This is a genomic window from Streptomyces sp. NPDC001544, assembly GCF_042894285.1.
Classification (GTDB): domain Bacteria; phylum Actinomycetota; class Actinomycetes; order Streptomycetales; family Streptomycetaceae; genus Streptomyces.
In genome coordinates this window covers 42,263-99,187 of sequence record NZ_JBIAVN010000021.1, presented here as the reverse complement: position 1 = coordinate 99,187, position 56,925 = coordinate 42,263, and the positions used below count along the sequence as shown (strand labels likewise).

The 56,925-nt window shown below is 73.0% G+C and carries 52 protein-coding genes (1 of these 52 running past the window's edge); 33 read left to right on the top strand and 19 right to left on the bottom strand.

The window, feature by feature from the left end; genetic code table 11:
* Together ACFY0F_RS34955 and ACFY0F_RS34950 are read left to right on the top strand one after the other, a co-directional pair.
* On the top strand, window positions 1–70 hold the end of the coding sequence (locus ACFY0F_RS34955) for a DMT family transporter (RefSeq protein ID WP_388803775.1). Its footprint begins 875 nt before the window's first position; 70 of the gene's 945 nt are visible here — the last part of the coding sequence; the start codon falls outside the window, past its left edge; the stop codon is at window positions 68–70.
* Between the two features lie 174 nt (window positions 71–244).
* Complete coding sequence (locus ACFY0F_RS34950) at window positions 245–1,201, top strand: DMT family transporter (RefSeq protein WP_388803681.1); 957 nt, start codon at window positions 245–247, stop codon at window positions 1,199–1,201.
* A gap of 72 nt (window positions 1,202–1,273) precedes the next feature.
* Here the strand turns inward: ACFY0F_RS34950 and ACFY0F_RS34945 are convergent, their stop codons facing one another.
* Both ACFY0F_RS34945 and ACFY0F_RS34940 read right to left on the bottom strand, forming a co-directional pair.
* Complete coding sequence (locus ACFY0F_RS34945) at window positions 1,274–1,903, bottom strand: FMN-binding negative transcriptional regulator (protein ID WP_388803678.1); 630 nt, start codon at window positions 1,901–1,903, stop codon at window positions 1,274–1,276.
* A complete protein-coding gene (locus ACFY0F_RS34940) occupies window positions 1,903–2,586 on the bottom strand; it encodes a pyridoxamine 5'-phosphate oxidase family protein (protein ID WP_388803675.1) in 684 nt (227 codons plus the stop codon). Before ACFY0F_RS34940 ends, ACFY0F_RS34945 begins: the two co-directional genes overlap by 1 nt.
* A 46-nt stretch (window positions 2,587–2,632) precedes the next feature.
* Between ACFY0F_RS34940 and ACFY0F_RS34935 the strand changes: the two genes are divergently transcribed.
* Complete coding sequence (locus ACFY0F_RS34935) at window positions 2,633–3,964, top strand: aminotransferase class I/II-fold pyridoxal phosphate-dependent enzyme (protein WP_388803672.1); 1,332 nt, start codon at window positions 2,633–2,635, stop codon at window positions 3,962–3,964.
* A 133-nt stretch (window positions 3,965–4,097) separates the two neighbouring features.
* Here the strand turns inward: ACFY0F_RS34935 and ACFY0F_RS34930 are convergent, their stop codons facing one another.
* Window positions 4,098–5,117: a DMT family transporter gene (locus ACFY0F_RS34930; RefSeq protein ID WP_388803669.1), complete on the bottom strand. Its 1,020-nt coding sequence runs from the start codon at window positions 5,115–5,117 to the stop codon at window positions 4,098–4,100.
* 38 nt (window positions 5,118–5,155) lie between these two features.
* Between ACFY0F_RS34930 and ACFY0F_RS34925 the strand changes: the two genes are divergently transcribed.
* Window positions 5,156–6,058: a LysR family transcriptional regulator gene (locus ACFY0F_RS34925; protein ID WP_388803666.1), complete on the top strand. Its 903-nt coding sequence runs from the start codon at window positions 5,156–5,158 to the stop codon at window positions 6,056–6,058.
* A gap of 28 nt (window positions 6,059–6,086) precedes the next feature.
* On the opposite strand, the gene ACFY0F_RS34920 is transcribed toward ACFY0F_RS34925, so the two are convergent.
* The gene (locus ACFY0F_RS34920; RefSeq protein ID WP_388803664.1) at window positions 6,087–6,554 is read right to left on the bottom strand and encodes a pyridoxamine 5'-phosphate oxidase family protein; all 468 of its coding nucleotides are present in this window, start codon (window positions 6,552–6,554) and stop codon (window positions 6,087–6,089) included.
* A 160-nt stretch (window positions 6,555–6,714) separates the two neighbouring features.
* Between ACFY0F_RS34920 and ACFY0F_RS34915 the strand changes: the two genes are divergently transcribed.
* On the top strand, window positions 6,715–7,359 hold the full coding sequence (locus ACFY0F_RS34915) for a cysteine hydrolase (RefSeq protein WP_388803661.1): 645 nt from the start codon (window positions 6,715–6,717) through the stop codon (window positions 7,357–7,359).
* Between the two features lie 9 nt (window positions 7,360–7,368).
* Here ACFY0F_RS34915 and ACFY0F_RS34910 read toward each other — a convergent pair whose 3' ends face one another.
* Window positions 7,369–7,875 (bottom strand): Rieske (2Fe-2S) protein, encoded by a 507-nt coding sequence (locus ACFY0F_RS34910; RefSeq protein ID WP_388803658.1) that lies wholly within the window; start codon window positions 7,873–7,875, stop codon window positions 7,369–7,371.
* A gap of 172 nt (window positions 7,876–8,047) precedes the next feature.
* On the opposite strand from ACFY0F_RS34910, the gene ACFY0F_RS34905 reads away from it, so the two are divergent.
* From ACFY0F_RS34905 to ACFY0F_RS34875, 7 genes are all read left to right on the top strand, one after another.
* Entirely contained in the window at window positions 8,048–8,848 is an 801-nt protein-coding gene (locus ACFY0F_RS34905) for a HipA family kinase (RefSeq protein WP_388803655.1), read from the top strand.
* The gene (locus tag ACFY0F_RS34900) at window positions 8,845–9,261 is read left to right on the top strand and encodes a DUF3037 domain-containing protein (protein WP_388803652.1); all 417 of its coding nucleotides are present in this window, start codon (window positions 8,845–8,847) and stop codon (window positions 9,259–9,261) included. Before ACFY0F_RS34905 ends, ACFY0F_RS34900 begins: the two co-directional genes overlap by 4 nt.
* Window positions 9,262–9,387: 126 nt before the next feature.
* Window positions 9,388–10,149 carry a 3-oxoacyl-ACP reductase FabG gene (gene fabG / locus ACFY0F_RS34895; RefSeq protein ID WP_388803650.1) on the top strand — a complete coding sequence of 254 codons (762 nt, stop codon included), beginning with the start codon at window positions 9,388–9,390 and terminating at the stop codon, window positions 10,147–10,149.
* A 19-nt stretch (window positions 10,150–10,168) separates the two neighbouring features.
* Entirely contained in the window at window positions 10,169–10,930 is a 762-nt protein-coding gene (locus ACFY0F_RS34890; RefSeq protein WP_388803647.1) for an SDR family oxidoreductase, read from the top strand.
* A gap of 200 nt (window positions 10,931–11,130) precedes the next feature.
* Complete coding sequence (locus ACFY0F_RS34885; protein WP_388803644.1) at window positions 11,131–12,708, top strand: ABC transporter substrate-binding protein; 1,578 nt, start codon at window positions 11,131–11,133, stop codon at window positions 12,706–12,708.
* A gap of 123 nt (window positions 12,709–12,831) precedes the next feature.
* Window positions 12,832–13,515 (top strand): uracil-DNA glycosylase, encoded by a 684-nt coding sequence (gene ung / locus ACFY0F_RS34880; protein ID WP_388803641.1) that lies wholly within the window; start codon window positions 12,832–12,834, stop codon window positions 13,513–13,515.
* 105 nt (window positions 13,516–13,620) lie between these two features.
* Window positions 13,621–14,145: a hypothetical protein gene (locus tag ACFY0F_RS34875; protein WP_388803638.1), complete on the top strand. Its 525-nt coding sequence runs from the start codon at window positions 13,621–13,623 to the stop codon at window positions 14,143–14,145.
* Between the two features lie 34 nt (window positions 14,146–14,179).
* Here ACFY0F_RS34875 and ACFY0F_RS34870 read toward each other — a convergent pair whose 3' ends face one another.
* Window positions 14,180–14,656, bottom strand: coding sequence for a hypothetical protein (locus ACFY0F_RS34870; RefSeq protein ID WP_388803635.1), 477 nt, complete (start codon window positions 14,654–14,656; stop codon window positions 14,180–14,182).
* 113 nt (window positions 14,657–14,769) lie between these two features.
* Entirely contained in the window at window positions 14,770–15,282 is a 513-nt protein-coding gene (locus ACFY0F_RS34865; protein WP_388803631.1) for a DinB family protein, read from the bottom strand.
* Between the two features lie 319 nt (window positions 15,283–15,601).
* Between ACFY0F_RS34865 and ACFY0F_RS34860 the strand changes: the two genes are divergently transcribed.
* Window positions 15,602–16,516 carry a Gfo/Idh/MocA family protein gene (locus ACFY0F_RS34860; protein ID WP_388803628.1) on the top strand — a complete coding sequence of 305 codons (915 nt, stop codon included), beginning with the start codon at window positions 15,602–15,604 and terminating at the stop codon, window positions 16,514–16,516.
* Here ACFY0F_RS34860 and lnt read toward each other — a convergent pair.
* Window positions 16,431–18,071 (bottom strand): apolipoprotein N-acyltransferase, encoded by a 1,641-nt coding sequence (gene lnt, locus ACFY0F_RS34855; protein ID WP_388803625.1) that lies wholly within the window; start codon window positions 18,069–18,071, stop codon window positions 16,431–16,433. The two genes, ACFY0F_RS34860 and lnt, sit on opposite strands and share 86 nt — an antisense overlap.
* A gap of 172 nt (window positions 18,072–18,243) precedes the next feature.
* A complete protein-coding gene (locus ACFY0F_RS34850) occupies window positions 18,244–18,729 on the bottom strand; it encodes a nuclear transport factor 2 family protein (protein WP_388803621.1) in 486 nt (161 codons plus the stop codon).
* Between the two features lie 40 nt (window positions 18,730–18,769).
* Here ACFY0F_RS34850 and ACFY0F_RS34845 point away from each other — a divergent pair, with 40 nt between their 5' ends.
* On the top strand, window positions 18,770–19,288 hold the full coding sequence (locus ACFY0F_RS34845; RefSeq protein WP_388803618.1) for a hypothetical protein: 519 nt from the start codon (window positions 18,770–18,772) through the stop codon (window positions 19,286–19,288).
* A gap of 111 nt (window positions 19,289–19,399) precedes the next feature.
* On the opposite strand, the gene ACFY0F_RS34840 is transcribed toward ACFY0F_RS34845, so the two are convergent.
* Window positions 19,400–19,579, bottom strand: a complete 180-nt coding sequence (locus ACFY0F_RS34840) for a hypothetical protein (protein WP_388803615.1) — start codon at window positions 19,577–19,579, stop codon at window positions 19,400–19,402.
* Window positions 19,580–19,674: 95 nt separating this feature from the next.
* Window positions 19,675–20,550: an undecaprenyl-diphosphate phosphatase gene (locus tag ACFY0F_RS34835; RefSeq protein WP_388803613.1), complete on the bottom strand. Its 876-nt coding sequence runs from the start codon at window positions 20,548–20,550 to the stop codon at window positions 19,675–19,677.
* Between the two features lie 268 nt (window positions 20,551–20,818).
* On the opposite strand from ACFY0F_RS34835, the gene ACFY0F_RS34830 reads away from it, so the two are divergent.
* The 3 genes from ACFY0F_RS34830 to ACFY0F_RS34820 are packed head-to-tail and all read left to right on the top strand — an operon-like array spanning window position 20,819 to window position 23,615.
* The gene (locus ACFY0F_RS34830) at window positions 20,819–21,967 is read left to right on the top strand and encodes a Gfo/Idh/MocA family protein (protein ID WP_388803610.1); all 1,149 of its coding nucleotides are present in this window, start codon (window positions 20,819–20,821) and stop codon (window positions 21,965–21,967) included.
* Window positions 21,964–22,899, top strand: coding sequence for a PmoA family protein (locus ACFY0F_RS34825; protein WP_388803607.1), 936 nt, complete (start codon window positions 21,964–21,966; stop codon window positions 22,897–22,899). Before ACFY0F_RS34830 ends, ACFY0F_RS34825 begins: the two co-directional genes overlap by 4 nt.
* Window positions 22,893–23,615 carry a cupin domain-containing protein gene (locus ACFY0F_RS34820; RefSeq protein WP_388803604.1) on the top strand — a complete coding sequence of 241 codons (723 nt, stop codon included), beginning with the start codon at window positions 22,893–22,895 and terminating at the stop codon, window positions 23,613–23,615. Before ACFY0F_RS34825 ends, ACFY0F_RS34820 begins: the two co-directional genes overlap by 7 nt.
* A gap of 95 nt (window positions 23,616–23,710) precedes the next feature.
* Here the strand turns inward: ACFY0F_RS34820 and ACFY0F_RS34815 are convergent, their stop codons facing one another.
* A complete protein-coding gene (locus tag ACFY0F_RS34815) occupies window positions 23,711–24,520 on the bottom strand; it encodes a TVP38/TMEM64 family protein (protein WP_388803601.1) in 810 nt (269 codons plus the stop codon).
* Between the two features lie 336 nt (window positions 24,521–24,856).
* Between ACFY0F_RS34815 and tuf the strand changes: the two genes are divergently transcribed.
* Window positions 24,857–26,038 (top strand): elongation factor Tu, encoded by a 1,182-nt coding sequence (tuf, locus tag ACFY0F_RS34810; protein ID WP_388803598.1) that lies wholly within the window; start codon window positions 24,857–24,859, stop codon window positions 26,036–26,038.
* Window positions 26,039–26,416: 378 nt separating this feature from the next.
* Window positions 26,417–27,208, top strand: coding sequence for a spermidine synthase (locus ACFY0F_RS34805; RefSeq protein WP_388803772.1), 792 nt, complete (start codon window positions 26,417–26,419; stop codon window positions 27,206–27,208).
* Window positions 27,209–27,232: 24 nt separating this feature from the next.
* Here ACFY0F_RS34805 and ACFY0F_RS34800 read toward each other — a convergent pair whose 3' ends face one another.
* Entirely contained in the window at window positions 27,233–28,246 is a 1,014-nt protein-coding gene (locus ACFY0F_RS34800; protein ID WP_388803595.1) for a hypothetical protein, read from the bottom strand.
* An 85-nt stretch (window positions 28,247–28,331) separates the two neighbouring features.
* Here ACFY0F_RS34800 and ACFY0F_RS34795 point away from each other — a divergent pair, with 85 nt between their 5' ends.
* The 9 genes from ACFY0F_RS34795 (at window position 28,332) to ACFY0F_RS34755 (ending at window position 47,336) form a co-directional block, all read left to right on the top strand.
* Window positions 28,332–28,769: a DUF4442 domain-containing protein gene (locus ACFY0F_RS34795; protein ID WP_388803769.1), complete on the top strand. Its 438-nt coding sequence runs from the start codon at window positions 28,332–28,334 to the stop codon at window positions 28,767–28,769.
* Between the two features lie 908 nt (window positions 28,770–29,677).
* On the top strand, window positions 29,678–31,024 hold the full coding sequence (locus ACFY0F_RS34790) for a hypothetical protein (RefSeq protein ID WP_388803592.1): 1,347 nt from the start codon (window positions 29,678–29,680) through the stop codon (window positions 31,022–31,024).
* Between the two features lie 408 nt (window positions 31,025–31,432).
* Window positions 31,433–38,509: an SDR family NAD(P)-dependent oxidoreductase gene (locus ACFY0F_RS34785; RefSeq protein ID WP_388803589.1), complete on the top strand. Its 7,077-nt coding sequence runs from the start codon at window positions 31,433–31,435 to the stop codon at window positions 38,507–38,509.
* Between the two features lies 1 nt (window position 38,510).
* Window positions 38,511–43,202 carry a beta-ketoacyl synthase N-terminal-like domain-containing protein gene (locus tag ACFY0F_RS34780; protein ID WP_388803586.1) on the top strand — a complete coding sequence of 1,564 codons (4,692 nt, stop codon included), beginning with the start codon at window positions 38,511–38,513 and terminating at the stop codon, window positions 43,200–43,202.
* 5 nt (window positions 43,203–43,207) lie between these two features.
* Window positions 43,208–43,519 carry a phosphopantetheine-binding protein gene (locus tag ACFY0F_RS34775; RefSeq protein WP_388803766.1) on the top strand — a complete coding sequence of 104 codons (312 nt, stop codon included), beginning with the start codon at window positions 43,208–43,210 and terminating at the stop codon, window positions 43,517–43,519.
* Window positions 43,520–43,522: 3 nt separating this feature from the next.
* Window positions 43,523–44,329, top strand: a complete 807-nt coding sequence (locus ACFY0F_RS34770) for an alpha/beta fold hydrolase (protein ID WP_388803583.1) — start codon at window positions 43,523–43,525, stop codon at window positions 44,327–44,329.
* Window positions 44,326–45,510, top strand: coding sequence for a glycosyltransferase (locus tag ACFY0F_RS34765; RefSeq protein ID WP_388803580.1), 1,185 nt, complete (start codon window positions 44,326–44,328; stop codon window positions 45,508–45,510). The genes ACFY0F_RS34770 and ACFY0F_RS34765 overlap by 4 nt, the downstream gene beginning before the upstream one ends.
* Entirely contained in the window at window positions 45,507–46,583 is a 1,077-nt protein-coding gene (locus tag ACFY0F_RS34760; protein WP_388803577.1) for a class I SAM-dependent methyltransferase, read from the top strand. The genes ACFY0F_RS34765 and ACFY0F_RS34760 overlap by 4 nt, the downstream gene beginning before the upstream one ends.
* 99 nt (window positions 46,584–46,682) lie before the next feature.
* Window positions 46,683–47,336 carry a DedA family protein gene (locus ACFY0F_RS34755; RefSeq protein WP_388803574.1) on the top strand — a complete coding sequence of 218 codons (654 nt, stop codon included), beginning with the start codon at window positions 46,683–46,685 and terminating at the stop codon, window positions 47,334–47,336.
* A 64-nt stretch (window positions 47,337–47,400) separates the two neighbouring features.
* On the opposite strand, the gene ACFY0F_RS34750 is transcribed toward ACFY0F_RS34755, so the two are convergent.
* Complete coding sequence (locus tag ACFY0F_RS34750; protein WP_388803571.1) at window positions 47,401–47,931, bottom strand: gamma carbonic anhydrase family protein; 531 nt, start codon at window positions 47,929–47,931, stop codon at window positions 47,401–47,403.
* A gap of 106 nt (window positions 47,932–48,037) precedes the next feature.
* Here ACFY0F_RS34750 and ACFY0F_RS34745 point away from each other — a divergent pair, with 106 nt between their 5' ends.
* The gene (locus ACFY0F_RS34745; protein WP_388803568.1) at window positions 48,038–48,802 is read left to right on the top strand and encodes an acyltransferase; all 765 of its coding nucleotides are present in this window, start codon (window positions 48,038–48,040) and stop codon (window positions 48,800–48,802) included.
* Window position 48,803: 1 nt separating this feature from the next.
* Here ACFY0F_RS34745 and ACFY0F_RS34740 read toward each other — a convergent pair whose 3' ends face one another.
* On the bottom strand, window positions 48,804–49,661 hold the full coding sequence (locus ACFY0F_RS34740; protein ID WP_388803565.1) for an EamA family transporter: 858 nt from the start codon (window positions 49,659–49,661) through the stop codon (window positions 48,804–48,806).
* Between the two features lie 93 nt (window positions 49,662–49,754).
* Between ACFY0F_RS34740 and ACFY0F_RS34735 the strand changes: the two genes are divergently transcribed.
* Both ACFY0F_RS34735 and ACFY0F_RS34730 read left to right on the top strand, forming a co-directional pair.
* The gene (locus ACFY0F_RS34735) at window positions 49,755–50,327 is read left to right on the top strand and encodes a helix-turn-helix domain-containing protein (protein WP_388803562.1); all 573 of its coding nucleotides are present in this window, start codon (window positions 49,755–49,757) and stop codon (window positions 50,325–50,327) included.
* A gap of 33 nt (window positions 50,328–50,360) precedes the next feature.
* Window positions 50,361–50,918, top strand: a complete 558-nt coding sequence (locus tag ACFY0F_RS34730) for a YbaK/EbsC family protein (protein ID WP_388803559.1) — start codon at window positions 50,361–50,363, stop codon at window positions 50,916–50,918.
* Window positions 50,919–50,920: 2 nt separating this feature from the next.
* Here the strand turns inward: ACFY0F_RS34730 and ACFY0F_RS34725 are convergent, their stop codons facing one another.
* On the bottom strand, window positions 50,921–51,946 hold the full coding sequence (locus tag ACFY0F_RS34725; RefSeq protein WP_388803556.1) for a cation diffusion facilitator family transporter: 1,026 nt from the start codon (window positions 51,944–51,946) through the stop codon (window positions 50,921–50,923).
* A gap of 59 nt (window positions 51,947–52,005) precedes the next feature.
* Here ACFY0F_RS34725 and ACFY0F_RS34720 point away from each other — a divergent pair, with 59 nt between their 5' ends.
* Window positions 52,006–52,365 (top strand): ArsR/SmtB family transcription factor, encoded by a 360-nt coding sequence (locus ACFY0F_RS34720; protein WP_388803553.1) that lies wholly within the window; start codon window positions 52,006–52,008, stop codon window positions 52,363–52,365.
* Between the two features lie 9 nt (window positions 52,366–52,374).
* Here the strand turns inward: ACFY0F_RS34720 and ACFY0F_RS34715 are convergent, their stop codons facing one another.
* From ACFY0F_RS34715 to ACFY0F_RS34705, 3 genes are all read right to left on the bottom strand, one after another.
* Entirely contained in the window at window positions 52,375–53,598 is a 1,224-nt protein-coding gene (locus ACFY0F_RS34715; protein ID WP_388803549.1) for a 4-hydroxybenzoate 3-monooxygenase, read from the bottom strand.
* Window positions 53,599–53,693: 95 nt separating this feature from the next.
* Window positions 53,694–55,331 (bottom strand): APC family permease, encoded by a 1,638-nt coding sequence (locus ACFY0F_RS34710; RefSeq protein WP_388803546.1) that lies wholly within the window; start codon window positions 55,329–55,331, stop codon window positions 53,694–53,696.
* Window positions 55,332–55,532: 201 nt separating this feature from the next.
* Window positions 55,533–55,940 carry a CoA-binding protein gene (locus tag ACFY0F_RS34705; RefSeq protein WP_388803543.1) on the bottom strand — a complete coding sequence of 136 codons (408 nt, stop codon included), beginning with the start codon at window positions 55,938–55,940 and terminating at the stop codon, window positions 55,533–55,535.
* A 175-nt stretch (window positions 55,941–56,115) separates the two neighbouring features.
* Between ACFY0F_RS34705 and ACFY0F_RS34700 the strand changes: the two genes are divergently transcribed.
* Window positions 56,116–56,868: a hypothetical protein gene (locus ACFY0F_RS34700; RefSeq protein ID WP_388803540.1), complete on the top strand. Its 753-nt coding sequence runs from the start codon at window positions 56,116–56,118 to the stop codon at window positions 56,866–56,868.
* Window positions 56,869–56,925: the final 57 nt, after the last annotated feature.

Here is a 56,925-nt window from a genome sequence, read left to right as displayed (position 1 = left end):
GGGCGCCGTGGAGCCGGTGGCCGGCGGCGGTCCCGGAAAGCAGTTGTCCACCCGCCGAACGGCCGCCTAGGGTGGCGACCATGCCGACGAACGCACTCGTCCTTTCGCCCCCCGCCGCCTGAGGCGGGCCTCCGGGAATGCGCCCGGCGCGTCGCCGGGCGGGACGGTGCTGCCCGCAGACGAAGTCCGTGGCTCCTGCTGACGCGGGGCCGATACCGAACTTCCACCTCTGCGGAGACCACTCGTGTCGCACGTTGTCTCTGGCCTGCCCGTCGGGCGTGGCCTGCTCTGTCTGATCGTCGCCGGTGCCGCCTGGGGCACCGCCGGCGCCGCCGCTTCGCTGGTCTACCGGACCAGTGACCTCGGGGCCGTCACCCTGTCCTTCTGGCGCTGCGCCGCCGGCCTCGCGCTGCTGCTCGCCGGCCGGCTCCTGCGCCGCCGTCCGCGCCCCGCGGCGACCGAGCCGCTCGGCCACCGCGCACTGAAGGCCGTGGCCACCGGCGTCGGCCTCGCCGTGTTCCAGACCGCCTATTTCGCGGCCGTGTCCGCCACCGGACTGGCCGTCGCCACCGTGGTCACCCTCGGCGCCGGTCCCGTGCTCATCGCGCTCGGGGCCCGCTTCGCGCTGGGGGAGAGGCTCGGCGCGGCCGGTGCCGTCGCCGTCGCCGGGGCGCTCGCCGGACTCGCCGTGCTGACGTTCGGCGGCACGGGCGCGACCGTACGTCCGGGGGGCGTCCTGCTCGCGCTCGTGTCGGCGGCCGGCTACTCCCTGATGACCCTGCTCACCCGCTGGTGGGGGCAGCGCGGCGGGAGCGACTCCTCGGATGCCGCCGTGTGGGCGTTCGGAGTGACCAGCCTGTGTCTGCTGCCGTTCGCCCTGGCCGAGGGGCTGCTGCCGCACACCGCCCACCCCTTGCGGGTGCTCTGGCTGCTGGGATACATCGCTGCGATCCCCACGGCCCTCGCGTACGCCCTCTACTTCGCGGGCGCCGCCGTCGTACGGGCGGCCACCGTCTCCGTGATCATGCTGCTGGAGCCGGTCAGCGCCGCCGTCCTCGCCGTCGTCCTCCTCGGCGAGCATCTGACCGCGTCCACCGTGGCCGGAACCCTGCTGATGCTCGGCTCGGTCACCGGGCTCGCGGTGGCGGAGGCGCGCGGGGCGCGGCGGGCAAGCGGGGAGGAGCTGCCGGTGCTGGTGTGAGACCGGAGCGTGCGCGCCTTCAGGAGGCGGCGGGCGGGACGGCGGCGGACGGGGACGGGCGGCGGTCGTCGGTCACAGCCCCCGCCGCACCAGGTGCTCCAGCGCCGCCGCGTCGCGCGGGCCGTTCCGGGTCGTCAGGGCGGCCGCCATCTGTTGCCGGACCTCCTCCGCCTTCTTGCCCGCGTACTTGAACTTGGCCCGGACGTCGGTCACTTCCAGTCGCAGGACCCGGATGCCGGACAGCATGCGGCCGTAGGGGGCTTCACCGGCGGCCGCCCGGGCCGAGCCGCCCTCCGGCTGGAAGTGGCCGACCTGGCGGTTGAGGAGGTCGGCCTTGGCCGCCGGGTCGTCCACGACGTGGGCGGTGCAGCTCAGCTGGACGGCCGCGTAGAAGCTGGTGGGCACGCCGTGCTCGGGCGGGGTGCCCGGCGCGGCCTGCCACGGGCCGGGAACATGGACGTAGTCGTCGACCACGCTCAGCAGCACCCGCGGGTCCGCCTCCACCGCCCGCCACAGCGGGTTGGGGCGGGCGAGATGGGTGACGGCCTCGCCGCGCTCGGGATCGTAGGCGAAGTGCAGCGGCTGGACGAGCGGGGGCTCGCCGGGCGGGCCGTTGACCGCCAGCTGGCCGAAGTCGTGGGCGGCCAGCCAGGTCTGCCACTCGGAGTCGTCGTGGGGTGCGTCCCAGGGATGTATCAGCATCACAGGTCCGCCAGGTAGTCGGGCAGCGTCGTGCCGGGGGCCAGATCGGCCTCGGGGAGCGGAGTGTCGTAGCCCTTGCGCAGCGGTACCACGCCGGCCCAGTGGGGGAGCGCGAGGTCCTCGGGCTCGTCGTTCACACCGCCGGTGCGGAGCTTGGCGGAGACCTCGTTCAGGTCGAGACGGATCACGGAGGTGGCGGCCAGCTCCTTCTTGTTGGCGGGCCGGGAGTCGGCGGTGCGGCCCGGGACCACGTGGTCGACCAGGGCGTCCAGCGCGAGCCGCTTCTCCTCCGGGTCGGTGACCTGATACGCGGTGCCGTGCACCACCACGGAGCGGTAGTTGATCGAGTGGTGGAAAGCGGAGCGGGCCAGCACCAGGCCGTCGACATGGGTGACCGTCAGGCACACGGGCAGACCCGGGTCGGCCTCACCGGTCATGCGCAGCGGGCGCGAACCCGTGGAGCCGTGCACGTAAAGGCGCTCACCGACCCGGCCGTAGAGCGTGGGCAGCACGACGGGCGCGCCGTCGCGCACGAAACCGAGGTGGCAGACGTAGCCCTCGTCGAGTATCGCGTGCACCAGGTCCCGGTCGTACGACGCCCGGTCGGCGGAGCGCGTGGGGACGGTGCGGTCGGTCGGTGAGTAGGCGGTGGACCGGGGCGGCGTCTGCTGGGTGCCCTGCATGGCGGCTTCCCTTGCGTATCGATTGCACTAGTGCATAATTGGCTTTGTGCTAGGAGAGTATCGGATCAGCGGGCGTGGCGCAGCGGAGATCGCCGCGAGCATCGAGGGCGCGGTGGGGGCCGGTGTCCTCGAGCCAGGCCAACTTCTGCCGCCGATGCGGGAGTTGGCCCACGGCCTGGGGGTGAACCCCAACACCGTGGCGGCCGCCTACCGCACCCTGCGCGAGCGCGGAGTCATCGAGACCGCCGGGCGTCGGGGCAGCCGGATCAGACCCAAGCCGGCCACCACGGGGCGGGAGAGCGCGCGCGTGGACGTGCCGGCCGGGGTGCGCGACCTGTCCGACGGCAACCCCGACCCGGCGCTGCTGCCGCCGCTCGCCCCCACGCTGGCCGCCGTGGCCGCGGAGCTGGACCGGGAGCCGGTGCTCTACGGAGACGACCCGGTGGAGCCGGAACTGGCGCGCGTCGCACGCGCGGAACTCGACGCCGACCGCGTCCCCGCGGGCCCTCTCGCCGTGCTCTCCGGGGCGCTCGACGCCGTCGAACGGGTTCTCGCCGCCCACTTGAGGCCGGGGGACACCGTCGCCGTCGAGGACCCCGGCTGGGGCCGCACCCTCGACCTCGTCCCCGCCCTCGGACTGCGTACGACCCCCGTGGGCGTCGACGACGAGGGACCACGGCCCGAGGAACTGCGCACCGCCCTGCGCTCCGGCGCACGCGCCTTCATAGTCACCGACCGCGCCCAGAACCCCACCGGTGCCGCGGTGAGCGCGCCCCGCGCCCGTGCCCTGCGCACCGTCCTGCGTGAGTACCCGGGGACCCTGCTGATCGAGGACGACCACGGTCACGGCATCGTCGACCTGCCGCTGCACCCCCTCGCGGGCGTCACCCGGCACTGGGCGTTCGTCCGCTCCGCGGCCAAGGCCTACGGACCCGACCTCAGGCTCGCGGTGCTCACGGGCGACCCGGTCACCGTCGACCGGGTCCGCGGCCGCCAACGGCTGGGCCCGGGCTGGGTGAGCCTGCTGCTGCAACGGGCGGTGTTCCGGCTGGGGGCGGACGGCGTGGTGGACGGGCCGGCGGTGGCTGCGGCCTACCGAGACCGGCGGGAGCTGCTCATCGACGCGCTCGCCGAGCGCGGGGTCCGCGCCCACGGCCGCAGCGGTATGAACGTCTGGGTGCCCGTCCCCGACGAGACCGGCGCGGTCGCCCGCCTCCTGCACGCGGGCTGGGCGGTCTCGCCCGGCGCACGCTTCCGGCTGAACACCCCACCCGGCATCCGGATCACCGTCTCGACCCTGGACCCGGCCGAGGCCGGCCCGCTGGCGGACGCGATCGCCTCCGCCGTCGGGCCGGCTCCGATGCGCAGTTACGTCTAGCCCGTGTCCGCGAAGTCCACCCCGCCCCGCGACGCCTGGCACGCCCGCTCGCCGCACCGGGCGAATCCCGCGGGACTTGGACGGACGCGACCCGGTACCCCGGCAGGCCCAGGCCGCCGGAGGGCCGGAGTGTTCAGCCCGTCCGCCTGCCGCGAGCCTGGGTCAGTGCCGCACCCGCCAGCACGATCGCGGCGCCCACCGGTGTCGTCCAGCGCAGCGTCTCGCCGAGGACGGCCACGCCGGCGGCGGTGGCGATGACCGGGATGAAGTAGGTGACCATCTGGGCCGTCGTCGGGCCGACCTCGGCGACCAGGCCGTACTGGATGAGGACCGCGAGGCCGGTGCCGACGGCGCCGAGCGCTGCGACGGCGAGCAGCGGTATGACGGGGAAGTGGTCGGGCAGGGAGGTGAACAGGGGGGTGACGACTGCCAGTTGCGCAGTGGCCAGGAGCAGCTGGGCGCCGGTCATCGACAGGTGCGAGTGGCCGGAACCGGCGAGTGTGCGGCGCACGTAGATCCAGCCGACCGGGTAGCTGAGCGAGGCCAGCAGGGCCAGCGCCGTGCCCGTGGCGTCCAGACCGCTGAAGCCCTGCCAGGCGCCGAGGACCGTCAGGACGCCGAGGAAGCCCAGGCCGAGCCCGGCGACCCGCACCCGCGTCGGCCGGTCCTCGGAGAGGGCGACCAGGGACAGGACCATGCCCCACAGCGGCGAGGTGGCGTTGCAGATGCCGGCCAGTGTGGACGGAATGGTCAGTTCCGCGTAGGCGAAGAGGGAGAAGGGTAGGGCGTTGAGCAGGAAGGCGGCAACCGCCAGGTGTCCCCAGGTCAGAGCCCCGCTGGGCAGCCGCTCCCGCTTCACCGCCATCGCCGCCCCGAGCACCGCCGTGCCGAACACCAGCCGCCCCAGCGTGACCTGGAACGGCGCGTAGCCGCCGGTGCCCACTTTGATCAGCAGAAAACTGAAGCCCCATATCAGCGACAGGGCACCGAAGCGGAGACGCCAGTCGAGGCGGACACGGGGGCGCGAGGCGGTACGTGCTTCGCTCCGGGTGGCTGTGGCTGTGGCTGTGGCTGTGGCCGTGGCTGTGGCTTTGCCTGTGGTTGCGGCGGTGGTCATGGCCTCCACGATGCTGCAGCGAACCTCGTAGCACAATTGAGATTTCCACAGCTGTACGTCTTAGTATTACTTACATGTTGAACCTGGAGCGCCTGCGTACCCTCGACGCCCTCGCCCGGCACGGCTCGGTCAGCGGCGCGGCCGAAGCGCTGCACGTCACGACCTCCGCGGTCTCGCAGCAACTGGGCAAACTGGAGCGCGAGGTCGGTCAGCAGTTGCTCGCCAAGAACGGGCGCGGCGTCCGGCTCACCGACGGCGGCCGGCTGCTCGCCGAGCACGCGGCACGCATCCTCTCCCAGGTGGAGCTCGCCCAGTCCGACCTCGAGGCGCACCGGGGCCAGGTCGCGGGAGAGCTGCGACTGTCGGCCTTCCCGACCGCCGCACGCGGACTGTTCCCCACCGCTCTCGCCGGTCTGCGCGCCCTGCATCCCGCGCTACGCGTGCGCTCCTGCGAACTGGAGCCGGAGAACGGCGTCGCCGGGGTGGTGCGCGGCGACCTGGACCTCGCCGTCGTCCTCGACTGGTACAACAAGCCGATGCCGGTGCCCGACGGCCTGGTCAAGGCTCCCCTCCTGGACGACCCCGCCGACGTCGCCATGCCGGTCGGCCACCCGCTCGCGGACCGGGACGAGGTGGACCTCGGGGAGTTCGCCGAGGACGAGTGGATCACCTGGGGCGAGGGCGAGTTCTGCCACGAGTGGCTGATGTTCACCCTGCGCTCACGCGGCGTCGAGCCGATCGTCGGTCACCGCGCGGCCGAGACCCACACCCAGCTCGGCCTGGTGGCAGCCGGTCTGGGCGTCTGCATCGCGCCGCTGCTGGGCCGCCATCCGGTGCCCCCCGGCGTCGTCACGGTCCCGCTCAGACAGCGGGTACGGCGCCATGTCTACGTCGTCTGGCGTGCGGACGCCGACCGCCGTCCGTCGATCCGGGCGGCGGTCGAGGCCCTGCGGACGGCGGCCGAGAAGGTCGACTGAGAAGGCCGGCTGAGCCGTCCCGGCCGTCCTACGCGGGCCCCAGCTTGCTGAAGTCCCAGGAGACCATCTTGTCCGGTGTCAGCCGGGCCCAGGCGTGCCGCCCGTCGTGGGGCATCTCGTCCAGGCCGAAGTTCTTCCGGGCGAACAGCATCTCGGCGGTGTCCAGTTCGGCGCACAGCTCGCCGATCCGGGGCACCTCGCCCACGAACTCGATCGTGCCGGTCAGCTCGACACCACGGAGCTGCTCGTACTCCTCACCCGAGTCGACCACGATCGCCACCCGCGGATCGCGACTGAGGTCCGTCCAGCGCTTGCTGCGCACCACGGAGTACAGCCACAGCGACACGCCGTCCCAGGCGTACCACAGGGCACTCACGTGCGGAGCTCCGCTCGCCGACACGGTGGCGACCCGGCAGGTGCGCTGGGTGGTGAGGAACTCGTCCACCTCACCCGGTGTCATCATGATCTTGCGGCCCCGGCGCTGAGTGGCGGTCATGCGTCCCCCTCTTCTCCCACGTCGTGCCAGAGGAGACGGTCCGGGTCCTGTCCGGCGCCTAGATCCTCTGACATCACGTCAGAAAAGAATGGGTCGTCTTCCCCTCGTACGCAATGGCCGTTAGTCTCGCCCGCCCGGCACCCCGGCGAAAGAGGGTCTCATGGCGTCCCGCGAGCAGCTCGGTGAGCTTCTCGAACCCGCGAGCACCGTCCTGCTCACCGTCGAGTGCCAGCAGGGCGTGGTCGGTCCCGACAGCGCGCTGCCCGAACTCGCCGGTCAGGCCCGCTCCTCCGGTGCCCTGCGCAACGTCGCCCGGCTGGTCTCCGCCGCGCACGACAGCGGCGTCCAGGTGATCCACGCCGTCGCCGAACGCCGTCCCGACGGCCGGGGCGCAGGCCGCAACGCCCGGCTGTTCCGCGCCGCCGAACGGCTCCCGGTCCAGCAGCTGTCCGGCACCGCGGCGGTGCGTGTCGCGGCTCCCGTCGAGGTGGCCGACGAGGACATCGTCGTACGGCGGCTGCACGGCCTGTCGCCCGTGCAGGGCACCGAGGTCGACGCGCTGCTGCGCAACCTGGGCTGCCGCACGCTGGTCGTCACCGGGGTGTCGGCCAACGTGGCGATCCCCAACGCCGTCTTCGACGCCGTGAACCTCGGTTACACCGCCGTCGTGCCCGCCGACGCCATCGCCGGGGTGCCCCCCGAATACACCCCGATGATGATCCGCCACACCCTCGCGCTGGTCGCCACGGTCACGACGACGAACGAGGTGCTCGGCTGCCTCGGGCGGCCGCGCCGGCGCGTCTGACGCCCGCGTTCACGCCAGCTTGATCTCGTCCCCGGAGACGGTGATGTTCGCGGCGGCCAGCGGCTGGGTCGCAGGGCCCTGCTTCACACTGCCGTCGGCGGCGGAGAAGTGGCTGTTGTGGCACGGGCAGACGATGACGCCGTCGGCGACACTGCCCACCGCGCATCCCGCGTGGGTGCACTTGGACGAGAACGCCTTGTACGTACCCGCAGTCGGCTGCGTGACCACCACGCCCTGGTCCTTGAAGACCTTGCCGCCGCCCTCCGGGATGTCCGAGGTCTTGGCGAGCGCCGTACCGCCGGCGCTGCCGCTGCTCGCCTGCTCGCTGGGTGCGGTGCCGGCGGCTCCCGTCGTTCCGGTGGACGTACCGGAGGATCCGGCCCCGCCGGAGGCGTTCGACGAATCGTCGTCCGAGCCGCAGGCAGCCAGCGCGGCGGCGAGTCCCGCCGCTCCGGCCGCCGCCACGACGGTACGGCGGGCCGGTCCGGCTGCGGGAGTGGGCGATGCGCTGGTCATGAGGGGTTCCCTTCCGCGGAGCTTTTCGTGATCCGTCCAGGGGTACGGTCTCGGAGCACCACCTGTTCAGACGGCATCGAGATCTTGTCCTCCCGGGGATGAGGCCCGCGTAAGCCGCAGCTGTGGCCGCGCTGTCGGTCCGGCCTTCAGCGCAGGCCAGTAACCTGGGGCGATGCTCAAGGAAGTCACCGCGACCCGCTACATCACGCCCCTGCGTGAGGGAGGCTCGCTGCCGGGACTCGTCGAGGCCGACGACCTCGGGACGTACGTCATGAAGTTCACCGGCGCGGGCCAGGGCCGCAAGACACTGGTCGCCGAGGTCGTCTGCGGCGAACTGGCCCGCCGTCTCGGTTTCCGGATGCCCCGGCTGGTGGCGATCGAGCTCGACCCGGTCCTGGGGCTCGGCGAGCCCGACCAGCAGGTGCAGGAACTGCTCAGGTCCAGCGGCGGCACCAATCTCGGCATGGACTTCCTCTCCGGAGCCCTCGGCTTCGACCCGCTCGCCTTCACGGTCAGCCGTGCGGAGGCCGGGCGGATCGTCTGGTTCGACGCGCTGGTGAACAACGTCGACCGCTCCTGGCGCAACCCGAACCTGCTGGTGCGCGGGGGAGAGTTGTGGCTCATCGACCACGGCGCCACCATGATCTGGCACCACAACTGGCCCTCCGCCGAGACCTCCGCCACCCGTCCGTACGACGCCTCGGACCACGCCCTCGTACGTTTCGCGCCGGATGTCGCGCGCGCCGCCGCCGAGCTGGCCCCCCTGGTCACCGAGGAGCTACTCGCCGAGGTCACCGCCGAGATCCCCGACGCCTGGCTGGCCGACGAGCCGGGCTTCGCCACTCCGGACGACCTCCGGCGGGCGTACGCCCGGCCGCTGCTCGCGCGAGCCGCCGTGATCCATGAGCGCATCGAAGGCGTAGAAGGCACCGCAGGCACCGCAGGCACCGAAGGCATCGAGGGGCACGAATGACCGAGCGCCACATCACCAGGGCGGGCCAGGGCGGCGACCGCGACGTCTTCGAGTACGCGCTGCTCAGGGTCGTCCCCCGCGTCGAGCGGGGCGAGTGCATCAACGCCGGCGTGCTCGTCTACTGCCGAGCGAAGGCGTACGTCGGTGCCCGAACCCACCTCGACGAGGCCCGGCTGCTGGCTCTGGACCCCGCCGCGGACGTGGCCGGCGTCCGGGCCGCGCTCGGGGCCGTCGAGAGGGTGTGCGCCGGCGGGGCAGTGGCCGGGCAGGCGGCGGGCGACGCCGCCGGGCGGCGCTTCCGCTGGCTGATCGCACCCCGCTCCACGGTCGTCCAGCCAGGGCCGGTGCACACCGGGCTCACCACCGATCCGGCGGGCGAGGCTGCGCGGTTGCTGGACCTTCTGGTGAGGTAATGGATCACACGCACCGGGTGTGCCGTTGACACCGGGTGCCACGGCTTCTAGCGTCACGTGTACTGAAGGTACTAAGCGGTCGCTCACCAAACGGGCGCACCTTCTCTAGGGCGAGGAGAACCAGCAATGTCCACCACTGAGCAGCGGGTCGCCGTGGTCACCGGCGCGGCACGCGGCATCGGCGCCGCCACCGCCGTGCGCCTGGCCGCCGAGGGCCGCGCGGTCGCGGTGATCGACCTCGACGAGGCCGCCTGCAAGGACACCGTGGAGAAGATCACCGCGGCCGGCGGCAAGGCCATCGCGGTCGGCGCCGACGTCTCCGACGAGGCGCAGGTCGAGGCGGCCGTGGCGCGCATCGTCGAGGAGCTCGGCGCGCCCACCATCCTGGTGAACAACGCGGGCGTGCTCCGCGACAACCTGCTGTTCAAGATGAGCGTCTCCGACTGGGACACCGTCCTGAACGTGCACCTGCGCGGCTCCTTCCTGATGACCAAGGCCGTGCAGAAGCACATGGTCGACGCGAGCTTCGGCCGCGTCGTCAACCTGTCCTCCTCCTCCGCGCTGGGCAACCGCGGCCAGGCCAACTACTCCGCCGCCAAGGCGGGCCTGCAGGGCTTCACCAAGACCCTCGCCATCGAACTGGGCAAGTTCGGTATCACCGCCAACGCCGTCGCCCCCGGCTTCATCGCCACCGAGATGACCAAGGCCACGGCCGATCGCGTCAAGATGGGCTTCGAGGAGTTCAAGGCCGCCGCCGCCACCCAGATCCCCGTCCAGCGGGTCGGCGAGCCCGAGGACATCGCCAACGCCATCGCGTTCTTCACGGGCGAGGCCGCCGGCTTCGTCTCCGGCCAGGTGCTGTACGTGGCCGGCGGACCGCTCGACTAGGACCCTGGGGATCACGGACATGACTGAACTTCCCGAACTCTCCGGCAAGGTCGCCCTCGTCACGGGTGCCAGCCGCGGCATCGGCCACGGCGTCGCCGAGGCGCTGGTCGCGCGCGGCGACCGGGTGTGCATCACCGGCCGCAACGAGGAGGCCCTGAAGGAGGCTGTCGAGCAGCTCGGCGCCGAGCGGGTCATCGGGGTCGCCGGCAAGGCGCACGACCTCGCCCACCAGGCCGAGGCCGTCGAGCGCACCATGGAGGCCTTCGGCCGTATCGACTTCCTGGTCAACAACGCCGGTACGAACCCGGTGTTCGGGCCGATCGCCGACCTCGACCTGGACGTCGCGCGCAAGGTGTTCGAGACCAACGTGATCTCGGCGCTCGGCTTCGCGCAGAAGACCTGGCACGCCTGGCAGAAGGACAACGGCGGCGCGATCGTCAACATCGCCTCGGTCGCCGGCCTCGCGCCCTCGCCGTTCATCGGCGCGTACGGCGTCAGCAAGGCCGCGATGATCAACCTGACCCAGCAGCTGGCGCACGAGTTCGCCCCCAAGGTGCGGGTCAACGCCATCGCCCCGGCCGTCGTGAAGACCAAGTTCGCGCAGGCCCTGTACGAGGGGCGCGAGGCGGAGGCGGCCGCCGCCTACCCGCTCGCCAGGCTCGGTGTGCCCTCCGACATAGGCGGCGCCGCCGCGTTCCTCACCTCGGTGCAGTCGGACTGGATCACCGGTCAGACGCTCGTGGTCGACGGCGGCATCTTCCTGAACGCCGGCGTGGGCTGACGGCACGGTCGGCACAGCGCTTCGGGCGTCGTCCCCCGCGGGGACGACGCCCGTTTTGCGTAGTACCGGAGCCGCACGGTCCGGTGACAACGTCGTCATACCACAGTTGATCAAGGGCGCTGGTCACAGGGTGGTTCAGGGCGCGGAACGCTGCGGTAAGGTCTGCCGACCCTTGGTATGGCGGATCGAGGAGCGTGCGCGTGTTCAACCGGAAGCGATGCCTGAGACGAGTGGCGGCGGTCGCGTCCATAGGCCTGATGACCGGGTGCAGTGTCTTCTCCGCGAGCGACCCGAGCAGCGAGGGGCCGATCGTCGTGGGGACCACCAGCGCCCCCAGCACACTGGACCCGGCCGCGTCCTGGGACGGCTCCTGGGAGCTGTTCCGGAACATCTACCAGACGCTCCTCGCCTACCCCAACGGCGCCACCAGCCCTCAGCCCGACGCGGCCAAGAGCTGCAAGTTCACCGACTCCGGGTACCGCACCTACAGTTGCGAGATACGCCCCGGCATGAAGTTCTCGAACGGCGACGCGCTCACCGCCCAGGCCGTCAAGTACTCCATCGACCGCATCCGCACCATCAACGCCAAGACCGGCCCCGCCGGACTGCTCGGCAGCCTCGACCGGGTGCAGGTGCTCGGCGACCGCCAGGTGGTCTTCCACCTGAACAAGTCCGACGCGACCTTCCCGTTCGTGCTCGCCACCCCGGCCATGTCCATCGTCGACCCCGACGACTACCCCGCCAGGTCGCTGCGCAAGGACGGCAAGGTCGACGGATCCGGGCCCTACGAGCTCCAGTCGTACCAGGAGGGCGAGAAGGCCGTACTGGTCCGCAACGACCACTACCAGGGCTTCGCCCAGCGCCAGAACGACGCGGTGACCATCCGCTACTTCCGGGACTCCGGCACCATGGTCAAGGCGCTCAAGGACAAGCAGATCGACGTCACCTACCGCGGCCTCGCCGCCGACGACATCGTCGCCCTGCAGAGCAAGGGCTCCTCCGACCTCCAGCTGGTGGACGGCGCCGGCACGGACATCAACTACCTGGTGTTCAACCCCCAGGACCCCTGGGCCAAGAACCCGGCCGTCCGCAAGGCCGTCGCGCAGGTCGTGGACCGCGCCGCCATCGCCCACAAGGTGTACAAGGACACCGTGGACCCGCTGTACTCCATGGTCCCCGCGGGGCTGACGGGCCACACCACCGGCTTCTTCGACGACTACGGCGACCCCAGCGTCCCCAAGGCCCGCCAGATCCTCACCAGGGCGGGCATCCACCAGCGCGTCCCGCTCACGCTCTGGTACACCACCGACCGCTACGGCTCGGAGACCGCCAAGGAGTTCCAGGAACTCAAGGGGCAGCTGGAAGGCTCCGGCCTGTTCACGATCACCCTGAAGAGCCGCCCGTGGAAGACGTACGTGCAGGGGTACGAGAACGGTGAGTACCCGGTGTTCGGGCGCGGCTGGTTCCCGGACTTCCCGGACGCGGACAACTTCATCGCCCCGTTCGTGGGCGAGCAGAACGCCCTGGGCACGCCCTACCCGTCGCCGAAGATCACCAAGACCCTGCTGCCCGAGTCACGCCGCGAGAGCGACCGCGCCAAGGTCGTGAAGGAGTTCCAGGAGGCGCAGCAGATCCTGGTCGACGACGCCCGGTTGCTGCCGCTGTGGCAGGGCCGCCAGTACGTGGCGGCCAGCGACGACGTCTCCGGCGGAGAGCAGGCGCTCGACCCCTCCACGATCATGATGATGTGGGAGCTGCACCGCAAGACCAGCTGGTAGTCGGAAGCTGGTGGTCAGGGGTGTTTTCCGCGGGCGGGCTCGCGTTGTCAGTGGTCGGCTGTAGGTTCTGAGACCTGGAAGTGACCGCACACAGTAGTTGATCGACATCGTGAGGACGTTGACGTGACCGACATCGCCATGCTGCCCGAGTCCTGGCGCGGGGTTCTGGGCGACGAACTGCAGCAGCCCTACTTCAAGGAGCTGACCGAGTTCGTCGAGGAGGAGCGGTCGAAGGGTCCCGTGTATCCGCCCCGCGAGGAGGTCTTCGCCGCGCTGGACGCCACGCCCTACGAGAGCGTGAAGGTCCTCGTCCTCGGTCAGGACCCCTACCACGGCGAGGGCCAGGGCCACGGCCTGTGCTTCTCGGTCCGTCCGGGGGTGCGGATCCCGCCGTCGCTGCGCAACATCTACAAGGAGATGCACGAGGAACTGGGCACGTCGATCCCGGACAACGGCTATCTGATGCCGTGGGCCCAGCAGGGCGTCCTGCTGCTGAACGCGGTGCTCACGGTCCGGGGCGGCGAGGCCAACTCGCACAAGGGCCGGGGCTGGGAGCGGTTCACGGACGCGGTGATCCGGGCCGTGGCCGACCGCCCCGACCCGGCGGTCTTCGTACTGTGGGGCAACTACGCGCAGAAGAAGCTGCCGCTGATCGACGCCGAGCGGCACGCCGTGGTGAAGGGCGCGCACCCCTCTCCGCTGTCGGCCAAGAAGTTCTTCGGCTCCCGTCCGTTCACGCAGATCAACGAGGCGGTTGCCGCGCAGGGCCACGAGCCGATCGACTGGACCATCCCCGACCTCGGCTGACCGCGATCCGGCGGCCCCGTGTCGTACGGGGCCGCCTGACCGGGTTTGCCGGTGCCGCCGGTTAGCGTCGTCCGGGACAGGCCCCTAGTGTGCCCGGAGGACGCGGTGGCGGAGCGACAGGAGCAGGCGGCGTCCGACGCCGTGCTGACCCGGATCGGGCAGGTCGTGATGCTGCATCACGGCGGGGACCGTGAGGAGGCCCGGCGCCGGTTCCTGGACCTGTGGGCGGAGCTGGGAGCGGACGGGAACCCGCTGCACCGCTGCACGCTGGCACACTACCTGGCCGATACCCAGGACGACCCCTCGGACGAACTCGCCTGGGACCTGAGGGCGTTGTCGGCGGCGGAGGAACTGGCCGAGGACCACGCGTCCGAGGACGGGAGTCCGGCGGCGGTGCGCGCCTTCTACCCCAGCCTGCATCTGAACCTCGCCGCCGACTACGTGAAGCTCGGCCACCGCGAGGCGGCCCGCACCCATCTGCGCCAGGCCCGCGGGGCGGCCGACGCACTCGGCGACGACCGCTACGGGGACGGGGTGCGCGCGGCGATCAGCCGGCTGGAGGTGCGGCTCGCGGAGGGGGGCACCGCCGGAGGGGGACCCTGGGGACCGCCGAGGCAGCGCCCGACGTAGGCGGCCTGCCCCGGCCGGCACCGGCCTGCCCCGGTCAGCGCCGGTAGGCCTGTTCGCAGATCGTCGCCTCGGGACTGTCCGGGCGCCAGCCGCCGTACTTCCTGCCGAGGGCGCAGACGTCCGGGGACTTCGGCGCCGTCCGGGAGAAGTCCGGGACCTCGATGTGCGACTGCTCCGGGGACCTGCGCCGGTGGGGGCGGGGATGCGGATGCGGAGGGGCCTGCACACGGGGTGGCGGCTGCCGGGTCGTGGGCGGCTCCGCCGGCGGACGCGGGGCGGGTGACGTGCGCTGTTGCGGGTGGCGGGGCGGGCCGACCATCTCCAGCGCCTCCCGTGCCGGTGCCTGCACGGCACGCGGCTGGGCGCTGCCGTCCGGCCGGGGCACCGGTGCCTGCGACGGGGCGGAGTCCGGCGGGCCGGGTGCCGGCCGGTGCTGGACCGTCACACAGCCGGAGAGGGCCGAGACGGCCACGGTGGCCAGGAGCGCTGCGGTGGTCGTCGTACGATGCACGCGCGCAACTCTGCTGGCTGGGGCCCGGGTTGGAAACGGTACGGGAGCGGATGATGCCCCGCACGGGTGATCTCGTGCCCCGTACGGGGAGTGCGGGTGTGCCGCGGTTGACGTCAGTCGCCGGTCGAGCCGTCCAGTCGCTCCCGGACCAGGTCGGCATGGCCGTTGTGGCGGGCGTACTCCTCGATCATGTGCGTGTAGATCCAGCGGAGGTTGAAGGGCTCCCCGGTCGTCCTGCCCCGCATCTTGGAGAAGTCGTCGAGCGCCAGGGCCGCGCTGTGGCGCCGAGAGGTCTCGATCGCGGCTTCCCAGGCGGCTCGGGTCTCGTCCCAGGTCTCCGTCCCGGTGAGGTGGAAGTCACCGTCCGGGTCGTCCTCGGTGCAGTAGAGCACCCCCGGGTCCTCGCCCAGCAGCACCTCGTGGAACCACCACCGCTCCACCTCGGTCATGTGCCGCACCAGCCCCAGCAGCGACAGCTCGGAGGGCTCCACCGACGCGGTCCGCAACTGCTCGTCCGTCAGGCCCTCGCACTTCCAGGCCAGCGTCCGGCGGTGATAGTCCAGCCAGCCCTCCAGCATGGAGCGTTCGTCGGCGTTCTGGGCGGGCTCTTCACGTGTGATCGTCATGCCTCGCATCCTCGCCCACCCCGACGCCTCGCACCACGGGTTTTCCCGGCCGCGAGCGGCGGTTCCCTCCAGCCGCCGAACATCCCCCGCAACCCGGCCCGCACCCCCGCCAGGCCTCGTGGAAGGCGCGCTGTTCCGGGCGGCGGGTCGCCTCCAGTGCCTGTTCGCAGCGGGCCACCAGCAGCGCGCGACACCGCCGTCGCCGCACGGTCGAAGGCCGCCCCGGCACTGTCGCCGCGCAGCTTCGACGGGATCGCCGACCGGAGCCCCCCGTATGCTGCCGGGAGGACACCCGCACGCAACCGCCAGGAGAGCGCTCGTGAAGGTCGGCTGCATCGGACTCGGCGACATCGCGCAGAAGGCCTACCTGCCGGTGCTGGCCGTGCAGCCGGGCGTCGACCTGCACCTGCACACCCGCACGCCCGCGACCCTGGCGCGGGTCGCCGACGGCCTCCATCTCCCGGCCGGGCACCGGCATCCCACCCTGGAGTCGCTGCTCGCCCAGGACCTCGACGCCGCCTTCGTGCACGCGCCCACCGTCGTGCACCCCGAGATCGTCGGCCGGCTGCTCGAGGCGGGCGTACCGACGTACGTCGACAAGCCGCTGGCCTACGAACTGGCCGACTCCGAGCGGCTGGTGGCGCTCGCCGAGCGGCGCGGCGTCTCGCTCGCCGTCGGCTTCAACCGGCGCCACGCCCCGGGCTACGCGCAGTGCGCCGACCATCCACGCGAGCTGATCGTCATGCAGAAGAACCGGATCGGGCTGCCGGAGGAGCCGCGTTCGATGATCCTCGACGACTTCATCCACGTCGTGGACACCCTGCGGTTCCTGGTGCCGGGACCGATCGAGGACGTGACCGTCCGCGCCCGCACGGAGGGGGGCCTGCTGCACCATGTGGTCCTGCAGCTCGCCGGGGACGGCTTCACCGCGCTCGGCATCATGAACCGGCTCAGCGGCTCGGCGGAGGAGATCCTCGAGGTCTCCGGGCAGGACACCAAGCGCCAGGTGGTCAACCTCGCCGAGATAATCGACCACAAGGGCCAGCCGACGGTGCGGCGGCGCGGCGACTGGGTGCCGGTGGCCCGCCAGCGCGGCATCGAACAGGCCGTGCTGGCGTTCCTCGGGGCCGTGCGGGAGGGCAAGGTGGTCAGCGCCCGTGACGCACTGGCGACCCATGAACTGTGCGAACGGGTGGTAGGTGCGGTCCGGGAGTCCTCCTCCGGCGCCGCCTGACCGTCCGCGTCCCCTCGCTGACGCACAGGGCGGCGAGCACCAGCAGCGCGACGTGCACCGGCCAGTCGCCGTAGCGGACGTACGGGGTGACGCCGTGTGCCAGCGGCACGTCGTACACATGGGTCGTGCTCGCGTCCGTGCCGAGCCACGGGCCGAGGCGCTGCCCGCCGGGCCCGTACACCGCGGAGACACCGGTCAGCGTCGCATGCACCATCGGGCGTCCGGTCTCGGCGGCCCGCAGCGCGGCCAGCGAGGCGTGCTGCTCCGGGGCCCAGCTGTCCTGGAACGACGATGTCGAGGACTGGCCGAGCAGGAGGTCCGCGCCGTCCTCGGCGAGATGGCGGCTCATGTCGGGGAACGCCGTCTCGAAGCACACCAGCGGGCCGACGCGCAGACCGTGTCCGACGTTCATCACCACCTGCTTGCTGCCGCGCCGCCGGTCCTCACCCGCCGCCTTGCCCACCGAGGTGACCCAGCCGAGCACCGAACGGGCGGGTATGTACTCACCGAACGGCACCAGCCGCATCTTGTCGTACCGGGCGCCGGTCGGGCCGCCCGGGCCGATCAGCATCGAGCTCTTGTAGATGCCGGGCCGGTCGGAACGCCGGGCGTCGACATTGACCAGCACGTCTGCGCCGGTCGAACGGGACAGCGCGGCGAGCCGGCGGGTCAGGTCGGGGCGGTCGTCGAGGTCGTAGCCGACGCTGCTCTCACCCCACACCACCAGGTCGACGTGCTGCCCGGCGAGCCGCCGGGTGAGCGCCTCCTCGCGGTCGAAACGGGCGTCGGGGCCCTTGATCACGCCGGGCTGGACGACAGCGATCCGCACCCCGCCGTCGACGTGGGGCCGCGGCGCCCACATCCAGGCCGCGGAGGCCGCGGCGGCGGTCGCCACCAGCGAGGCCACGGCGGGCACCCGGGAGGCGCGCACCGACACCAGCACGGCGACCGCCACGTTCACCGCCACCACCAGGAAGCTGAGCAGCCAGACCCCGCCCACCGAGGCGAGCCGCAGCGCCGGGGGCACCTGCCACTGGGTGGAGCCGAGCATGCCCCAGGGGCCGCCCAGCCCCTGCCAGGAACGGACCAGCTCCGCCGCCAGCCATGCCGACGGCAGCACCAGCAGCGCGGCGGTCACCCGCCCGGGCCCGGGTGCGCGCGCCGGTCGGACACCCGCCGGTCGGACAGCCGCCGGTCGGACGCTCGCCGATCCGTCGCCCGCCCGTCCGTCACCGAGGAACCGGCGTGCCAGCCAGCCCCACGGCGCCCACAGCGCCCCCAGCAGCGCGGCCAGCAGGAAGATGAAGACGTTCAGACTCGGCAGCAGCCAGTGGTGCACCGCCACCATGAAACCGAACCCGCCGCACCAGCCGTCGTACACCGCCCGCCGACCGGTCGGCGCGGCGCGCGCGAGCAGGATCCACGGGACCAGCGCGACGAAGGCGAACCACCACAGGGAGGGCTCGGGGAAGGCGAACACGGGAAGGGCACCCGCGAGGACGGCGAGGGGGGATCGCCGCCACGGGGAGGCGAGCCAGCGGTCGAACGTATTCATACGTCGCCTCTCTACCCTGCCAGCGCCGGCCCGTGCATACCGATTTCCCGATGGTTTCCCGATGGACGGTTCCAGTGTGCGCACCGGACGTCCTTCCGGCACAGGGTGCATCGGCCGGGCGCCGGTCAGGAGCCGGCCTTCCCCCGTCGCCGGCGCCGGGCGGAAGCCGGGGTCACCCCGTCGCCGGTGCCGGGCGGGGGTCAGGGAGACGACGCCATTTCTCCTGGACGACGACCTCGCGCAGCCGCCAGCCGTCGGCCGTGCGCAGCAGACCGAAGGAGTAACGGCCGCCGCACACCAGATCCGGCGCGGTGGAGCCGCCGCCGTCGCCCGCGAACCGCATCGGATTGAGGTAGTCGGCCTGTACTCGGGCGGTGTCCCCGGTGTCCTGCTCCAGAAGGCCGAACCGGATCCGCCGGTTGACGATCAGATGCTGGCGCATCGCGAACAGTCCCAGACTCTCCGCGAGCCATCCGGCGACCTGCCCCACGTCCCCCTCGATGCCGCCCGCGCTGCGGTAGTCGGCCCGCCCGTCCGCCGTGAACAGACCCCGGTACGCCGCCCAGTCGCCGTCGTCCACGGCCACGGCGTAGTCGGTCACCACCCCGTCCACGGCCAGCCGGTCCATCACCGTCGCGAGCTCCACACGCTGCGTCACCGACACAGTGTTGGGCACCCGGCGCACGGATCCAAGAGGCGTGCCGGGGGCATTCTTCGCGGTGCTCATGATGAGCACCCCGCAGTCGCAGGCCGCACAGCACCGACACGCCAACGAGTACGCGTTGTGGAACATGCACGGCGCAAACGGGTTCCGGAACGTCGACCAGCGTGTGCAGATCACGCGGAAGGCGAACCATTCGTACCGGGCCGTGCTGGGGGATTTCACGGCCACGCCCGGCAAGGGCGGTTACCTGGGCCTGCAGACCGACGGCGCGTGTTTCGACCGCACGACCGGTCGGACGGAGATCTTCTCGCTGTGGAACGCGAACGGCAGCAAGGGGAGCGGTTGCGGGGTCTTCGGCGGCGAAGGCTCGGGCCGCAGTCGCAGGATCCTGTACGCCATCGCTCCGCTCGGCGAAGCCGTCGCCTGCGACAAGGTGCCCGATCGGTCGCCTACTTCACACAGCCCGCGGCCAACGCTCTTGGCGGCGGCCGCTACCAGTACGGCTCGACCTGCAAGTCGTCCAGCCGGGGAAGTTGCACCCGGGTTTCCGTGACACCGGCGAATCCGGGAGGGACCAAAGCCGCCAAGGTGGTGCTCGGCGGGTCATTGACCCGGCAGGACGCCCGCCCGGGTCCCGTCCGACGGCCGGTGCGGCTCCGCCGGTTCAGGCCGCCTCGATCACCCCGTCCCGGATCGCCTCGGCCCACTCGATCACCAACAGCTCGTACGCCTCCCGCTCCTGCGCCGAGAGGGACCCGCCCGCGCGCAGCCACAGGGCGCGGATCTGCTCGTTCAGCTCGGCAGCAGACCGCACGGAACCAGGGGTCGTGGAATCGGGGGACACGCGGACAAGCCTAGGGCCAAGCACTGACAGTCCGCTACCGCACGGCTACGCAGACCGTATGTGGTTGGTCACGGGAAGACGGGCCGGGCGGGGCCTCAGCTCGCCGACTCGGCCGCGTGCGGGCTGAGCGCACCCGCTGTGACCAGGGCGATGATGACGATGCCGAGGGCGACGCGGTACCAGACGAAGGGCATGAAGCTCTTCGAGGAGATAAACCGCATGAACCAGGCGATCACCGCGTAGCCCGAGGCGAAGGCGATCGCCGTGGCGAAGAGGGTCGGCCCCCACGCCACGTGCCCGCTGCCCACCGCGTCCTTCACCTCGAAGGCTCCGGAGGCGAGCACCGCCGGGACGGCGAGCAGGAAGGAGTAGCGGGCGGCCGCTTCGCGCTTGTAGCCCATGAACAGGCCGCCGCTGATCGTGGCGCCGGAGCGGGAGACGCCGGGGACCAGGGCGCAGGCCTGGCAGAGGCCGAAGATCAAGCCGTCCTTGACGCCGAGGTTCTCCAGCGTCTTGCGCTGCTTGGGCGCCCGGTGCCGTCCGCCGGTCTCGTCGCGCGCCGCCAGCCGGTCGGCGATGCCGATGACCACGCCGATCACGATCAGCATGGTCGCGGTGACCCGCAGGTCGCGGAAGGGGCCCTCGATCTGGTCCTTGAGCGTCACACCGAGGACCCCGATGGGTATGGAACCCGCGATCACCAGCCAGCCCATCTGGGCGTCGTGGTCCCGGCGCATCCCCTTGTCGGCCAGCGACCGGAACCAGGCGGAGAGGATCCGCCCGATGTCCTTGCGGAAGTAGATCAGCACCGCGGCCTCCGTGCCGATCTGGGTGATGGCCGTGAACGCCGCCCCCGGGTCCTTCCAGCCGGAGAAGGCCGCGGTCAGCCGCAGGTGCGCGCTGGAGGAGACGGGGAGGAACTCGGTCAGCCCCTGGACGAGTCCGAGGACGAGGGATTCAAACCAAGACATGAAGGTGTGGCGTCCAAGTGCTGAGAAGGCCAAGGGGGTTGAGCGCGATCCGACGGTCGTCCGGCGGTGCTCCTCGATCGCGATCTTGTGTCGCGGAGGGCAGCGTACCGTCCCGCTGTGACGGGCCGGACCCGGGGGTTCACCTGGTCGGCCGGGTCGGAGGTGTTGACCGGCCATGTTGTCGCCACATACGTTGCAGCGGAAAGGGAAAGCGCTTGCTGCGCTTGTCCGCGCGCGTCCGCCGTCCGGAGAGGTGCTGATCACGCCCATGTCCCGTCCCACACCCCCGCTCACCGGCCGGCGTATCAGGGCCGCCGTCATCGGCACCGGCGCCATCGGGCGCGGATCCCATCTGCCCGCCCTGGCGCGGCTCGCCGAGGAGGGCGAGACGGAGGTCGTCGCGGCCGTGGACATCGACGCGGACGCCGTCGAGGCGTTCTGCGCCGAGACCGGCATCCCGCACGCCTACACCGACCTGGACCGGATGCTCGAGGAACAGCGGCCCGACCTGGTCTGCGTCTGCACCCCGCCGACGCTGCACCGCGAGCAGACCGTGGCCGCCCTGCGCGCCGGGGCCTGGGTGTGGTGCGAGAAGCCGCCGGTGCCGACCCTCGCCGACTACGACGCCGTGGAGGCGGAGGAGGGGACCGACGGCGGTCCGTACGCGTCGATCGTCTTCCAGCACCGTTTCGGCTCGGGCTCCCGGCACGTGCGCCGGCTGATCGCCGAGCGGGCGATGGGGCGCCCGCTGGTGGCGCACTGCCAGACCACCTGGTACCGCGACACCGCGTACTACGCGGTGCCCTGGCGGGGCCGCTGGCACACCGAGGGCGGCGGGCCCGCCATGGGCCACGGCATTCACCAGATGGACCTGCTCCTCGACCTGCTCGGTCCGTGGAGCGAGGTACGTGCCATGGCCGGCCGGCTGGTCCACGACGTGGAGACCGAGGACGTCTCCACGGCACTGGTCCGCTTCGAGAGCGGAGCGCTGGCGACGATCGTCAACAGCGTCCTGAGCCCCGACGAGGTGAGCCGCATCCGCATCGACTGCGAGCGCGCGACCGTCGAGCTCACCCACCTCTACGGCCACAGCAACGAGAACTGGCGTGTCACCCCGGCCCGGGACGTGCCGGCCGCGGAGGCCGCCGCCTGGCAGGACTTCGGCCCCGACGTGCCCAGTTCGCACCTGGAGCAGCTGCGGGAGCTGGTCGCCAGCATGCGCGCGGGCCGGCGGCCGCGCAGCAGCGGGGCGGACGGGCGCACCAGCCTGGATCTGATCACCGCGCTGTACAAGTCGGCGTTCACGGACACCACGGTGCGGGCGGGCGAGATCGGACCCGGCGACCCGTTCTACACGGCGATGCACGGGGGCGCGCCCGGCTGGGCGCCCGCCGTCGCGGCGGAGGTGCCCGCGTGACCCGTACGAGCCGACTGCGCGTCGTCCACGCCCACGGTGACCGCATCACCGTCACCGAGCCGGGCACCGGCGTCGAACTCCTCGCCTACGTGTACCGCCCGGAGGCCGCCTGGGAGGCGCCGAAGCCGTACCTCCACCCGGTGCGGACGCTGGCCGGCGACGTCGTCACCGACTACCGGCCGAACGACCACCGCTGGCACAAGGGCCTGCAGCTGACGGCCTCGCACCTGTCCGGCGCCAACCTCTGGGGCGGCAACTCCTACGTCCACGGCCAGGGGTACCTCCCGCTTCCGGAGCGGGTCGGCTCGATGGCGCACGTCGGCTTCGACGAGGTCGCCGCGCTCGACGACCGCGTGGTCATCGCGGAGCGGCTGACCTGGCACCCGTACACCGGTGAGCTGTGGGCGGACGAGGAACGCCGGATCGAGGTGCACGACGTCGACCCGGCGTCCGGTTCCTGGGCGCTGACCTGGACCAGCGCCATCACCAACCGGCGGGCCGAGCCGCTGCGCTTCGGCAGCCCGACGACCGCCGGGCGTGCGATGGCCGGGTACACGGGCCTGTTCTGGCGCGGCCCGCGGGCCTTCCGCGACGGCCGGATCATCGGTCCCGAGGCCGAGGGCCCCGACCTGATGGGGGCTCAGGCGCCCTGGCTGGCCTTCACCGGCGAGCACGACGGCACCGACGGCCACGCGACGCTCGTCTTCGCGCACGCTCCCGAGAACGACCACCTCGGCGCGGAGGGGACCCACCCGGCCCACTGGTTCGTGCGCAACGACCCGTTCGCCGCCGTCGCCCCCTCCTGGGCGTTCTTCGACGAGCTGGAACTGGCCCCCGGTGACACGCTGCGCCGGCGCTACCGGGTCGTCGTGGCGAACGGGGCCTGGGAGCGGGCGGAGATCGCCGAGTACCTTCAGGCGCATCCGTGGTGAACGGCGGGGAGTTCGCCGGACTGCCGGGCGGCGTCGCCGTCTCCCGGCTGTGCGTGTACGACTGGCCGGCCGCCGACGGCGTCCGGGGCGGAACTCCCCATCTGCACCTGGCCTGCTCGGAGGCGTACGTGGTCACCGGCGGGCGGGGTGCCGTGCAGACACTCACGACGTCCGGGTACGAGGTCACGCCCCTCGTGTCCGGCACGGTCGCCTGGTTCACGCCGGGCACCGTCCACCGGCTCGTCAACGAGGACGACCTGCGCATCACCGTCCTCATGCAGAACAGCGGGCTGCCCGAAGCGGGGGACGCGGTGCTCACGCTGCCCCCGGAGTACCTGACCGATCCGGCGGTGTACGCCGCCGCCACCGTCATCCCCGCCGACGTGCCGCAGGAGGAGCGGGAGCGGATCGCCCGCGCCCGGCGCGATCTCGCGCTGGAGGGCTATCGGGCGCTGCGCCAGGCCTCCGGTCCTGAGGCGCTGGCCGCCTTCCACCGGGCCGCCGCCGCGCTCGTACGCCCCCGGATCGCCGAGTGGCGCGAGCGCTGGCGGCGCGGTGCGGCAGCCGCCGCGACGGCTACGGGGGAGCAGCTCGACCGGCTCGAGCGGGGGGACGCGGCCCATCTGGCCGGTGCCGTCGTACGGGCCGAGCAGCCGGCGGAGTACGGGAAGTTCGGAATGTGCGGCCGGCTCGACGTGTACCCGGGAGCCGGCTGACGAGGCCGTCGACTGCCGACTGCCGACTGCCGACTGCCGACCGCCGACCGCCGCGGGCCGCCGGGCGGAAGCCGCCCGGCGGCCCTGACAGGGCTTCAGCGGGCGCGCAGGTGATGGCGTTTGCGCCAGGCCACCACCGTGCCCACGAGCGCGGGTACGGTGATCAAGGCCATCGCGACCAGGAAGGCCGGCGAGGTCGGGGCTGATGCGCGGGCGCCGGCGACGGCGTACGCGGCGGTGTTCGGGACCGAGCCGAGCGCCGTCGCCAGCAGGAACGGCAGCCAGCCCATGCGGGAGACCGCGGCGCAGTAGTTCGCGGCCCAGAACGGCACGCCCGGGAAGAGCCGCGCCACCATCATCGACCGGAAGCCGTGCCGGCTGAGCTGCCCGTCGGCCGCCTTCAGCCAGCGACCGCGCAGCAGCGGGCGCAGTGCGTCCTGACCGAGCAGCCGGCCCAGGCCGAAGGCGATCCCGGCACCGAGCACGGTGCCCGTGAGCGCCGTCCCGAGACCCACCTGGGAGCCGAACAGGGCGCCCGCGGCGAGATTCAGCAGGGGCCGCGGCACGAAGGCCACCGTGCACAGCCCGTACGCGGCCGCGAACACGGCCGCCGCGGTGGCCCCGCCGAGCTGCGGCGGCCAGCCGTGCGTGATCAGCCGCTGCGGCTCGAAGAGCAGCACGCAGGCCCCGGCGGCCGCGAGCAGCACCAGGAGCAGCGACAACCGCGACCACGGCGAGAGCAGCACTCTGGTGCAGCGGGCGACGAAGCCGGACGGGCCCGCGGACCGGACGGACAGAAGGGGCGCAGCGGTCGCGGCCGTGGGGACGGCGATCGCGAGCTCCGAGGCGGCGGCCCGGGGAGAGGCCGTGGCGGTGCCCCCAGAGCGGTTGGTGGCATCGAGCATTCGGTGACATTAACCGACGAACGCGTGTGATCGCCGTATGGAACCTGTCCGTTGCCCGCGACCCGGGGCCGGGAAGCGCCCGGAAAACCATTCGACGTGCGACGAAGCGTCAGCCATGATCTGCGTCATGTTCCGGTACGCCTTCCTCCTCGCAGCATCCGCGGTCGCGGATGCCCCGAAGGCTGCCGTCCCGATCCTCCTGGCCGCCGTCGACGGCGCCCGAAGCTGACCCTCTCCGGAAAGTCCGGCGGACCCCGCAGGGGGAGGGTCGGCGAGTCCTCGGGGTCCCCATCTCTCCTGGAACTCTTCTACGCAGAGGCTTCGAGGTACTCAGTCATGCCCAAGACGGCGTACGTACGCACCAAACCGCACCTGAACATCGGCACGATGGGTCATGTCGACCACGGCAAGACGACCCTGACCGCCGCCATCACCAAGGTCCTCGCCGAGCGCGGCAACGGCACGTTCGTGCCCTTCGACCGCATCGACCGGGCCCCGGAGGAGGCCGAGCGCGGTATCACCATCAACATCGCGCACGTCGAGTACGAGACCGACACCCGGCACTACGCGCACGTGGACATGCCGGGCCATGCCGACTACGTCAAGAACATGGTCACCGGTGCCGCCCAGCTCGACGGGGCCATCCTCGTCGTCTCCGCGCTCGACGGGATCATGCCGCAGACCGCGGAACACGTGCTGCTCGCCCGGCAGGTGGGCGTGGACCACATCGTCGTCGCCCTCAACAAGGCCGACGCCGTCGACGACGGCGAGGACACCGTGCTCGCCGACCTGGTCGAGCTGGAGGTCCGCGACCTGCTCACCGCGCACGGCTACGGTGGCGACGCCGCCCCCGTGGTACGGGTCTCCGGCCTCAGGGCCCTGGAGGGCGACCCGCGCTGGACGGCGTCCATCGAGGCGCTGCTCGACGCGGTGGACACGTACGTGCCCATGCCGGAGCGGTACCTGGACGCGCCGTTCCTGCTGCCGGTGGAGAACGTGCTCACCATCACCGGGCGGGGGACCGTCGTCACGGGCGCGGTCGAGCGGGGCACGGTGCGGGTCGGTGACCGGGTCGAGGTGCTCGGCGCCTCCGTCGAGACGGTCGTCACCGGGCTGGAGACCTTCGGCAAGCCGATGGACGAGGCCCAGGCCGGTGACAACGTGGCGCTGCTGCTGCGCGGGGTGCCGCGGGACGCCGTCCGGCGGGGGCACGTCGTGGCCGCGCCCGGGAGCGTGGTGCCCAGCAGTCGGTTCTCGGCGCGGGTGTACGTGCTCTCCACGCGGGAGGGCGGGCGTGCGACGCCGCTCGCCTCGGGGTACCGGCCGCAGTTCTACATCCGCACGGCGGACGTGGTGGGCGACGTGGACCTCGGTGAGGCGGCGGTGGCGCGGCCCGGGGACACGGTGCACATGACCGTGGAGCTGGGCCGTGAGGTGCCGCTGGAGCCGGGGCTGGGCTTCGCGATCCGCGAGGGCGGCAGGACGGTCGGGGCGGGCACGGTGACCGCCGTGCACTAGGGCCTGTCCGGCGGATCAGGTCGCAGGGTACGGGCGGTGCCTCATCGGCGCTGGTGAGCGGGGCGAATGGGGGTGCCCCCGCGCGAGCTCATTCGAGCGTGGGGGAGCGTCCGGCTGCAAGGCGGAGGAGGGCGTCGACGCGATGGGGGTGCCCCCGCGCGAGCTCGTTCGAGCGTGGGGGAGTCGGCAACCGACGACAACGCCGGTGGGGGCACCGCCCGCTCGAGCGAAGCCGAGAGCGGGGGAGGGCGTGCCAAGCCCCGCGTCTGCGGCATGATCCGCCGGACAGGCCCCAGGCACAATGGGAAGGTGAACGAGCCGATATCCGTCGAGCCGATACCCGTCTCCCGGGTCACCGACCACGGCACCGCCAAGCTGATGCCGGACGTCGACCGGGAGCGGGCGTGGCTGCTCACGGTCGACGGGGCGCCGCAGTCGTACGTGGACCTGGACGCGCCGACGCATCTGGAGTTCGAGTACGCGCGGCGCCTCGGGTACGTCCTGGAGACGGTCGCCGAGCCTGGGCGGCCGCTGGACGTGCTGCACCTCGGCGGCGGCGCGTTCACCCTGCCCCGGTACCTCGCGGCGGCCCGGCCCGGGTCCCGCCAGGACGTCGTGGAGGCCGACCGGGGGCTGCTGGAGCTCGTCGCCGAGCACCTGCCGCTCCCGGACGGCTCCGGTATCGCGCTGCACGCCGCGGACGCCCGCGCCTGGCTCGAGTCCGCTCCGGCCGGCTCGGCGGACGTGCTGATCGCGGACGTCTTCGGCGGCTCCCGGGTGCCCGCGCACCTCACCTCGCTCGCCTACGCCCGTGAGGCGGCCCGTGTGCTGCGCGCCGACGGGGTCTATCTCGCCAACCTCGCGGACGCCGCGCCGTTCGCCTTCCTCCGCTCACAGCTCGCCACCTTCGGTGCCGTCTTCGAGGAGCTGGCGCTGACGGCCGAGCCGGGTGTGCTGCGCGGCCGCCGGTTCGGCAACGCCGTCCTGGTCGCGGCGCACCACCCCCTGGACACGGCCGCCCTGGCCCGTCGCGCCGCCTCCGACGCCTTCCCGGCCCGGGTCGAACACGGCCAGGCGCTGAGGGACTTCACAGGCGACGCCCGGCCGGTGCGGGAGGAGGACGCCGTGCCCTCGCCCGAGCCCCCCGACGGGACGTTCGGCATCGGCTGACGTGCCGTCGACCACCCGGTCACATCACCCTGTGGGGTCACCGGACAGGCGCACCGTACTCATGATCTTCATGATGGTCTTGTCCGGGATCTCTCCGCTGACGCCGGTGGCCCCGTAGAGGACCCACGAGACGAAGTCCCCGGCGGAGTTCTTGAAGCCGAAGCTGACGGCCTTGCCGTCGCTGGCGCACTTGGACTTGCCCTTCTGCGGGCTGTTGTGGGACCGGGCCCAGGCGTAACTGCCCTTGATACCCGAATCCGTCGTGAACTTCGTGGCCTTCTTGTCGAGGGTGAGGCTCTTCTCGTCGGGCTGGGTGTAACCGCCGTAGACCCACCAGCCCACCGCGTTGATCGCGGCGACGTCGGTGTTCTTCGCGCCGCTGGCGCCCTTGGTGCCGGCCGCGCCCAGCTCCGTGTCGTCCGTGCGGCCGTCCTTGTCGTCGTCGGACGTGCACCACTTGGACTTGTACAGGGCCGTGCCCGTCATGAAGGCGATCGGCTTGCCCGTCTTGTGGTCCTCCATGCCTATGCCCGAGCCGGAAGGCTGGACCTCCCAGTCCGGCGGCACGTCGAAGGCGACGCCCCGCTTGGGATTCACGACGACCTTCCAGCCCGCGATCGTCGGCTTCTGCGTCTCCGCGCCACGCGGATCGGCGTCCGCCCCGGACGGGGAGCCGCCCGGGTCCGGGGACGCCGACGCCGACCGGCTCGCATCGTCCTTCGCCGCGCCGTCGTCGGTCTTGTCGCCCTTGCCGCCCAGCACCAGGAATCCGGTCACACCGGCGGCCACCACCACGGCCGTGGCGGCGACGATGGCGACGACCTTCGTCCGGTTGTCGCCCCCGTCCCCGCCTCCGCCCTGCGGCGGAGGCGAAGCACCCACGGGCGCGGGCGGTCCCCAATGCGGTTGCTGCCCGTAAGGGCTGGGCTGCTGGTAGCCGGGCTGCTGGTAGGGATTCGGCTGCTGGTAACCCGGTTGCTGGTACGGGTTGTTCTGCGGGTTCTGCTCGCCCCCGGGCGGCTGCTGTCCTGGCCACATGGCACGTAACCCTAATGGGGTGCCGCACGGGCTCTGGCCAGGATCGGCTACTCATGAGTAACATGCGGTCATGAGCGCAGACCAGATGTCGATCGGCGAGCTGCTGGCCGCAACGGTGCCGATGGTGCGGACCCTGAATCTCGAGTACCTCGAGACCACCCCGGAACGGGCCGTGCTGTCCCTGCCGGACCAGAGCGAGTACCGCAACCACGTCGGCGGGCCGCACGCCGGAGCGATGTTCACCCTCGGCGAGTCCGCCAGTGGTGCCGTCGTGCTCGCCGCCTTCGGCGACCAGCTCGCGCGCGCCGTGCCGCTCCCGGTCACCGCCCAGATCGCGTTCAAGAAGATCGCCCTGGGCCCGGTCAAGGCCACCGCGACCCTCGGCCGCCCCGCCGCGGACGTGGTCGCCGAGCTCGACGAGGGCAAGCGCCCGGAGTTCCCGGTGACCGTCGCCATCCAGCGGGAGGACGGCGCCGTCACGGGGGAGATGACCGTGATCTGGACCCTGAGGCCGGGAGGCTGATCCGCGGCTCGACCGCGGACCCAGCGACTCGACGGCGGACTCCGGGAACGCTCCGGCCGGTCGCACGCCAGGCGGACCACCGTGCACGGGTGGTCCGCCTTCTCGCTGGTGCCGTGGCGCGGCCGGCCGGGCGGGGTGCGCCGCAGGGCGCCGAAGACGGCCGGGCCGAGGACGTGACGCCCGATCACCGCCTAGGAGCTCGGGGCGTTCTCGGGTGACGGTTTCTCCCTCTGGCCGGTGACGCGCACGACGTCGGCCGGCCGACCCGGGCGGCCCTGGACGCGGTGCGGCGCCCGGGTCGCCCGGCGGACATCCACCAACTCAGCCATGGCGACCCGCTCGGCGTCGGTCACGCCCCCGCCGCCCCGCCCGGCACGGACGGCCGCGCTCTCACAGCCGGCACACACCCGGCCGCCCCCACCGCTCGGCCGGGTCGGTGGTGTCACCCCAGGCCGCGAGGGGCCTGCTCCCGTTCATAGGCATCGTTGAAGTGGTATGCCACTACGCACTCGTGACGTCCGGTCACAGGGGCCCGCTGCGGCGGGACTCGACGGCCCGGCTTGTCGACGGCGGGCGGCATCTCCCCGGACGGGGTGCGGGAGAAACCCGTGGGAACGGGGTGTCACCGCGCATTCGAGGGGCACTCGTTGACGCTTCTGCAACCTCGGATCTCGAAAGCGGGTGTGGATACCGGTGGTAACTTCTCGGAAATTCCCGCACCCTGAACCTGGGTCACTCGAACTTCTTGTTTCCTGTGAGGCGCGTGTGCGAAGGTGAGCCACCCGCGGGAGGGGTGCGGCCGGTCCCGTGGAGGAAGGCCGACCCCCCAGGTACGCACCGATCAGGCACTGATTTCCGCAGGGCGCGCATTGCCCGTGCCGTCCTGCGGCCCGGAAGGAAAAGGTCCAGTGCAACCCCCTCACCCCCCACCCCCGCCGTACCCGCCGCGTCCGGGCTCCACTCCGGGGGATTCCGACCGCGACCTGGTCGCCCAGCTGCGCGGCCCGGGTGGTGACAGTCATCGTGCGGTCGCCCTGCTGCTGGCCCGGCACTGGCGCGCGACCTGCGACTACGCGGTCATCTGCCTGGCGTCCATGTCGAGTTCCGCCCAGCTGGTGGCCACCTCCGCCTTCAGCCGGGTGCTGGGCCGGCTGGCGGGTGGAACGGTCGGCGGCGCGTTGCGTCCGCAGCTCCTGGCGGCCGTACGGGAGACGGTGCGGAACTGGGCGGCCGACGACGTTATTCCCATAGTCCTGCCGGAACTGCGCAAGCCCACCGGTGGCCGCGGTCTACGCGCGGCGATGCCCGGCACGCCCGAAAGGCGCCAACTCGCCGAGCGTGCATTCCGGGCGCTTCCCGGAGCCTCTCAATGCCTTCTCTGGCACACCGAGGTCGAGGCAGAACCGATAAACATACCAGCCAGTCTGCTCGGGGTGGACACCGCCACCGCGTCCGCCGCTCTGGTGCGGGCCCGCGCACAATTCCGGGTGGCCTGCGTACGGGCCCACCGGGAACTCGCGCCCACCAAGGAATGCCGCTTCTACAATCGTCTGCTCGAGATCCCCGTCCGCCGGGGCGGCGTGCTGCTGCCCGATGTGCAGCGGCATCTGGTGCGGTGCCGCTACTGCCGGCACGCCGCCGAGCAACTCAGCCACTTCGAGGGCGGCCTGGACGCACTGCTCGCCGAGGCCGTGCTCGGCTGGGGTGCCCGCCGCTACCTCGACTCGCGCGAGGTGCGCGGCCCGGCCGAGGAGCGGTCACCGGTGTCCCAGGCCGCCCACCCGGCGGCCGGTGGACGTCATCGCACCGGATCCCGGGGCAGGCGCCGCAAAGCCCTGCTGGTCGGCGTCGGCCTCACCGCCCTCGCGCTGGTCGTCACCTTGCTCCTGGCCAAGAACTGGTGCGACGACAGCGGCATCCCCCTTCCCCGTGCGACATGGGGTGCCTCCGGCGGCGGCTCCGCCCGCCCGGGTGCCGACGAGGCGACGTCCCCGGCGCCGTCGCCGGCGCAGCCCCCGGCGGCCGAGTCCGTCGGCGGGACCGTCGAGGCCGATCACGGCGCTCGGGCGGCTCTCCCCGCGGCCCGTAGGGCCGATGTGCCCCACGGCCGGCCCGCGCCGACGCCGTGTCGCGCGCACTCACCCACCCTGGCCTCGACGACCGCCATGACGGCATTCGGCCGGCGCGAGCCGCGCCGCCCGGGAGGGACGTTACCGGCCGTTACTTCAAGGATTTACGACAACTTTCCCCGATAGGTGTTTACGCTCAGGGAATACGTCATCGAGTGGTTTCCCGGGGGCGGCGCCCCGATCGAGCCACGGGGTGGCGGACATGGGGATTTAACACAGCGCGGCCCGGCGGCCCGCCGCGTTGCGGAGAGATGAGTGCCGGGTGAATCACCCGGGCGCTTTGACGGGCTTGCGGTGGTGTGGCGCGTGCCGGGGCGGGACCCGCGCCACCGTCCGGCCGCAGGGAATTGCTCGGATTTTCGGCTCTTGCGGTGAGTTCAGACGGCTGGCCGGATCGGTTCGACGGCATCGGGAAAGCCCGCACCGATATTGACCCGCGAGTAAGGCGCTCGCTAGTTTCCGGGGGCCTCGCACAGGAGTTCCACGTCGCACTAGCCCCCCACCGTGCTGGTCCACCGAATTCTTCGGAGCATCATGACGTCTGCCGTGCGCGCCCTGGACCTGATCATCTGTGTCACCCCTTTCGGAGAACCCGATGCCAGGCTCGCCGCGGCGGCCTCCGGAGCCGGCGGACTCGGCGTCCTGGACCTCGGAGCCGGGGACCGGGGAGCACGTGAGGCGCTGGCACGCCTGAGACGGACGGCCCCCGGCCCGTACGGGGTGCGAGTGGCCGCGCACTGCCGTATGCGGCCCCGGGACCTGACGGGACACGCCACCTCGGGCCCGGAGGAGAAGAACGCGGGCGGCCCCGACTCCGTGGTGCTGGCCCCGGGCGCACCCTGGCGCGTCGACGAGGTCGCCGCCCGCCACCGCGTTCTGGTCGAGGTGACGGACCTGGCCGGGGCCCGCGACGCGGTGCGCGCCGGGGCGCACGGGCTGATCGCCCGGGGCGGGGAGAGCGGCGGCCGGGTCGGCAGCCTCAGCACCTTCGTCTTGCTGCAACAACTGCTGGCAGAGCCGGACCTGGACGTGCCGGTGTGGGCATGCGGCGGCATCGGGCCCCGTACGGCGGCGGCCGCCGTGGCCGGCGGGGCCGCCGGAGTGGTGCTCGACAGCCAACTGGCCCTGCTGGCCGAGTCCGGGCTGCCCGAGGCGACGGCCGCGGCGCTGCGTTCCCTGGACGGCTCGGAGACCGTCGTGGTGGACGGGTACCGGGTGCTTCGCCGCCGGGGCCCGGACGCACCGCCCCTGCCGTCCGGGGATCCGGCGGCGGTCGCGGCCCTGCTCGGCGCCGACGATCCGCGTCACCGGTTGCTGCCGGTCGGCCAGGACGGCTTCCTCGCGGCCCGCTTCGCCGAACGGTGGCGCGACGTCAAAGGCGTGGTCCGGGGAATGCGGGCGGCCGTCCGGGAAGCGCTGGCGGATGCCGGGCACACGACTCCCGCCCCCGGCACCCCGGTTGACCGGCAGTCCGGGGCGACCGCCCCCACACCCGACCGAGCCCTCCTTCCCGGCTCGCCCATGAGCCGTGCCCTCGGCACGCGGCTGCCCGTCGCGCAGGGACCCATGACCCGGGTCAGTGACCAGGCCGGATTCGCCGCGGCCGTGGCCGACGCCGGTGCGCTGCCGTTCCTGGCGCTGGCCCTCGCGAGCGGCGAGCAGGCCCGGACGATGCTGGCGCAGGCCCGGACCGCACTGGAAGGGCGGCCGTGGGGTGTGGGAGTACTCGGGTTCGCGCCCGAAGAGGTCAGGAACGCCCAGTTGGAAGCCGTACGGGAAGTGCGCCCCAGCCACGCGGTCATCGCGGGTGGCCGGCCCTCCCAGGCCGAGGCGCTGGAGCGGGCCGGGATCAAGACCTTCCTGCACGTGCCCTCGCCGGGCCTGCTCCGGCAGTTCCTGGACGCCGGGGCCCGCCGGTTCGTGTTCGAGGGCGCGGAGTGCGGCGGCCACGTCGGACCCCGGGCGAGTTTCCCGCTGTGGGAAGCCCAACTCGCCGTACTGGAGGACTTCCTGGACGGCGCGGACGTGGAGACCGCCCGGCGGATCGAGGTGTTCTTCGCGGGCGGCGTGCACGACGCGCGCTCGGCGGCCATGGTCGCCGCGCTCGCCGCACCACTCACCGCCCGGGGTGCGGCGGTCGGCGTGCTCATGGGCACCGCCTACCTGTTCACCGCGGAGGCGGTCGAACACGGCGCGATCCAGCCCCTCTTCCAGCGGCAGGTCGTGACGGCCACCACGACCGCCCTGCTGGAGACCGCCCCCGGACACGCCACGCGCTGCGTCCCCAGCCCCTTCACCCACGACTACCGCGACCGGGAAGCCGAGTTGCGCGCCCGGGGCGTCCCGGACCGGCGGATCTGGGAGGAACTGGAACGGCTCAACGTCGGGCGGCTGCGCATCGCCAGCAAGGGCCTGGACCGGCCCGACGGCGGGGAACTCACCCCGGTCGACGAGCAACGCCAGCTCAGCGACGGCATGTTCATGGCCGGCGACGTGGCCGTCCTGCGCTCGGCGACCACCACGATCGACGCCCTGCACCACTCGGTCACCGCGGAAGCGGCCGGTTTCCTCGCCGGCCGCACCCGGGAGCTCACCGAACGGCTCGGCGCGGACCCGGCACCAAGGCCGGCGGCGCCCGCCCCCCTCGACATCGCTGTCATCGGCATGGCCTGCATGTTCCCCGACGCCCCCGACCTGCCCGCCTTCTGGGCGAACGTCGTCGCCGGACACGACGCGGTCACCGAGGTCCCGCCCGATCGCTGGGACCCAGCCGTCCACCACGACGGCGGCGCCACCACCTCCAAGTGGGGCGGGTTCCTGCCCCGCATCCCCTTCGACCCGCTGCGCTACGGCATCCCACCCGCCTCCCTCGGCGGCATCGAGCCGGTCCAGCTGCTGTCCCTGGAGGCGGCCCGGCGTGCCCTGGAGGACGCCGGATACGGCGACTCGGGACGGGACTTCGACCGCTCCCGCACCTCCGTCGTCTTCGGCGCCGAGGCCGGCAGCGACCTGTCCAACGCCGCCACCCTGCGCGCCGTACTGCCGTCGTACTACGGCGGGGTGCCCGACGGGCTGGACGCCCAGTTGCCCCGGCTCACCGAGGACTCCTTCCCGGGCATGCTCGCCAACGTCATCTCCGGGCGGATCGCCAACCGCCTCGATCTCGGCGGGGCCAACTACACCGTCGACGCCGCCTGCGCCTCGTCGCTCGCCGCGGTCGACGTCGCCTGCAAGGAACTCGTCGCCGGCACCAGCGACGTCGTGCTGTGCGGAGGCGCCGACCTGCACAACGGCATCAACGACTACGTCCTGTTCTCCTCGGTGCACGCGCTCTCCCCGACGGGCCGCTCCCGTGCCTTCGACAGCTCCGCCGACGGCATCGCGCTGGGCGAGGGCGTCGCCTGCGTCGTCCTCAAGCGGCTGGCCGACGCCGAACGCGACGGCGACCGGATCTACGGCGTCATCAAGGGGCTCGGCTCGTCCAGCGACGGCCGCTCCCTCGGTCTGACCGCACCCCGCCCGGAGGGGCAGCGGGCCGCACTGGAAAGGGCGTACCGCAACGCCCGCGTCTCGCCCGCCGACGTCGGTCTCGTCGAGGCGCACGGCACCGGCACCGTGGTCGGCGACCGCACCGAACTCACCGTCCTCGGAGAGGTGTTCGCCGCCGCGGGTGCCGGAGCGGGCGGCTGCTCGCTCGGGTCGGTCAAATCGCAGATCGGGCACACCAAGTGCGCCGCCGGCCTCGCGGGTCTGATCAAGACGACACTGGCCGTCCACACCGGCGTCAAGCCGCCCACCCTGCACCTGGAGCGCCCCAACCAGGCGTGGCGTCAGGGAGAGAGCCCCTTCGCCTTCCACACCCGGGCCCGGCCGTGGGCGGCTCCCGCAGCCGAACGCCTCGCCGGGGTCAGCGCGTTCGGCTTCGGCGGCACCAATTTCCATGTGGTGATCGGGGCCCACGGTGACGCCGTACCGCCCGAGCAGGCGCTGGACACCTGGCCCGCCGAACTGTTCCTGTTCCGGGGCCGGGACCTCGCGGCGGCCCACCGGGCCATCGGGGACCTGCTGACGGCGGCCGAGACCGAGGGCCGCCCGTGGCGGCTGCGGGACCTGGCACTGAGCGCGGCGAGGCGCGCGGACGCCTCCCCGGAGCCGGTACGTGCGGCGGTCGTGGCGAGTGACGTCGACGACCTGATCGGGCAGTTGCGCCGGGCGCTGGCCGGGGAGCACGACCCGACCGCGGGCATCCACCTGGCGCAGGAGACGGCAGGCTCCGCCGAGGGCAAGGTCGCCTTCCTCTTCCCCGGTCAGGGCAGCCAGCGCCCCGGGATGCTCGCCGAGGTGTTTCTCGCCTTCCCGGAGCTGCAGCGGTTCCTGGAGGCGGCACCCGAGCTCGCCGAGCGGATGTATCCGCCGGCCGCCTTCGACGAGGCCGGCCGCGCACGGCAGCGGGCCGCGCTCACCGACACCCGGGCCGCCCAGCCCGCGCTCGGCATCACCGGCCTGGCCGCACACGCCCTGCTCACCGCGGCCGGAGTGCGCCCCGACATGGCGGCCGGACACAGCTACGGCGAACTGGCCGCACTGTGCGCGGCCGGTGCCCTCGACCCCGAGACACTCCTGGAGCTCAGCACCGAGCGCGCGGCGGCGATCCTGGCCGCCGCCGGCGACGACCCCGGCACCATGGCCGCCGTCGCCGCCGGCGCCGAGGACGTCGAACGGGCCCTGCGCGCGGCCGGCGCACCCGCCACGGTCGTCGCCGCCAACCGCAACTCGCCCGAGCAGACGGTGATCTCAGGGCCGACACAGGATGTCGCCACCGCGGTACGGCTGCTGCGCTCCGCCGGACTCACCGCCAAGAGCGTCCCCGTGGCCTGTGCCTTCCACAGCCCCCTGGTGGCCGGCGCGGGTGAGCGGTTCGCCAAGGTCCTGAAGGACAAGACCGTGCGGCCGCCCGAGTTCCCCGTGTGGTCCAACCGCACTGCCGCCCCCTACGACCCGGACCCCGACGCGGTGCGCGCCGGGCTCGCCGCGCAGATCGGCGCACCCGTGGCCTTCGTCCGGCAGATCGAGGCGATGTACGAGGCCGGGGCACGGATCTTCGTGGAGGCGGGACCCGGCACGGTCCTCACCCGGCTGGTCCGGCAGATCCTCGGCGACCGTCCGCACCGCACCGTCGCCTGTGAGCCGCGCGACGGAAGCGGCCTGCGGGGCTGGCTCGACGCGCTGGCCCAACTGGCCGTCGCGGGGCGGCCGGTGCGCACCGCCTGGCTCCTGAGGGGACGCGACGCCGTCGACGCGGTCCGCACTCCGGCGCCCAGGCGGCCCGGATGGACCGTCGACGGACACCTGGTCCGCACCGCCGCCGGAGACCTCCTCCCCGGTGCGCTCGCACCGGCCCGACGAGTCGTGGAGACGACTGTGACGACGAACCCCCCGCACGGCGCCCCGGCCGATCACGACGCGTTGATCTCCGAGTTCCTGCGCACCAGCCGGGAGATGATCGCCGCCCAGCGAGATGTGCTGCTGAGCTACTTCGGCGCGGCACCGGGCACGTCGGTCCCGGCCCCGGCGGCCCCCGCCGCGCCGCCCCGGCCGCAGGCCGCGCCCGCCGGACTCTCGCCGGCCGGGACCGTGCCGGCCCAGCCGTCCGCGCCCGCCCCGGCCGAAGCGGACACCGGCGCCCCCGAGGACGTCGACGTCCAGCGCGTCGTCCTGGAGATCATCAGCGAACGCACCGGCTACCCCGTCGACATGATCGAGCCCGACCTCGACCTGGAGGCGGACCTGAGCATCGACTCGATCAAACGGGCCGAGATCGCGGGTGAACTCGCCAAGCGACTGGGCATCGCCAGCGGCTCCGAGCTGCAAGCCTCCCTTGGTGACGCCGAGTTGGAGGAGCTGGCCAGGGCGCGGACGGCCGCGTCGGTCACCGACTGGCTGGCGGCGCGGCTGACCGCCCCTACCGACGGGGCGACTGCCGGAGAGCCGGTGTCTGCGGCTGCGGCTGTGACTGCGACTGCGGCCGCGACTGATGCTGTCATGGACCTGACGGTCAAAGTCCCGGAGGAGTCCCCGCACGAGCCCGCGGAGATCGCCTCGGACATCACCCCGGAGATCACCGGCGAGGCCCCGAAGCGCTTCGAACTGCGCCCGGTGCCGCTGCCCCTGCCCGCCGGACCACCGGACCCCGCCGCCGCGCTCGCCGGAAGGCGGTTCGCCGTCCTCGGCGACGGCGCGGGCGCGGCCGGGCAGATCGAGGCGCGGCTCGCCGGGTACGGCGCCCACGTGCTGACCGCCGGCCGGGAGCACCTGCTCACCGAGGCCGACGGCCCGCTGGACGGCGTGCTGTATCTCGGCGCGCTGCCCGGCGCCGACGTGCCCGTTCTGCCGGACGCCTTCCCCGTGCTCCGGGCCGCCCTGGCACTGGGCCCGGGCCGGCTGCTGGCCGCCCGCTCCACCTCCGGCGGCGACGCCCTTCCCGCGGCCGGGCTGTACGGCCTGTTCCGCACCATCGCCCGCGAGTACCCGGAGACCGTCGCACGGGTCGTCGGCCTCGACGACACTGCACCGTCCTGCGTCGCCGACGCCCTGCTCACCGAACTGCTCGCACCGTCGCCCGGGCAGGACCCCGTCGTCCTGCGCACAGCCGCCGGACGGCACGGCACGGAACTTGTCGAGGCGCCCCTCGGCCTGCTCGGCACCACCGGCGCCGGTCCGGCCGGCGACGGCGCGGCCGAGGCCGCCGCGCTCGGCCTCGACCACGACTCCGTGGTGCTGCTGGTGGGCGGCGCCCGCGGGATCACCGCCAGGTTCGCGGCCACGCTCGCGGCGGCCTGCCGCTGCCGCATCGAACTCATCGGCAGGACCCCCGCCCCCGCCGGCCCCGAGGACCCGCGGACCGCCGCCGCCCGCACCCCGGCCGCGCTGCGCGCGGTGCTCGCCACCCGCGCCGACGTCTCGCTCAGGCCCGCGGAGATCAACCGCGCCGCCGAACTGATCCTGGCGGGGCGGGAGATCACCGCGACGCTCGCGGAACTCACCGCGCTCGGCAGCGAGGCCCGGTACCGCTCGGTGGACTTCCGCGACCGGGACGCCGCACTCCAGGCGGTCAAGGAGGTGCACACCGAGCACGGACGGCTGGACGGGGTCGTGTTCGCCGCCGGAGTGATCGAGGACCGGCTCATCGCCGAGAAGACCGCCGAATCCTTCCAGCGGGTGTACGGCACCAAGACCACCGGCGCCACCACCCTGCTGGCCGCCCTGGAGGAGCTCCCCACCGGCCCGCGCTTCGCCGTGCTGTTCGGCAGTGTCTCCGCCGTCCTCGGTAACCGGGGCCAGGCCGACTACGCGGCCGCCAACGACGCCCTGGAGGACCTCGGCGCCGACTGGTCCGCCCGTACCGGCCACCGCGCGCTGACCGTGCACTGGGGGCCGTGGGCGCCCACCGGCGCACACACCGGCATGGTGAGCCCGGAACTCGGCCGCGAGTACGCCCGGCGGGGAGTGCGGCTCATCGACCCCGAGGAAGGCACCGCGGCCCTGCTGCGAGAACTGGCCTGGGGCGACGAATCGGCCCGCGCGGTCGTCTACACCGCCTCGGCCTGGTGACATGGCGGCCCACGACGTGATGAGCCGTCAGGTCCCGGTGGCCATCGTGGGGATGGCGGTCCTGCTGCCCGGCGCCGCCGACCTCGACGCCTACTGGTGCAACCTGCGCGACGGCGTGGACGCGATCGCCGACGTGCCCGAGGGCCGCTGGGACGCCGACTACTACCGGCCCTCGGCCGCGACCGGGCCCGCCACGGCCGACCAGGTGTACTGCCGGCGCGGCGGGTTCGTGGACGGCCTCGCCGAGGTGGAGGTCACCCGGTTCGGCATCATGCCCGCCTCGGTGGCGGGCACCGAGCCCGACCAGTTGATCGCGCTGCACGTGGCCGCCGCCGCGATCGCCGACGCGGGCGGCGAGGACCGGCTGCCCGAACGGCACCGCGTCGGCGTCGTCCTGGGCCGCGGCGGCTACCTCACCCCCGGCCTGGTCCGGCTCGACCAGCGGGTCCGCACGGCGGGACAGCTCGTACGCACCCTGGGCGAGCTGCTGCCCGACCTCACACCGGACCAACTCGGCCGCGTCCGTCAGGCGTTCACCGAACGCCTGGGCCCCGACAGCCCCGAGTCCGCGATCGGCCTGGTGCCCAACCTGGCGGCCTCCCGCATCGCCAACCGGCTCGACCTGCGCGGCCCCGCCTACACCGTGGACGCGGCCTGCGCCTCCTCGCTCGTCGCCGTCGACCAGGCCGTCGGCGAACTCGCCGCGGGACGCTGCGACATGATGCTGGCCGGGGGAGTGCACCACTGCCACGACATCACCCTCTGGAGCGTCTTCTCCCAGTTGCGCGCCCTGTCCCCGAGCCAGCGCATCCGCCCCTTCCACCGGGACGCCGACGGCATCCTCATCGGCGAGGGCACGGGCGTGGTCGTCCTCAAACGCCTGGCCGACGCGGAGCGCGACGGCGACCGCGTGTACGCGGTGATCCGCGGCACGGGCGTGGCCAGTGACGGCCGTACGTCCGGTCTCGTCAACCCCGACCCGGGCGGCCAGAGCCACGCCGTACGCCAGGCCTGGCGGGCCGCCGGCCTCGACCCGGCGGCCCCCGGCGCGGTCGGCCTGCTGGAGGCGCACGGCACCGCGACCCCGGCCGGGGACACCGCCGAGCTGACCACGCTGGCCGAGGTGTTCGGCCCCGGGGACCCCGGCGACCCCTGCGGCGACGAACGCGCGGTGCTCGGCTCCGTGAAGTCGATGATCGGCCACACCATGCCGGCCGCCGGGGTGGCGGGCCTCGTCAAGGCCGCCCTCGCCGTCCACCACGGCATGCTCCTGCCCACCCTGCACTGCGACGACCCGCACCCCGCCCTCGCCCGCACCCGCTTCCGCCCACTGGAGAAGGCGGCCCCCTGGGAGACCACCCCGGACCGCCCGGTACGCCGGGCGGCCGTGAACGCCTTCGGCTTCGGTGGGATCAACGCCCACGTGGTGCTGGAGGAGGCACCCGGCGGGCGGGCGACGGCGCCCGCCGCGGACGAGGACGCGGCGACGGCCACGGGCGGGCGCCCGCGCACCCCCGTCCGCGTCGCCGAACCGGAGCGCGTCCTCCTGCTCGCCGCCGACCGTCCGGAGGGGCTCGCCGCCCTCCTCGCCGCCGACGACTCCGCCGTCCTCGGTTCCGGGCTGGACGGCGCCCGTACGCACCCGGAGGCGGGCCCCGCACGGCTCGGCATCGTCGACCCCACCGCCAAGCGGCTCGCACTCGCCCGGCGAGCGGTCGGCAAGGGCAGGGCCTGGCAGGGCCGCAGCGACGTCTGGTACCGGCCCGGCCCGCTCCTCGGACCCGGGCGGGGAAAGCTGGCCTTCGTCTTCCCCGGTCTGGAGGCCGAGTTCACGCCACGCGTCGACGACATCGCCGCCCACTTCGGCCTGCCCCGGCTCCCCGGGGCCGCCGCCGGGGAGCCGCGGGTCGACGACGTGGGCCGGCACGGCGCCGGTGTCGTCGGTGTGGGGCGGCTCCTCGACGCGGCCCTGCGCCGGATGGGCGTGGTCCCGGACGCGGTCGCCGGGCACAGCGTCGGTGAGTGGACCGCGATGGCGGTGGCCGGGCTGTACTCGGGTGCCGAGGTGGACGCGTTCATGGCCGGGTTCGACCCGGACACGGTCACCGTCCCGGGCCTGGCCTTCGCCGCCGTCGGCGCATCCGCCGAGCAGGTCCTCGCCGCCCTCGCCGACGGCTGGGCGGACACGGGGATCGTGCTCTCCCACGACAACGCGCCCAGCCAGTCGATGGTGTGCGGCCCGGACACCGCCGTCGGCGACTTCGTACGGGCCCTGCGCGCCCGGGGCGTGCTGTGCCAGGTGCTGCCCTTCCGGTCCGGGTTCCACACGCCGATGCTCGAGCCCTACCTGTCGCCCATACAGGAGGCCGCGGCCCGGTTCCGGCTGCATCCGCCCACCGTCCCCGTCTGGTCGGGGACGACGGCGGCACCGTTCCCCGAGGGCGAGAGAGCCGTACGCGAACTCTTCGTCCGGCACCTGCTGGAACCCGTCCGCTTCCGCCGGCTCGTCGAGGCCCTGTACGACGCCGGGCACCGCGCCTTCGTCCAGGCCGGCCCGGGACAGCTCGCCTCCCTCGTCGACGACACCCTCGGCGACCGGGACCACCTGGTCGTCGCCGCCAACTCGCCGCACCGCACGGGACTCGCCCAACTCCGCCGGGTCGCCACGGCGTTGTGGACCGCGGGTGCCCGGGTGGCACCGGCACTGCCCCGGCCGCACGCCCCGGTCACCGCCTCCGCCCCCACCGCCCGGCCGCAGCGCCCACCGGTCCCGCTCGACCTGGGGGGCGCGCTGGTGTCGCTCGACGGCCCGGACCTGACCGCGCTGCGGGCGGAGCTGCGCGCCGCGCCCGCCGCGGACCCGGCCCCGGCACGCGACGGCACCGCCGCCCCGACGTCCCCGCTGGACACCCTCGCCGAACGCTTCCCGGCCGCCGCCGAACTGAGCGCGCTCCTGCGCGACACCGCGCACACGGCCGCCGAGCTCATCACGGCGGAGAGACGCAGGCACCCGGCCGCGCCCCCGCGCACCGGCAGCGCCCCCCGCACTGTCGGCGGCACCCGCGAAACGCCTCCACCTCCCGCGCCCGCCCGGCGCCCCCCGGCCACCATCACCCCGTCCACCCGCCGCACGACCGTCCGCGTCTCCCCGGACACCATGCCCCACCTGCTCGACCACTGCTTCTTCCCGCAGCGCCCCGGCTGGCCGGACGTGGCCGACCGGTGGCCCGTGGTCCCGGCGACCACGATCGTGCAGCACATGATGGACGCGGCCGAGCAGGCGTCACCCGGGATGCGGGCGGTCGCCGTGCACGGGGCCCGCTTCGACCGGTGGCTCACCGCCACCCCGCCCGTCGACGTCCCGGTCACCGTCACCCCGACCCCGGACGACCCCCACCGCCTTGCCGTCTCCTTCGGCCCGACGGCCCGCGCCGTGGTCGAACTCGCCGCCCGCCACCCCGAACCGCCCGCACCGCGCACGGCCCCCCTCGTCCCGGAAGGCACCCCGGAACGCACCCCCGACCACACCGCCGCCCAGCTTTACCGCGAACGCTGGATGTTCCACGGGCCGGCGTTCCAGGGGGTCACCGAACTCACCGGCATCGGGGACGGACACGTACGCGGCGTCATCACCACGCCCACCGCCCCCGGCGCCCTGCTCGACAACGTGGGCCAGATCCTCGGCTACTGGATCATGGCGACCAGGACCGAGCGGACCGTTGTGTTCCCCGTGCAGATGCGGCACATGCTCTTCCACGGACCGCACCCGGCCCCCGGCACCCGGGTCGAGTGCCTGGTGCGGATCACCTCGCTCACCGACACCGTCCTCGAGGCGGACGTGGAACTGACCGTCGCCGGACGGGTGTGGGCCCGGCTGGCCGGCTGGCAGGACCGCCGCTTCGACAACGACCCGCGGACCCGCCCGGTCGAGCGCTTCCCCGAACGCAACACCCTTTCCGAACCCCGGCCGGGCGGCTGGTCGCTGCTCCACGAGAGGTGGCCGGACCTCGCGTCCCGCGAGCTGATCATGCGGAACTCCCTGGGCGGCCCGGAGCGGGCGCGGTACGCCGACCACCCGCCGCGCGGCCGCAGACAGTGGCTGCTCGGCCGGATAGCGGTCAAGGACGCCGTACGGCGATGGCTGTGGGAACAGGGCGAGGGGCCGGTCTTCCCGGCCGAGATCCAGGTGCACAACGACGACCTCGGCCGCCCGTACGTCACCGGAGTGCACGGACGCACCCTGCCCCCGCTCGACGTCTCCCTGGCCCACCGCGCCGAGGCGGGCGTGGCGATCGTACGGCCGCACACGCCCGGCCCGGGACCCGGCATCGACATCGAGGAGGTCACCGAACGCGACCCGGCGGCCGTCGCCGCCCTCGGCGCCGAGGAACTCCGGCTGCTGCACGCCCTGTCCCGGGCGGACGACGCCTCGCTCTGGTTCACCCGGTTCTGGGCCGCCAAGGAGGCCGTCGCGAAGGCGGAGGGCACCGGATTCGGCGGTCGCCCCCGGGACTTCGCCGTCTTCCACGCGGCACCGGCCGAAGACCGGCTGCTGGTCTCGGGCCGCCTGGAACGCGTGTACACGGTGCACTGCGCGACGGTCCGCAATCCGCCCGCACTGCCGCCGAGGAACTACGTCGTGGCCTGGACGACGGGCCCGGCGGGCGACGACGAAGAGGAGCAGGAGCGATGACACCCATGGAGCCGACCACCGCGCACGCCGACGAGGAGGCGGTGCTCGCCGACATCAGGGGCATGCTCCTGACCCTCCTGGAGGAGTACGGCGAGGAAGACCTCGAGATCGGCATGACCACCACGTTCAACCGCGACCTGGAGCTGGAGAGCATCGACCTCGTGACCCTGGCGGGGCTGCTGCGGGAGCACTACGGAAACCGGGTCAACTTCGCCGAGTTCCTGGCCGGGATGGAGTTCGAGGAGATCATCGAGCTCACCGTCGGCAGGCTCGTCGAGCACGTGGTGCACAGCCTGAAGGCTGCGGGGGCGAGCTGACGGATGGCGATCGTCGACACCGGCGAAGTCCGGTTGCACGTCCAGCGGATGGGACCCGAGGACGGCCGCCCCCCGGTCGCCACCGCCGTGCTCGTGCACGGCCTGCTCACCGACAGCCTGGCCAGCTACTACTTCACGGTGGCACCGCGGTTCGCGGTGGCGGGCGTCGACGTCGTCATGTACGACCTGCGCGGCCACGGCCGCAGCGAACGCCCCCCGGCCGGCTACACCCTCGACCACAACATCGACGACCTGGAAGCACTGCTCGACCGGCTCGGCATCACCGGGCCCGTCCACCTCGTCGGCAACTCCTACGGCGGCACCATCGCCTTCGGCTACGCCGCCCGCCACCCCCGGCGGGCGGCCAGCCTCACCCTGATCGAGTCCGAGCCGGCCACCGCGGCCTGGGCGGCCAAGCTCGGCGGAATCCTCGACCGGGTGGTGACCGAGCTGGCGCACAACGAGCCCGACGCGATTCGCTGGATCACCGCCAACCGCGGCCACAACACCGCCCGCCTCGCCAAGGGGGCCGCGCGGCTCGCCCGGGACACCACCCTCGGCCGGGACATCCCCGCCAGCCGGGTGCTCACCGAGGACGAGATCAGGGCCGTGCGCTGCCCCGTCCTCGGTGTCTACGGCGGCGACTCGGACCTGGTGGAACTGGCGCCCCTCAAGGAGGCGCTGCTCGCCGACTTCCGGTCCGTCGTACTGCCGGGACACGAACACTCCGTGCTGGTCGAGGCGGCCGGGGCCGTCGGCGGCCACGTCCTGGAACTGATCCGCTCGGCGGGCGCCGGGGCCCTGAGGTGAGCGGCTTCCTCTTCGTCGTACCGCCCCTGGTGGGGCACATCAACCCGGCGGTGGGCGTCGCCGCCGAACTCGCCGCGCGCGGACACCGCGTGGCCTGGGTGTGCGCCGACGCGGGACTGCTGCGGCGGCTCGCCGGGCCCGAGGCCGAGGTCCTCCCGTGCGCCGGACCCGCCCCGGCCGCACGCCCGCCGGAGCTCCGGGGACCGGAGGCGCTGAAGTACCTGTGGGAGGGCTACCTGCTGCCGCTCGCCGACGCCATGGCCCCCGGAGTCCGGGCGGCCGCGCGGGACTTCCGCCCCGATGTCGTCGTCGCCGACCAACAGGCCTTCGCCGGGGCCCTAGTGGCCGAGGACCTCGGCCTGCCGTGGGCCACCTCCGCGACCACCTCGGCCGAACTCACCGGCGCCTACGACGGCATGCCCAAGGTCGCCGACTGGCTCGGCGCGCGGCTCGAGGAGCTGCGCGCCCGCATCGGCGACCCGGCCGGTGACACCGACCCGCGTTTCTCCCCCCACCTGCTGCTGGCGTTCACCACCCCCGAACTCGCCGGGCCGTCGGCCGTCCGGGGCGACCACATCCACTACGTCGGCCCTTCGATCGCCGACCGCCCGGCCGCACCCGGCTTCCGCTGGGAACGGCTGGACCCCGCCCGGGCCACGGTCCTGGTGACCCTCGGCACCGCCAACGCCGACGCGGCCGGACGCTTCCTCACCGAGTGCGTGGCCGCGGTGCGGGAACGGGCCGACCGGGTACAGGCCGTGGTCGCCGACCCGGGCGGCACGCTGCAGGCGTCCGACGACGACAAGGACGTACTGGTCCTGCCGTACGTGCCCCAGCTCGCGCTCCTGGAAAGGGCCGGCGCGGTGGTGTGCCACGCCGGGCACAACACCGTCTGCGAGGCCCTCTGGCACGGTGTACCGCTGGTCGTCGCCCCCATCCGCGACGACCAGCCCGTGGTGGCCGCCCAGGTCGTCGACGCGGGAGCGGGCGTCCGGGTGCGGTTCGGCCGGGTCAGCGCCGCCCGGCTCGGCGCGGCCCTCGACACGGTCCTGCACGAACCCGCCCACCGGACCGCCGCAGGACGGATCCGCGCCGCGTTCCGCGCCGCCGGCGGCGCCCCCGCCGCCGCCATTTGCCTCGAGCGGCTGGCCGCCGCCACACGCCCGGAGGAGACCCGATGAGCAACGAGACCGAGGGCACCGACCGCGCCACCCGGGTCGCCGCACTGCGCCCCGCCTACAGAAGCGACCTCGCGGGTGGCGTGGACCGCTTCTTCGCGCCCCGGCGCGACACCTGCCCCTGGTGCGACTCCGGCCGCCTGACCACCCGGCTGCGCACCACCGACCTGCTCCAGCACAAGCCGGGCCGCTTCCTCCTCGACCGCTGCGAGGCCTGCGGGCACACCTTCCAGAACCCGGCCCTGAACGAGGCGGGCCTGGAGTTCTACTACCGCGACTTCTACGACGGCCTCGGCGAGCAGAAGATGGGCGGCACCTTCCAAGGTCGCACCAAGATGTACCGGGGCCGCGCCGAGTCGATGCTGCCGCACGACCCCACCCCCAAGAACTGGCTCGACGTGGGCACCGGACACGGCCACTTCTGCGCGGCCGCCCGCGAGGTGCTGCCCGGCACGGCCTTCGACGGCCTCGACTTCACCGACGGCGTGGAGATCGCCGCCCGTGAGGGCCGCGTGGAACACGCCCACCGCGGCCTCTTCCCCGACCTGGCACCCGACCTCGCCGCCCGGTACGACGTCGTCAGCATGTTCCACTACCTGGAACACAGCACCGACCCCGACCGCGAGCTGCGCGCCGCCCACCAGGCCGTCCGCCCCGGCGGCCACCTGCTCATCGAGGTTCCCGACCCGGAGAGCCGCTACGCCCGCCTCCTCGGCCGCTGGTGGCTGCCCTGGCTCCAGCCGCAGCACCTGCACTTCGTGCCGGTCGCCAACCTGCGCCGACGGCTCACCGAACTCGGCTTCACGGTGGTCGCCGAACAGCACGCCGAGCCGCACGATCCGGTCGACCTGCTCGCCGCCGTATGGCTCGCCCTGGACCACACCGCGCCGCGCGAGGACGCCCCCTGGCTGGCCGAGCCACCAGGTGCCCTGAGCCGGGCCCTGCGCACCGCGACCCTGCTCGCCGGCGTGCCCGCCCTGGCCCTGGCCACCCTGGTGGACCGCTTCGCGGCCCGGCCGCTGTCCCACCGTCTGGGCCTGTCCAACGCCTACCGCCTCGTGGCCCGCCGTGACTGAGGGCACGACCCCGCGCGGACGAACCCGGTAGCCTTCACGCAGGGGCGCGTCCGACGGGTGACGCCCCGCAGTCGAGGACCTACAGGGGAGGAACCGGCGGTGCACGTCCAGGATTGGCTCGACTCGGTGCCCGCGGCCGCCGTCTACGCCGTGGTGGCCCTGGTGATCGGCCTGGAGAGCCTGGGCATCCCGCTGCCCGGGGAGATCATTCTGGTCTCGGCGGCCCTGATGTCCTCCCAGCACTCCGGCGTGAACCCCGTCGTGCTGGGGGCGTGCGCGACCGCCGGAGCGGTCATCGGCGACTCCATCGGATACGCCATCGGCCGCAAGGGCGGGCGCCCGCTGCTCGCCTGGCTGGGCAGGAAGTTCCCCCGGCACTTCAGCGAGGGCCACGTCGCCACGGCGGAGCGGTCCTTCGAGAGGTGGGGCATGTGGGCGGTCTTCTTCGGCCGCTTCGTCGCCCTGCTCCGCATCTTCGCGGGTCCGCTCGCCGGTGTCCTGCACATGCCGTACTGGAAGTTCCTCGTCGCCAACGTCCTCGGCGGCATCTGCTGGGCGGGCGGCACCACCGCCGTCATCTACTACGTCGGAGTCGTCGCCGAGGACTGGCTCAAGCGCTTCTCCTACCTGGGCCTGGTGATCGCCCTGCTGATCGGCCTGTCGTCGATGCTGGTGCTCAAGCGCAAGGCGAAGAAGGCGGCCGAGGAGCGGGCGGCCGAGACCGAGCCGGAACCGGTCCCGGCCGCCGACTAGGGGGTGTCTTGCCCCGCGACCCCGGCATGATCCACAAGACACCCCCAGGGACGTGCATCAGGGCTCAGTCCCGGTGCGCGTCCCGGTGCGCCTTCGCCAGCTCCGCGTACAGCGTGCCGTTGAGTGTCACCCCCTGACGCTCCTCCTCGGTCAGCTCCCGCTTCACCTTCGCCGGCACGCCCGCCACCAGTGACCCCGGCGGCACGACCATCCCCTGCGGCACCAAGGCCTGTGCGGCCACGAGGGAGCCCGCGCCGATCACCGCCCCGTTGAGGACCGTCGCCCCCATCCCGATCAGACAGTCGTCCTGGACGGTCGCCCCGTGCACCACGGCGTTGTGCCCGACGGACACCCGCTCGCCGATGGTGACGGGAAAGCCCGGGTCGGCGTGCAGCGTCACGTTGTCCTGCACATTGGCGTCCGCACCGACGGTGATCCGCTCCACGTCGCCGCGCGCCACCGCCCCGTACCACACGCTCGCCCCCGCCCGAAGCGTCACATCTCCGATGACGGAGGCCGTGGGCGCCACGAACGCCTCGGTGTCGACCTTCGGTTCCCTGCCGCCGATTCCCATGATCAACGCCTTGTGCGTCATCGCCCTCTCCTCGTCGTCGGTACCCCGCACCGTACGCCACCCGGTGGGGCGAAGATCACAGCCTTCCGGCCTCTTGGGCGGACCGCGCGCTGAGTACGGTGAGCGGATGCCCAAGCCCAAGAACACGTTCTCGTTCTCGTCCTGGCGACACGGTCTCCTCCAGCGCGCCGTGCACGCGGGCTGGGCATGGGTGCAGCGCACGGGCTCGGTCACCGCCCAGCACCCCGGGCGCCTGCGCTTCGGTGCGATCGGAACGGGTACCAGGCTCGCCTTCCCGCTGGGCACCGTCTTCGGCGAACCCTGGATCCATCTCGGCGCCCACTGCATCGTCGGCGAACAGGTCACCCTGACCGCGGGCCTCATGCCCGACCTCGACCTCGGGCCCGAGCCCATTCTGCGCATCGGCGACGGGGTCGTCCTCGGCCGGGGCAGTCACGTCATCGCCGACACGACGGTCACCATCGGCAGCGACTGCTACTTCGGGCCGTACGTCTACGTCACCTCCACCAACCACTCCTACGACGACCCGCACGAGCCGATCGGGAAGCAGTGGCCGCGGATGGAGCCGGTGGAGATCGGCCCGGGCTGCTGGATCGGCACCGGCGCGGTGATCCTGCCCGGCGCGCGGATCGGCCGGAACGTGGTCGTGGCCGCCGGGGCGGTGGTCCGCGGGAGCGTGCCCGACCACGCCGTGGTGGCGGGCGCGCCCGCCAAGGTCGTGCGCCGCTGGACACCCGCCGACGGCTGGCAGCCGCCGTTGCGGACCCCGCCCCCGGTCCCGATCCCGGAAGGCGTCACCCCGGAGCAGCTGCTGTCCCTGGCGGAGCTGGACGAGGAGGACGTGGCCCGGCTGGCGGAGCTCGAGCCCTGACTCAACCGGTCGCCAGGAGCAGCGTGCCCAGCAGGGCGAGGCCCGCCCCCGCCGCCTGCACGGCACGCAGGCGTTCTTGGAGGAAGCCGCGGGCGGCCAGCGCGGTGACCACCGGGTAGAGCGAGGCCAGTACCGCCGCCACGGTGACCGGGCCGTGCTGGGCGGCGACCGAGTAGGTGCCGTTGGCCGCCACGTCGGCGAGCCCGACGAACCCGAGGGCGGGCAGGTCGGACCAGGGGAAGCCGCCCGCCGGGAGGGCGGACGCGCCCCGGCGCACGGAGACGTACAGTGCGGCGCCGCCCGCGGCCACGTTCGTCACGCGCTGCACGAACAGCGCGAGGAACAGACCGGTGACAGTGGTCGACGCCTCCGCGATCAGGGCGAACACCGTGCCGAAGCCGAGGGCGGCGACCAGTGTGAGCACAATCGCCCGCCGCTGCACGGACGCGCCCCGCAGTTGCGGCCCGCCCGCGAGGACGACGCCCGCGACGGCGACCGCGATGCCCGCCACCTGCGCGAGCCCCGGACGTTCGCCGAGGACGAGGCCCACGCCGATGGGGACGGCCACGCTCAGGGTGGCGAGCGGGGAGACGACACCCATCGGACCCAGGGCGAGCGCCTTGTAGAAGGACAGCATCGCCACCGGCCCCACCAGGCCCGCCGCGAACGCGAACCACAGCCGGGGCCCGGCCTCGCTCCAGCCGCCGGTGGCGACCACGATCACGCCGAGCACGACGGCCGCGATCGCCTGCGACACCACCACGACCGTCAGCGCGGGGTTGCGTCGCGTCAGCAACCCGCCGCCGAAGTCGGCCAGCCCCCACAGGAGGCTGGTGGCCAGGGCGAAGAATGCTGTCACTGAGCGCCTCGCAGTACAGTTCGGTGAAAGATCGGGTGCATGCCACCGTAGTGCAACACAATGAACCCTATCATTCATCATATTGGACGGAATGTGTCGGACCTCGACCTGCTGACCCAGTCCCTGGCGCGCAATGTGAAGCGCTGGCGCACCGAGCGTGGCTTCACGCTGGACACGCTGGCCGCCCGCGCGGGAGTCAGCCGCGGCATGCTCATCCAGATCGAGCAGGCCCGCACCAACCCCAGCCTCGGCACGGTCGTCAAGATCGGCGACGCCCTCGGTATCAGCGTCACCACGCTGCTCGACTACGAGCAGGGGCCGAAGGTCCGCATCGTCCCCGCCGACCAGGCCGTACGGCTCTGGCACACCGAGGCGGGCAGCTACAACCGGCTCCTCGCGGGCACCGAGGCCCCGGGTCCGCTGGAGATGTGGGACTGGCACCTGATGCCCGGCGAGGCCAGCGACTCCGACCCGCACCCTTCCGGCACGGTCGAACTCGTGCACGTCACGGCGGGCGAGCTGACGCTCACCGTCGACGGGACGGAGTACCGCGTACCGGCCGGCGCGAGTGCCTCCTTCGGGGCCGACACCCCGCACACCTACGGCAACGACGGTGACGTCCCCGCGGAGCTGGTGATGACCGTCTCGGTCCCGCCGGTGCGCTGAACCCGCTCCGGCGGGGGCTGTTAGCGTGCGGTCATGCGCGCACCCATCGGAGACTTCGACGCCGCGACACCAGCCCCCGACTGCCTCGACGAGCTGGTCGGCCCGGTCGCCGACGCGGTACGGCACTGGCGCGGCAGCGTCCCCGCCGAGCAGATCGTCTACGTCGACACCGAGCCGCAGTGGGCCGACACCGCCACCTTCGTCGAGCACTACGGGCGCGACCTGCTCGAGAGGTCCGCGAACTGCGTCGTCGTCGCGGGCAGGCGGGCCGGCACCGCCACCCTGGCCGCCTGCCTGGTCCTGTCCACCACCCGGGTCGACGTGAACGGCGTCGTGCGCCGCCAACTCGACGCCCGCAAGGCCTCCTTCGCGTCGATGGACACCGCGACGGGGGAGACCGGGATGGAGTACGGGGGCATCACCCCGATCGGGCTGCCGGAGAGCTGGCCGGTACTGGTGGACTCGGCCGTCGTCGACCTGCCCTACGTCCTGGTCGGCAGCGGCCGCCGACGCGGCAAACTGCTGGTGCCGGGCAAGGCGTTCGCCGAACTGCCGGGAGCGGTGGTGCTGGAGGGGCTGGGCACGGCCTGACGTCAGGCAGTCACATGGTGGGCCAGTGGCAGGTGCGGGTCGGCATGGCCCGGAGCGGGCGCCGGATCCGCGTGCACCAGGGCCGCGGTGAGCCTCGGTACGGCGTGCAGCAGTGCGTGCTCGGCCTCGACGGCCACCGCGTGGGCCTGGCGGACCGTCGCCTCGCCGTCCACCACCACCGCCACCTCCGCCCGCAGCCGGTGCCCGATCCACCTCAGCCGCAGCTCACCGACCTCCAGCACGCCCGCGACCTCCCCGAGCGCCCGCTCGGCGCGGTCCACCAGCGCCGGGTCGACGGCGTCCATCACCCGCCGGAACACCTCACGCGCGGCGTCCCGCAGCACCAGACCGATCGCCGCCGTGATCGCGAGCCCGACCAGCGGATCGGCGAGCTGCCATCCCAGGGCGGATCCTCCGGCGCCGACCAGCACGGCCAGTGACGTGAACCCGTCGGTCCGGGCGTGCAGACCGTCGGCGACCAGGGCGGCCGACCCGATGGCGCGACCCACCCGCATCCGGTACCGGGCCACCCACTCGTTGCCCGCGAACCCCACCAGCGCGGCCACGGCGACGGCCGGGAGGTGCGCGACGGGCCGCGGATCCAGGAGCCGGTCCACCGCCGTCCACGCCGCGAAGACCGCGGACGCGGCGATCGTCACCACGATCGCGAGCCCCGCGAGATCCTCGGCACGCCCGTACCCGTAGGTGAAGCGGCGCGTCGGGGCGCGCCGGCCGAGCACGAAGGCGATGCCCAGTGGTACGGCGGTCAGCGCGTCCGCGGTGTTGTGCACCGTGTCCCCGAGCAGCGCGACCGACCCCGAGACGGCCACCACGACGGCCTGTACCAGCGCCGTGCCGCCCAGCACGGCCAGCGACACCCACAGGGCGCGCATACCGCGCGCGCTGGACTCCAGCGCGGGGTCGAGCTTGTCGGCGCTCTCGTGGGAGTGGGGCGTGAGGAGGTGGGCTAGGCGATGGCGGACGGAGGGGCGGTGCGGGTGGTCGTGGTGGTGGTGCCGGTCGCTCACGTGGTTCCCCTTCCGGTGCGGGAGTGGACGGACGCCGCCCACGGAGCCATTATGTGCGTATGAGCGCACGCATGCACCTGTCACCTGCGCACCATGCGCATCCGCGCACCCCGGGCGAGGAACAGTTCGCGCTCGCCGCCGAACTCCTCGCCCTGCTCGGCGACCGCACCCGCCTTACGCTGCTGCACGCGCTGACGCGGGGGGAGGCCGACGTCACGACCCTCACGGCGGCGTGCGGGGCGGCCCGGCCCGCCGTCAGCCAGCACCTGGCCCGGCTGCGGCTCGCGGGGCTGGTGAACACCCGCAAGGAGGGCCGCCGCGTGGTCTACTCCCTGCAGGACGGACATCTGCGCCGCCTCGTCGACGAGGCGCTGAACGTGGCGGACCACCGGATCGGCGACCGGCCGGTGCACGACTGAGGGGCGGCGTCAGTGCCGCGCGGCCGTGCCCAGGTACTGCTCCGCGAACGCCGCTGCCGCCGCCGGTGAGGTGAACAGGCGCCGCAGCCGGGCCAGCGTGGTGCCCGCGCGGAACGGGTCGCCGCAGGCCGCCCCGTGGTAGATGTCCGACAGCCACTGCGAGAACTCCTGGTAGTCCCACACCCGCCGCAGTGCCGCCGCCGAGTAGCCGTCCAGCCCGGTGCCGTCGCCCCGGGTGAGCCGCGCGGCGAGCGCGTCGCCCAGCAGGAAGGCGTCGTGCAGCGCCAGGTTCATGCCCTTGGCCGCGATGGGCGCGGTCAGATGGGCGGCGTCACCCGCCAGGAACAGCCGGCCGAACACCAGGGGCTCCACGACGTAGTCGTGCATGGCCAGCACGCGTTTCTCGATCAGCCGGCCCTCCGTCAGTGCCGGCGCCCCCGCCGCCCGCAGCCGCTCGCGCAGTTCGGCCCAGACGCGCTCGTGCCCCCAGCTCTCCGGGTCGTCGCCGGGCGGACACTGAAGGTAGTAGCGGGTGACCTCCGGACCGCGGGGCATGTGCCCGGCGAAGCCACGCGGATGGACGCCGAACACGACGCAGTCGGAGGACGGCGGCGCCTCGGCGAGCAGCGCCAGCCAGCCGATGCCGTAGTCGTGCCGGGCGATCCGGGCCCGCCCGGGCGGCAGCGCGTCCCTGGTGGCACCGCGCGCCCCGTCGCAGCCGGCCACGAAGTCGCAGCCGACGATCCGCCGTCGCCCCGACTCCGGGCAGAGGTAGGACACCGACGGGCGGTCCGTGTCCAGGTCGTGCAGCCGTACGTCCCGCACGCCGAAGCGGATGTCGCCACCCCGGACCTCGGTGTACTCGCGCACCAGATCGGTCACCAGCATCGGCTGCGGATAGACGTAGTGGCGGTGGCCCGTCAGATCCGTGTACGCGAACCGGTGCCGCTCGCCGGCGAAGCGGAACTCGCACTCGGTGTGCGCCTCGGCCCGGTCTTGCATGCCCCGGCCGAGCCCGCGCCGTCGCAGCTCCCGCAGCGCCCACTCCTCGACGATCCCGGCTCTCGGCCGCGTCTCGATGAACTCGCGGCTTTCGGTCTCCAGGACCAGGCAGTCGACGGAGGCGGCTCTCAGGATGTTCCCGATGGCGAGCCCCGCGGGCCCGGCGCCCACGATGACGACCGGACGGCGCTCTTCGGCAGGGGGATCGAGATGGGGGGAGGGGAGTGTCACCGGGCCAGTATGACGGTGTTCAGAAAGGCAAGGGCCCGGCCGCGGGAGCGGCCGGGCCCTCAGCGGAATGCTGCGGTCGGTACGGAGCGCTGCGCTCAGTGCGCGGGCATGTCCACGACCACGACCTCGTCGATGCTGCGCTCGATCTCCTCGGTGCCGGAGGCGGAGGCCTTGGCCCAGTAGTAGATACCGACGGAGAACGCCGCGATGACCAGTATGTCCCACCACAGCGGGAGCTTGCCGGAGCCGCCGAAGCTGCCCAGCGCGGAGATCACGCCCATGCCCAGCAGGTAGACCGGGAGCCACTGGGCGGCCTTGAAGTCCATCCGGGGCGCGTCCGGCAGTTCCTTGCTCGTGGCATACCAGGCGTAGGAGCCGAGCAGCACGTAGCCGAGGATGATGGCGATGCCGAGGCGCCACAGGGTGTCCCAGCCGGACCAGTAGATGATGAGGCTCGCCACCACGAACGACAGCGGCGAGATCACCTTGCCGGCGGGCAGCCGGTACGGGCGCGCGAAGTGCGGCAGCCGGTCGGCGAAGACGCCGTACGCGAGCGGAGCGCCGGCGTACATCAGGACGCTCGCCGAGGTGATGAAGCCGACCAGCTCCTGCCAGCTGGGGAAGGGCAGGAAGCAGACCACGCCGGTCACGAAGGACATGATCAGGCCGAACCACGGCACGCCGCGCTTGTCGGTCTGGGCGAAGATCTTCGGCGCGTAGCCGTTCTTGGCGAGGCCGAAGGAGACGCGGGAGGTGGCGGTGGTGTAGATCAGGCCGGTGCCACCGGGGGAGATCACCGCGTCCACGTACAGCACCACGGCCAGCCAGCCCAGGCCCACCAGGGTCGCCAGGCCCGCCCACGGGCCGCTGATGCCCGGGAAGTCCAGCTTGGCCCAGCCGTGCGCGAACGCGCTGTGCGGCAGTGCGGCGATGAACACGACCTGGAGCAGGATGTAGATCACCGCACCGATCGCGACCGACCCGAGGGTGGCGCGCGGCAGGTCACGCTGGGGGTTGCGGCTCTCGCCCGCCAGCTGGATCGCCTGCTCGAAGCCCAGCAGGGCGAAGATGATGCCGCTTCCGCTGATGGCGCTCAGCACGCCCTTCGCACCGAACGGGGCGAAGCCCTCCGAGGTGAAGTTGCCGCCGTGGAAGTGGCCCGCGGCGATGATGAAGATGGCGCCCAGCGGGACGGCGATCTTCCACCAGGTGGCGGCGCTGTTGGTGTGGGCCAGGGCCCGGACGCCGAAGAAGTTGACGGCGACGAAGACCGCCATGAGGAGGACGGCGACGACGATGCCGCTGAGCGTCAGTGTTCCGTCGGTGTGCTGGAAGCCCTGGGCGAAGTGCCAGTGCGCGGCGTAGCCGATCATGGCCTCGACCTCGATCGGGGCCACGGTCGCCGCCTGCAGCCAGGCGAACCATCCGAACGACATGCCGGCCAGGCCGCCGAACGCGTAGTGCGGGTACCGCGCCGTTCCGCCCGCCACCGGGAACATGCCGCCGAGTTCGGCGTGCACCAGCGCGAGCAGGACGATGGCCACCGCGCCGATCACCCACGAGATGATCGCCGCGGGGCCGGCCGCCATGACGGCCTTCTGGGCTCCGTAGAGCCAGCCGGAGCCGATGATGGACCCCACGGAGGCCCACATCAGTCCGATGAGCCCGACGTCCCTTCGCAGACCGCTCGGGTCTCTCGTGGTTTGCGGCACGGCATGGTCGACATTCGCCATGTCAAGTGGCCTCTCAGTTTCTGAACAGAGGATTAACGAGCAATGAGGCCACAGGGTAGGGACGCCTTGCGATGCGGCAAAAGACTGTTTCCCAAGTTTTGACTGTTGAGCTGGAACACAGCGCGTGAGTCTTTGTACAGGTCAGGCGGTTGTACGGAATGTTCGTATTCAGACACGGAATGTGAGAAGAGAGTGAGACAGCTAGTCCAGACGAGGAATTTCGATCGCCGGGCACCGGTCCATCACCATGTCCAGTCCGGCCACCCGGGTCCGCTCGTACGCGGCCTCGTCGATCACCCCGAGCTGGAACCAGACCGCCTTGGCACCCTTGGCGACCGCCTCGTCGGCGACCGGCCCGGCGAGGTCGCTGTTGACGAAGACGTCGACCACGTCCACCTCGAAGGGGATCTCGGCGAGGGAGGCGTAGCCGGGCTCGCCGTGCACCGTCTCCGCCTTCGGGTGGACGGGCACCACGCGCTTGCCGAAGCGCTTCAGCACCTCGGCGACGCCGTACGCGGCCCGGCTCCGGTTCGAGGAGAGGCCGACGACGGCCCAGGTGTCACCGAGCTCGGTCAGGATCCTGCGGATGGTCGCTGCGTCGCCGTACACGGTCGGCCTCCTCGGGCCTCGGGGTCACTGTCCTCGGCGGAAACGGCGGCTGCCGGGCGGTGATTCCCGCCGCGCTGTCCAAAAGCCGCACCGCGGCCGTCCGGTATCCCGCCACAACGTCCGCAATCGCGGCCAAGTGTCTGCAAAGGGCCGCCCCTGCGCCTACAGTCGGGCCGTGCTGCGCATCATCGACTCCCGCACCGGTGAGCCCGTCGAGGCCGCTCCCGCCCGGCGGGGCCTGACCCGGGTCCACGCGCACGCCACGGGCCTCGACGCCTCCGCCCTGCGCGTGCTGCTGGTCGCCGACATCCTCGTCCGCGTCCTGGAACTCGGCGGCACCCCGGTCTGGGCCGTGCTCACCGGCGACCGGCAGCAGCCGGAACTCCGCGCCGCCGCCACCGGCCTCGGCATCCGCCCCTTCGAGGACGGCCGGGACCTCGCGACGGGGCTGGGCGAGTCCCAGGTCATCCGTGTGGCGGGGGAGCGGGAGGCGGCGCCCGACGGGACGTCGCCGGCCGCAGCCGTCCTGGTCGAGGTCGCTCCGGTGACCGGGCCGGACATCGCGACGGCGGCCGACGGCGGCGTCCGCGATCCCGCCGCCCTGCGCCTGACCCTGCTCGCCGCGCCCCGCGGGACACCCGTACGATTTGACACGGACGCCCTCGACGAAGCGGACCGCACCCTCGCGCGCTGGCGGCGGGCCGTCGCCGTCTGGGCCCGGCAGCCGTCGCGGCCGGTGCCCGAGGAGGTGCGCGGACGGCTGCGCACCGCCTGGGAGGACGATCTGGACGTGCCCGGAGTGCTGCGCGTGCTGGACCGGGTGGAGACCGAGCCGGATCTGCCGGACGGCGCCCGCTTCGAGACGTACGCCTACGCCGACCGGCTCCTCGGCCTCGACCTGGTGCGCGACCTCGGGAGGATGTCATGAGGGTTCGCGCGGGTGCCGGCCGGTTGCGGCGGGTGGTGGTGCTGTGGCATGCCGAGC

Bases quoted from the DNA above. Each gene is read 5' to 3' on its own strand.
- ACFY0F_RS34775 (WP_388803766.1), top strand. From the start codon at position 43,208: ATGGAGCCGACCACCGCGCACGCCGACGAGGAGGCGGTGCTCGCCGAC.
- ACFY0F_RS34905 (WP_388803655.1), top strand. From the start codon at position 8,048: ATGCTCAAGGAAGTCACCGCGACCCGCTACATCACGCCCCTGCGTGAG.
- ACFY0F_RS34795 (WP_388803769.1), top strand. From the start codon at position 28,332: ATGTCGATCGGCGAGCTGCTGGCCGCAACGGTGCCGATGGTGCGGACC.
- ACFY0F_RS34805 (WP_388803772.1), top strand. From the start codon at position 26,417: ATGCCGGACGTCGACCGGGAGCGGGCGTGGCTGCTCACGGTCGACGGG.
- ACFY0F_RS34815 (WP_388803601.1), bottom strand. From the start codon at position 24,520: ATGCTCGATGCCACCAACCGCTCTGGGGGCACCGCCACGGCCTCTCCC.
- ACFY0F_RS34910 (WP_388803658.1), bottom strand. From the start codon at position 7,875: ATGACCAGCGCATCGCCCACTCCCGCAGCCGGACCGGCCCGCCGTACC.
- ACFY0F_RS34835 (WP_388803613.1), bottom strand. From the start codon at position 20,550: ATGTCTTGGTTTGAATCCCTCGTCCTCGGACTCGTCCAGGGGCTGACC.
- ACFY0F_RS34770 (WP_388803583.1), top strand. From the start codon at position 43,523: ATGGCGATCGTCGACACCGGCGAAGTCCGGTTGCACGTCCAGCGGATG.
- ACFY0F_RS34945 (WP_388803678.1), bottom strand. From the start codon at position 1,903: ATGCTGATACATCCCTGGGACGCACCCCACGACGACTCCGAGTGGCAG.
- ACFY0F_RS34710 (WP_388803546.1), bottom strand. From the start codon at position 55,331: ATGGCGAATGTCGACCATGCCGTGCCGCAAACCACGAGAGACCCGAGC.
- ACFY0F_RS34750 (WP_388803571.1), bottom strand. From the start codon at position 47,931: ATGACGCACAAGGCGTTGATCATGGGAATCGGCGGCAGGGAACCGAAG.
- ACFY0F_RS34745 (WP_388803568.1), top strand. From the start codon at position 48,038: ATGCCCAAGCCCAAGAACACGTTCTCGTTCTCGTCCTGGCGACACGGT.
- ACFY0F_RS34920 (WP_388803664.1), bottom strand. From the start codon at position 6,554: ATGACCGCCACTCAGCGCCGGGGCCGCAAGATCATGATGACACCGGGT.
- ACFY0F_RS34780 (WP_388803586.1), top strand. From the start codon at position 38,511: ATGGCGGCCCACGACGTGATGAGCCGTCAGGTCCCGGTGGCCATCGTG.
- ACFY0F_RS34830 (WP_388803610.1), top strand. From the start codon at position 20,819: ATGTCCCGTCCCACACCCCCGCTCACCGGCCGGCGTATCAGGGCCGCC.
- lnt (WP_388803625.1), bottom strand. From the start codon at position 18,071: ATGAATACGTTCGACCGCTGGCTCGCCTCCCCGTGGCGGCGATCCCCC.
- ACFY0F_RS34730 (WP_388803559.1), top strand. From the start codon at position 50,361: ATGCGCGCACCCATCGGAGACTTCGACGCCGCGACACCAGCCCCCGAC.
- ACFY0F_RS34915 (WP_388803661.1), top strand. From the start codon at position 6,715: ATGGCGTCCCGCGAGCAGCTCGGTGAGCTTCTCGAACCCGCGAGCACC.
- ACFY0F_RS34900 (WP_388803652.1), top strand. From the start codon at position 8,845: ATGACCGAGCGCCACATCACCAGGGCGGGCCAGGGCGGCGACCGCGAC.
- fabG (WP_388803650.1), top strand. From the start codon at position 9,388: ATGTCCACCACTGAGCAGCGGGTCGCCGTGGTCACCGGCGCGGCACGC.
- ACFY0F_RS34925 (WP_388803666.1), top strand. From the start codon at position 5,156: ATGTTGAACCTGGAGCGCCTGCGTACCCTCGACGCCCTCGCCCGGCAC.
- ACFY0F_RS34800 (WP_388803595.1), bottom strand. From the start codon at position 28,246: ATGTGGCCAGGACAGCAGCCGCCCGGGGGCGAGCAGAACCCGCAGAAC.
- tuf (WP_388803598.1), top strand. From the start codon at position 24,857: ATGCCCAAGACGGCGTACGTACGCACCAAACCGCACCTGAACATCGGC.
- ACFY0F_RS34865 (WP_388803631.1), bottom strand. From the start codon at position 15,282: ATGACGATCACACGTGAAGAGCCCGCCCAGAACGCCGACGAACGCTCC.
- ACFY0F_RS34940 (WP_388803675.1), bottom strand. From the start codon at position 2,586: ATGCAGGGCACCCAGCAGACGCCGCCCCGGTCCACCGCCTACTCACCG.
- ACFY0F_RS34890 (WP_388803647.1), top strand. From the start codon at position 10,169: ATGACTGAACTTCCCGAACTCTCCGGCAAGGTCGCCCTCGTCACGGGT.
- ACFY0F_RS34720 (WP_388803553.1), top strand. From the start codon at position 52,006: ATGAGCGCACGCATGCACCTGTCACCTGCGCACCATGCGCATCCGCGC.
- ACFY0F_RS34785 (WP_388803589.1), top strand. From the start codon at position 31,433: ATGACGTCTGCCGTGCGCGCCCTGGACCTGATCATCTGTGTCACCCCT.
- ACFY0F_RS34760 (WP_388803577.1), top strand. From the start codon at position 45,507: ATGAGCAACGAGACCGAGGGCACCGACCGCGCCACCCGGGTCGCCGCA.